The sequence below is a fragment of the Trichocoleus sp. FACHB-90 genome (genome assembly GCF_014695505.1).
GTDB lineage: Bacteria > Cyanobacteriota > Cyanobacteriia > Cyanobacteriales > FACHB-T130 > Funiculus > Funiculus sociatus.
Map to the genome: position 1 here is coordinate 1 of NZ_JACJOK010000005.1, position 57,671 is coordinate 57,671.

Genomic DNA, 57,671 nt, shown 5'->3' on the forward strand with positions numbered 1-57,671 from the left:
CAAATGATATCGCTTTTGGTTGCGGGCTTTTTCTTGCCATTTATACACCACGCTCTGTGTTCCCTCTTCTTCTTGAAATATCTTACCCTCTCTAGCAAACTTTGCGGTTCTAGAAAAAAAGAGCCAGTGTTTGCTTATCGACACCTTCATCACGAGCAAGAACCTTCGCCACAGTAAAGGGAGCCAGTTGAGTGCGATCGCTTAATTCTTCAAGAGTATACTTGTCTCCAGCATTTTCCAGAATTTCCGCCTGATGTCTTGCATCTTGCAGCTTCTTCAAGCCTGGGAGAGTAAGGATAACACCGCGCTGGCGTTTTTGCTTATAGCGATCCATACCTCATTAGGGGGTTAGAGACTTAAGTTAGTGCTTAACACCTTTAACTTTACTGGCGAAACCTGATTGATGGTGACATCTTGGAATCAGGTTTCTCAATGTTGAGCTAAAGGAGAAAATTATGAACCCGACAGCAACTATACTTGAGCCGAACGAGCAAAAAACTCAGATAATCAATCCTATTGAGCGTCCTCAGATTACCCAAGAGCTTTCTGAAAACATCATTTTAACCACAGTAGACGATTTGTATAATTGGGCTAGACTGTCCAGTTTGTGGCCTCTGATGTTTGGGACTGCTTGCTGCTTTATTGAGATGGCTGCTTTTTTCGCAGCACGGTTTGACTTCGAGCGTTTTGGCTTCAAACCTTGGCCCAGTCCTCGCCATGCTGATGTTATTATCACTGCTGGCACCATCACAATGAAAATGGCACCCGCCTTGGTGCGCCTCTACGAACAAATGCCAGAACCCAAGTATGTAATTGCGATGGGTGCTTGCACAATCACTGGGGGAATGTTCAGCAGCGACTCACCGACAGCGGTGCGAGGCGTGGACAAGTTAATTCCGGTAGATGTATATTTACCTGGTTGTCCTCCCAGACCAGAGGCAATTATTGATGCCATCATCAAACTGCGTAAGAAAGTAGCGCAAGAATCGATACAGGAGCAAGGTGCATTTTCTCAAAGTCATCGCTACTACAGCATTACTCACAAAATGAAGCCTGCGCCACCGCTTTACTCTGGGGAATATTTAGAGTCATCGTCGCGGAATAATCCGCCCGAAGAATTAGCCAAAATGATAAAAGAGGCATCTTCTGTGATGTTTCCATCACTCCCAGAAAAGAATCAATCAAAAATCTGAATTGGTAGGGAATGGAAGCCACCCCCGTGCGCTGTGTTAAGACGTTGAGGGGCGTGGCGTTTGAGGTTCCTCAGCCCTAAAAAAACATAAGTGTGGTTCGTTTTTATGACAAGCAAAACTGCGATGAAACTACCGGATAGTCCGAGGATGCCAACGTGGATGCAGACCATCCAAGGAATAGCGCGTCCTTTGGAATATTTGGAAGCTGCTGCCAAGGAATACGGCGATGTGTTTACAATGCGATCGCTTGGATTTCCCCCGGCTGTAGTCTTTAGCAACCCCCAGGCAATTCAGGAAATCTTTACCGCTGACCCACATCAGTTTGACTCTGCCGAGGGTAGCAAGATTTTACAGCCTATAGTGGGGAATAACTCATTAATTTTATTAGATGGCGATCGCCACCAACGACAGCGAAAGCTATTAATGCCTCCTTTTCACGGCGAACGAATGAAAGCTTATGGCAAGCTGATCTGTGAAATAGCCGAACAAGTGATGAAAAGCTGGACAATTGGTAACATTCAACCAGTTTATCCAGCCATGCAAGAAATTTCCCTGCGAGTTATCTTGCGGGCAGTTTTTGGCATTGATGAAGGAGCGCGTTTTCAGCAACTCAAGCAACTATTGGTTTCCATGCTGGATGCTTTTAACTCGCCTTTGACTTCTACCGTGATTTTCTTCCCAATTCTTCAACAAGATTTAGGTGACTGGAGTTTTTGGGGACGTTTCCTGCGTCAGCGTCAGCAAATTGACGAACTCCTTTACACCGAAATTCGGGAACGTCGGGAGCAACCAGATTCCAATCGTACAGACATCCTCAGTTTAATGATGTCTGCTAGCGATGAAAACGGGCAACCGATGACAGATGTTGAGTTGCGCGACGAATTAATGACGTTGCTGTTTGCTGGACACGAAACCACAGCATCATCCTTAGCTTGGGCATTTTACTGGATTCACCATCTGCCAGAAGTCCGCGAGAAACTTTTAAAAGAGCTGGAAAGTATCGGTTCCGATCCAGATCCAACGGAAATTGCCCGACTTCCCTATCTTACGGCTATCTGCTCGGAATCGCTGCGAATTTACCCGATTGTGTTGTTTTCCTTCGCTCGCATTGTGAAATCACCAATCGAGATTATGGGTTATAAATTCGATCCGGGTACAGTGCTGACTGCTGGTGTTTATTTAACTCATCATCGGGAAGATATCTACCCAGACTCGAAGAGTTTTAAGCCAGAGCGTTTTCTGGAACGTCAATTTTCCCCCTATGAGTTTATCCCCTTTGGTGGCGGGAGTCGTTGCTGTATTGGTTGGGCGCTTGCTCTGCTGGAGATGAAATTGGTGTTGGCAACTGTATTATCTCGGTATGAAATGGCACTTACCGATAATCGGAAAGTTTTGCCTGTACGTCGCGGTATCACTTTAACACCTGCTAGAGGCGTGCCGATGATGATGGTCGCTCAGCGTTAAATGAGCTGAATATTATTTCCAGGCTCGTGGCATCAGTGTCAACAGACCTTAGCATTCGTTGACGTACTCCCCTGACTAAAGTCTAGGGGATTCTTAAAAGATGTTACGAGGCAGACTCAAGTCGTGCCTCTCCACCTTTCTTCTTGCTTCTTGGACTCTTAACTAGACTGTTGCCAGTCCCCGTCAGACCGTCTCCACAAGCATTTTTTTTAGAGTCCAAGATGCGTCCCACCTCAGACTGTCCTCGATTACGGATAATTTGAGCTGCGGCTACGTCCCTATGAGTTGTGTAGCCACACTCAGGGCATGAATGTACTCTATCACTAAGCTCTTTCTTTCCGGTATGTGTGTCACATTGCGGACAGACTTGCGAAGTGTAATCCTTGTTGACTTTGGCAAAGTATACACCGCGCTTCCAACACACCCATTGCAAGATTTTAAGAAACTGCCCAAAACTAGCGTCTAAAGTATGCTTTGAGAACATACCTTTTGCCCATACCCGAAAATCAATATCTTCAACAAATATCATCCCAGCACCATCACATAGCTTATGGGCTAGTTTAAAGTGCCAGTCTTTCCGAGTATCGCTGATACGTTGATGTAAACGTGCAATCTTCTGGTTAAGTTTATGGCGATTGTTTGACCCTTTTTCTTTATGCTTCAGCCTGCGTTGTAGCAATTTAAGCTGACGATGCAGTACCTGAAAAAAGCAGGGTCTATCTACCAAAAGCCCGTCTGATGTTGCTAGAAATTTGTCAAGTCCCAAGTCTACCCCAACAGGATGACCGTGAGCCATAGTTGCAGGCACATTGACATCACATTCAAGCGTTAGCATGACAAAATACCCAGACGCTTTGCGAACAATCCGAGCTTGCTTAACAACAAACCCTTCGGGGATTTCCCGTGACTTGATATATTCCATCCATCCCAGTTGAGGCAGTTTAATTTGATTGTCTCGCAAGAATTGAGCTTTACCTAGTTGTGGATAGACATAAGACCGTAGTCGATATCTATTCTTAAACCGAGGAAAACCAGCTCCCTTACGTCTCATGTCAACAAACGCTGTCTCTAACTTTCTTAAGACTTGCTGCAACACTTGGGCATTAACTGTCTTAAGTTCTGGAAACTCAAGCTTGGCTTTAGTTAAAGCGTTCGCTTGCTCGTAGTAGTTGGGATAAATCGCATCAGCCGGAACAATGTACTCAGAAGTTATTGAGCAAGCATTAATTTGACACTTACGAGAATTTATCCAATCTTTGCGCTCACGTAAAGCAAAGTTCCAAATTTGGCGACACACATTTAACGTGTGTTCAATGATTTGAACCTGCCCTGGCGTTGGGATTGCTTTGTACTCGTAAGTTAGGCTTAACACTGTTTTGAACCTCCTACAAAATCATACATCATCTTGTAGGAAGGCTTCCGATAAAATAGAAACTAGGGAAATGTCGGACTTTAGTCCTACGAGTCGGATTTCATCTCCTCCTTAAAAGCCAGAGGTTCTCATCCTCCCGCATTACTTTGATAGGATGGTTTAGATGAGCGATCTAAACCGATGCTACAAAGTGCTGGGAATTGAGCCTGGAGCGTCACCGGAAGAGGTGAACCAGGCTTATAAGGATTTAGCGTTTATTTGGCATCCCGATCGGATTCCTGAAGATAATCCTCGGTTGCGGCTAAAGGCTGAAGAAAAACTCAAAGAGATTAATCACGCACGGGATGAATTGCGGTCAATTCAACGAAATACTTCTAAAAAAACGGCTCAATCGCAGCGATCGCAATCTCGTACACAGCCACATAATACCGCAGCCAATTCTCGCTCCCGCCCGAACGAACCGCCTAAATCCCAATATCAAACCAATTCGGCGCGTTCCGATCTCAGTGGAGGCGATTTTCGTGGTGCTAACTTCAAAGAAAAAGACTTGTCAGGCAGAAACTTTAGTTATGCTAATTTGAGCCAAGCTAACCTGAGTGATGCCTTTTTGCATAAGATCAATCTCCAGGGAGCCTCTCTCTACAGAGCGAATCTTTTTAGAGCCAATTTGCTGCAAGCAAACTTGAGGGATGCCGATTTACGGGAGACTAACTTAATTGGCGCTGATTTGAGTGGTGCTGATTTGAGTGGTGCTGATTTGACTGATGCAAAGGTTGGGATGAATGACCGCCTGCTGGTTAAGCTGGTTGGAGCCAAGTTGACTGGCGCAATCTTGCCAGATGGGACAATCCATGACTAGCTTTAAGATATGACTTGGGAACGAGATTATTAGTACGGATCTGAGCTTAGTCGCCCTTTGTTAACGCTTCTGAGATAGTAGCCAGATGTAGGGCGATTTTTGAGGTTGAATGTATCGCCGCTTTTAACTTTCCAAATCTTGTAGTTAGAGAAGGTCAGGGGGGTTTGCGGTTCGCAGACCTCTGGCATATGGTCAGCGAGGACAAAGTATGCTGCACCTCCGATCACCCGCGCCATTCCGTTTTTATCTACAACAACCGATGTATCTTCGTCTACCGCTATTCCCAAGGCGCTGTCAGATATCCCGTCTCTAATTTGACGCGCAATAAAGGTCATGGTTCGACCCATGCGATCGCGTTTGCTAAAGTGCGTGTCTACAAGGGTTGCTTTCATATTCGCCCACTTAAAGAAGTCGTAGGTGAAACTGATGTCTTCATAGGGGTCTTCTAAAGCTTCCCTGGTTTCCACAGTATCCGAGCAGGCGTTGTAAACAAAATCACTTTGGATCATCGAACCCGCACTGGTGCCACCAATTGCGCCGCCTCTGGCATTTACTGATTTTACCGCCGCCTCAACCGCTGTATTTTTGAAGTTCCGGGTGTATTCGCACTGGTCGCCACCAGCAAAAAATATCACCTCGGCGTTTTTGATAGGATTGACAACATTCGCTTTTTGTGCATCGTCCCGACTGGTGATGACAAGAGTTTCCACGGAGTCAACGCCGTTCATGGATGCGATCGCATCGTTGTATCCATCATCGCCGGAGGATCTGATAACTACGACATCAACTTTGGTGGCGCAGTTTGTACAACCCCTTACCTGATTAATCATCCACTGAATCGCCTCATCTACATCGGGGCCACCGCCGCCAAAGTTATAGGCTGGGCCAGCTAAGGTAGGATTAACATCGGCGGAGTTACCCTTCAGATAGCGCGTAACTTTGGCTTCGGCGGGTAAGGTTAGAACTGTGATTATTATCATCAACAACAGTGCCACCGTGCTGATTTTCAGGGCTGAAGCGAGTCGGGATGAATTTACCATAGGTTGCTGACTGAAATTGTCGGAGTGGGGTTTTCCCGCCCCTACTGGTAACGAGAATTATATTACCGGGCGAATGGCACTAACCGGAAAGCTTGCGTTTGTCCGGGATATGTGCATACGCCGATAATAATTTTGCGATCGCTTGCGTCAAACCGCCAACCCTAGAGAATCTCTTCTTCCCGTAGAGTCAGGATTTCGACGCCTTCCTCAGTCACAACTACTGTATGCTCAAACTGGGCGGAAAGCTTTCGATCCTTGGTGACAGCAGTCCAGCCATCTTTGAGAACTTCCACCTCCCAAGTCCCTTCATTAATCATGGGTTCGATAGTGAAGACCATACCTAATCTCAGACGCTTACCTGTATTGCGTTTACCATAGTGGGGAATCTCAGGTGCAGTATGAAAAACGCGGTGTACGCCGTGTCCCGCAAAATCCCGTACTACGGAAAAGCCCTCTTTCTCAGCATATTCTTGAATAGCTGCACCAATGTCGCCAATCCGCGCCCCTGGCTTAACTTCGGCAATTCCTCGGAAAAGACACTCTTTCGTTACTTCAACTAGCTTTTTTGTTGTAGGTGAGGGTGAACCGACAAAGAATGTCTTGGATGTATCTCCGTAATAACTATTAAGAATTGGTGTCACGTCAATGTTAATAATGTCACCTTCTTTAAGAATTTGTTTGGCGCTTGGGATGCCGTGACATACTACTTCATTGATGCTGGTGCAGATAGATTTGGGAAATCCTTTGTAGCCTAGTGGGGCGCTTATTGCTCCATGTTCTTTTGTCCAGCGTTCGGCTTCGTCGTTGATTTGTAATGTGCTTACTCCTGGTTTAACCATCGGTTCTAGGTGGGACAGGAGGGCGGCTGCTAAGCGTCCAGAGGCACGCATTTTTTCTACTTCTCTGCTAGATAAAATCTCAATCATTTCGGTTTTCATTGTTATTGCCTTTTAAGTTGTAGTTGATGGTTTTGGGTTGAGTTTAAGAGATGAACCGCGTTAGCGTTAGCGCTTTAGGCGAACAGGGCGCGAACGAAGAGGAAGAAGGAAGAAAGAAAAAAGAAGTAATTTGTAGGTTGGTCGTACCGTGTGAAAACTCAACAAGTCACGCTTGTTTCCACCGATGTTGAGTTTCGTTTTGTGTTGAGATATCTACTGGTATCCTGCGGCTTGCAGTTTAAAAAGGGTAGCGTAGCGTCCCTGAAGCTGCAACAACTCTTGGTGAGTTCCTTCTTCCAGTACAACGCCTCCTTCTAAAACTACAATTGTGTCAGCCATGCGTACAGTTGAAAAGCGGTGGGAGATCAGAAGAACCATCTGATGCTGGGTAAGCTTCTGAAAACGTTCAAAAATCTTGACTTCAGCTTCCGCATCCATCGCTGCTGTTGGTTCGTCTAACACCAAAATATCCGCCGCAGTTCGCATAAATGCACGGGAAAGAGCAATTTTCTGCCACTGTCCGCCAGAGAGTTCTACTCCTCCCCGAAACCATTTCCCTAACTGAGTTTGATAGCCTTGGGCCATTTTCTCAATGAAAGGTTCAGCCATGCCTTTTTCGGAGGCAATTTTCCAGCGTTTTTCGTCTTCTATGTGGTCTACATCGCCAACGCCGACATTTTCCCCAACTTTGAACTGATAGCGCACAAAGTCTTGAAAAATTACGCCGATGCGATCGCGCAATACTTCACTATCCCATTCTTGTAAGTCTAAGCCATCGAGTAAAATGCGTCCTGAGTCTGGTGTATACAGTCGGGTTAAAAGCTTAATCAGGGTAGTCTTTCCCGAACCATTTTCGCCGACAATTGCTAGTTTTTCTCCCGGTTTCAGGTGTAGGGAAATTCCATTTAAGGCGGGTTGCGAACTTCCGGGGTAGGTGAAGTAGACGTTCTGGAAACGTACCCCATCACCGGGAATTAACCCCTCAGTTGCTGTACCCCAAGATTTCGGGATTTCTTCTTCTAGAAATTCGTAGAGGTTGGAGAGATACAGGTTGTCTTCGTACATTCCGCCGATGGAACCCAAAGCGGCGGAAAAGGTAGACTGTCCTTGGCGAAATACCATTAAGTACATGGTCATGTCGCCGAGGGAGATGCGACTAGCGATCGCTTCAAGTACAATCCAAGCGTAGGCGAGATAAAAGGCGCAGGTACTCAATAACCCCAACAAGTAACCCCAAAATCCTCGCCGTAAAGTCAGGTTGCGGTCTTCGTCGTAAAGTCGATGGAAGATGTCACGGTAGCGTTGTAGTAAAAGATCCCCTAATTGGTAAAGTTTCACCTCTTTGGCGTAGTCTTCTCGCGCAATCAGGGTTTCTAGGTAGTGTTGGGCGCGAGTTTCGGGGGATCGCCAGCGGAATAGGCGAAAAGCTTCCCCAGAGAAGCGAGATTCGGCGATGAAGGCGGGTAATGCTGCTGCTGCAAGTATCACCACAGCCCAAGCGGAGAAATTCAGCAACAAGCCGCCGTAAGTCACCAGGGAGAGGGCATTTTGAATTAAGCTGAATGTGCGGCTTACTAAGGAGAGGGGACGGCTTGATGCTTCCATCCGCGCCCGCATCAATTTGTCGTAAAATTCGGAATCCTCAAAATAGCGAAGTTCTAGCGTTAGCGCTTTTTGCAAAATTAGAACATTCACCTTTTGTCCCAACAGGACTCGCAGCAAAGATTGACAAACAGTTAAACCCCGCTGACTACCTGCGAGTAATATGACTGCGATCGCTTCGAGTCCCACGTAACCCAAAGCTTGAAGGCGTTCGCTTTGCAACCCGGTTTGAGAAGCTAAGACTACTGCATCGACAATTAATTTCCCTACATAGGCGACGGCTGCTGGCAGCAAACCTGCCACTATAGTAAGGATGGCAAAGATGATTGTCAGAATGCGGCTAGTAGTCCAAACTAAGCTGAGGGCGCGATCGCTGTATCGGAAAACTGCCAGAGATTGACGTAGACGTTGCCAAATACTCTGGAGAAAGTTAAATTTCTGGTGACGACTCATATCTTTGTTATAAATCGTCTTTAGGGGTGTTGTGTTGCACCTTCAGGGAGGTAAGACAACCTGAAGTTTCGAGTAGCGATCGCGCAACACTCCAGATAAGGCCCGTAACCCCCACTCTTCGCAGCGACGATGACCAACTGCAACAACGCTGATTCCAGTTTCTTTTACAGCAGCTTCAGCAGGTTGTCTCAACTGCCCTGTAATATATAAATTGACATTACGCAACGCCGCCTCGCGTACCAGCGCATCTGTCATCGCGCCAACTACAGCAACCCGCTTCACCTCACCGCTAACTCCCACCAGCACTTTGTCGCGTCCACCGAAGATTTCGTTTAGACAACTACAGTAACTCACCATACTCTGTGTGGGAATTTCCCCCAGCATCCCAATCGGTCGCCCTTCTTTCTCGCCCAACACTTCTAATGCAGACATTTCCAACACATCTGCAAGACGATTATTAAACCCTAGTGTCAGGCGTTCATCAAAAGCTAGATGATACGCCACTACGCCCATATCTGGCGCTAACCCCGGTTCCAGTTTCCAGGGACGATGTAGAAATAAAGCATCTATTTGTCTAGATTTTGCCCATTCTACCAATCCATCCCAAGGTTCCAGCGCTAATCCAAAACGATGAATTGGGCGTGTTGAATAGTGGTAAATTCCGCCTTGGTCATCACCGAAACGATGGACGGCAAAGAATTGATTTAAAAATATGGCAATATCATTTAGAGTGAGCATAATTCTACTTATAAAAAGATGCGATCGCTCATTGACACGTTCAGTTTAGCAACCTTTCATTAGCCGTAATAATCGTTAAATTATTTCCCCTAAAATCATAATCGTGCGTTACCAGTTTTAAATCCTTTGTCCTACACAACTCAGCCAACATCTTATCGTTAAAATCAGTTTCGCCTGCGGCGTAGTCCCTCATGATTGATCGTAAATTAACCAATTCAACAACGTCTTCCGTTAATTCAGACTTTTCCAATATTCTCAAAGAGTATTTAGCAATCTCTTCAGCAACAGGTTTAAAAGCATCGCTATTCCGAAAAGTTTTAAATTCTTTCGGTTTTGTTGCTGCTGGCAAGTTGTTATAAACGAATCGAGAGAAAGCATTAATAAATTCAGAAAGCACCAGAACGTCAAGCAATATGCGACCTTTGGCACCGCGAATTCGTCTAAACGCTAAGGCATATTTGTTTTTAATTCTAGGATATACCTCACCCTGGGGACTATAAAGGTACATCCAGATATTGGCATCAAACAGCACAGCATCAGTTGAGCTAAATGTGTAAGAGTCGATGTTGTAGACTTGTTTACTCATCCTCATCACCCAAGAATTCCTGTGCAGCTTCTTTGAATCGCTGCGGGTCTTTTAAATACTCTTTCTTCCAGTAGATGACATCCTCAATAAAGTCTCTGTCTTCTGGAGAAATATCGACGATACTGAGTGATGCTTGGATATGATCGTCAGGAAAATGTTCGTATAATTGGCCAATGGCATCGCTGAAGAAAGGCCAAGTAAAGTCTTCACCATTCTTGAAGTCAAGAATCACCTTTTTACCTTCTTTAAAAGCTGCTGCAATCTGCTGGTAAACTTTTTGTCCATCCTCAGAAGTTATACATAAAGTATCTCCGATAACTTCAGTTACAACAATCTTGACAGCATTCTCAGATTGGGGATGAGAAGAAGTTAAGGAATTCATAGTAAAAAAGGCGACATTTACGCTTTTAGGGGAATCAATTTAATTTGAGGTAGGCAACGCATCTTCTAAACTTGGCTAATCATGGCTCATTAGAACCTGAAGTGTGATGAGTATGAGAAGTTTGCTGTAATTTTTGCGCTTCTTGCAATTCTAGTCTCGCCAGCGATGTAGCCGCATCCGCTAGCTGTAAAGCTAAATTTGCCCGACAAATTGGGTCTTTTTCTTTCCAGAGATCCTTCGCCAGAAAATTCACCCGATAGCGAAACATTTTAATTGAGCAGGGCGGAATAACTTTAATTTTCATATCTATAATCTCTTTTCTACAGCAGCTTGAATGCGAAGGAATACCCATTCTGGCTCTAGGTACACAAATGTTAGCAATATCACTTCATCTTCACTAATAATTTTTACATCGTAGGTTGTTTGTTGAGGTTCAACCAGTTCATGTTTCACAACTACGGTATATTCCCCAACCGGAAGGTCATCAAAACCCGCATCCGCATAAATCAAGTCAAAAGTCTCCTCTGCAAGCGGCTGTCCGTCTTGCCGAAGTAAACTTACAAATGCAATGCCATCAATGGAAGTCAGGGCATTGTTATCCTGATTCCGAATCATCACGAAAATATCGGACATCTAACCATTGCCTTTCGCTTCTAGTGTCACGAGTTTATCTCAAAATAAAAGCGATCGCTTTTTGATTCGGTGAGCAGTAATATTGCTGTAGCAAACTTCTATTCAGAGGCGCTATGTTCATTAGCCTGATTGCAGACTACGGAAACGGTGATCCAGCATTTGCTGAGGTTACACAACGTCTTTTGATGGCTTTACCAGCATCCCAGATTTACTGCCTCTCGGTGCCTCCCTTCAGTACCCTGGCGACTGGCTTTTGGGTGGCGCAACTCGGACTAAACCCTGGTTCCGCAGATCGACTAATATATCACAATTGCGCTCCTCGCCAAGATGACCCGGAGGCCCGGAAAAACAACGAAGGCGAGGGATTGACTTATGCTCTGCTACCAAACGGTGTGAAAGTGGTGGGTGTATTTGCTGGCTACACTCTCTCTTTTATCAAAGACCATGCTGAAGTTTTACATACAGTCAAGGTTGCGCGGGGAGGATCGCAGTTTCGATCGCGAGATGTATTTCCCAGTGCTGCTGCTGCGATCGCTTCGGGAGATACTAGCCTTTTGGGAGAAGTCTTGCAACCAGACCAAATACCTGATGCACCAAGCGATCGCATCGCCTGGAGTGACGGTTACGGTAACATCAAAACCACTATCCCCGCCCATAGCGTCGATTTGAAACCAGAACAAAAGGTGGTGATTCGAGTCGGAGATGTGGTAAGCGATGCCGTTTACTCGGACGGCAGTTTCAAAGTCCCGGAAGGAACTCTGGCATTTTCGCCGGGAAGTTCCGGTTGGAATTCAGCTAAAGACAATCAACCGATCCGCTGGATGGAGTTATTTCTGCGCGGCGGGAGTGCTTGGGAACGTTTCGGCAGACCCCGCGTAAATCAGTTAGTAACTCGCCTGAGTTAATATTAAAAATTAAAAATGCAAAATTAATAAGGATTTTGCATTTTTAATTTTTTGAAGGCTGTTTGGGATTTCCTGCCGCTGCCTGCACCACATTCCAAAATGCTGAAACAAATGCCGATGCTAAAAGTACAAGCATCAAAGTACCGAGAGCTGCAAAGGGAGAGAAAATAGTTAATATTAACAATGCAAAAACTATAATTGACACCACTGCTCTATTCATAAGTCTCATTTCCAGTTCCAGGCTACTCATACAGCATATCAAGGCGATTCCCTAAACCGCGCCTTCCCCTTTGCTGAATTTAATATCATCACTTTGAGAGATGAAATGCCGATTTACAAACTCCAAATGTAGGGAAAATTTAGTTATGAGGCTCTATTTTTTTAAAGACTCTCAGCACCAAAAAACACAACAAAGCCCCAATTAAGCTCATCTGCCACAACCCACAACCTGCGGCAATTCCCAACGCGGCAGAAACCCAAATAGCAGCAGCAGAAGTAAGTCCGTGAATTTTAATCTTTTTCCTCGATTCCTGCTGCGATTCCCGTAAAATTTCCCCAGCACCTAAAAACCCAATACCCGCTGTAATTCCTTGGATTACCCTACTTAGAGCATCAGAGTTGAGTTCATTTTCATCTACCAAAAGAGGTATTAATGTCAAAAGTGCTGCACCAAAACTCACCAGCATATGAGTTCTTAAGCCAGCTGGTTTGTTCTTTAGTTCGCGTTCTATGCCGATAATCGCTCCAACGAGCATAGCAAAGCATAGCCTGAAGCTGATGCCTAACCAATCATCGGGGGAAAGTAAGTAAGTTTGTGACAATTTTGTACTGGAAGAAGGAATTACTTCAACCAGTTTAAGTTACAAGGTGTTTTGGGTAACGGAGAGGGAGGGATTCGAACTCTCGGAACCTTTCGGTTCACTCGATTTCAAGTCGAGCGCATTAGACCACTCTGCCACCTCTCCAGGTTCATTTTTTTATCATATCAAGATTGGTGGATCTTTTGACTACTGGCTGAGGATTGATTGTACTGACTCTTGGGGACGGTAAAGAATTTGCTCGGATGCGATGTTGAAGTCACCGCCAAGCCAAACGAGGGAGACTTGGGAGACGACACCGTTTTGCAGGGAAACGAGGGAAAAGTTACGCAGGCGATCGCTTGGTGTCTGAATAATCCGGGGTACACTCGCCGCATTTAAGTAAACTGTGCCTTCTGCGCCGATATAGATAGGGTTTCGCAGCTCTTTAGTATGACGCAGTTGGTGGTGCATATGACCGAAGGTAACTAGGGCAATAGTTTTACCCTGGTTGCGAGTTTTAGCGATCGCATCCGCAAAATCCGGATCGCCATAGTCGCCGCCGATGGGATACCAATCTTTCCCGCAAGGATCTTCTGCGCGATCGCCTAACCCGATCGGGCCATTGTGTCCCATAAAAATGATAGTTTCATAAGCGGCGCTATTTGCTGCCGCGACGATGCGCTCGGTGGATTCTGCAAAATTCGTTACTTTGTAACGCTCTTGATAGAATTCCGCATTTTTCCAAACCAAGCCACCCCAGCTAAAAGGACGACTCCCGACCACGCTTAAATTCAGTTTTGGAAAGTCGAGCTTACCATAGCCTACATGGGCTTCTCCCAGTAAATCCAATTGTTCCTGCACTCGGTCTTCTTTTTCACGGTCGTAGGGACACCGCTTTCTACCCCAATCTGAGGCACTATACCAAGCGTCATGGTTGCCCATAATTGCTGCTTTGGGGAGATTGAGAGATGCGATCGCCTCTACCACATCTACCGATTCATTACCAAAATCCCCCACAAACAGCGCTAAATCAACACCTAGATGCTTGAGGGCTAGTTCGTCCTCAGCTTCCCATTGGTCGTGAACATCTCCCACAACAGCGATTTTGATGGATTTCTCTTGATGACTCGTCATGCCTACCCCCTTGCCTATCTTCCAGAATAGCAATCTGAGGAACGAGAGAAATTTCTTATATAAAAAACCTAATCCCCCACAGCAGCTTTTGGTAAAAACAACTATAATTACTGATTACACCCCTAGCAACTTGGTACTCAAGGCATCTTTTAACTGTGTTTACCAATACACTTCCCCAGCGCACTATTACCCAGACCGACGCACTACCTTACGATTTGTTTGAGGCAATAAAAGCCTTGAAAGAGAAGCTTAACGCCGTTATTATTGCCCACTACTATCAAGACCCTGATATTCAGGATGTAGCAGATTATATCGGGGATTCCTTAGAACTTTCTCGCAGAGCAGCCAGCACCGATGCTGATGTCATCGTCTTTGCAGGGGTTCACTTTATGGCGGAAACTGCCAAAATTCTCAATCCAGATAAACTGGTATTGCTGCCAGACTTGGACGCGGGTTGCTCTTTGGCAGATAGTTGTCCGCCGGATGCCTTTGCCAAATTTAAAGCTGCTCATCCCGGACATTTGGTGGTTTCTTATATTAACTGCTCCGCTGAAATTAAGGCGATGAGCGATATTATTTGCACAAGTTCCAACGCGGTTAAAATTGTCAACCAAATCCCAGAAAATCAACCGATAATTTTTGCTCCCGACCGGAATTTAGGGCGATATGTTATGGAGCAAACTGGGCGAAACTTGGTGCTGTGGCAAGGTAGTTGTATTGTCCATGAAACCTTCTCTGAAAAGAAGATTATCCAGCTAAAAATTCAACATCCAAATGCTGAGGTAATTGCTCACCCTGAGTGCGAACCTCCAGTTTTGCGCCACGCCAATTATATTGGCTCTACTTCAGCTTTGCTGAATTATTCTCAAGCAAGTGATAGTTCGGAATTTATTGTCGCTACTGAGCCGGGAATTATCCACCAAATGCAGAAGCGGGAGCCGAATAAAAAGTTTATTCCAGCACCGCCGATGAATAATTGTGCTTGCAATGAGTGTCCTTTTATGCGGTTAAATACGCTGGAGAAACTTTATTTGGCGATGAAAAATCGAACGCCAGAGGTGACTTTACCGGAGGAAATGCGAGTTGCAGCGTTGCGTCCAATGCAGCGGATGTTGGAAATGAGTATTTAATTGAACCTTTTTATTAGCCCCTTTTTCAGGAGATTCTCAAAGTATTTCTCTGGCATTTGGGCTTTAAGGTGTCACTTTTTCTTAGCTCCCCTTTTTAAGGGGGGTTTGGGGGATCAAAGCCCGTTTTTGCAAAAATACCTGGCGATTGGAAATCGCGGCTACACAAACCAAGTCCGCCTCCGCGGACTCAATTCAGCCTGCCTTCGCAGGCTTTGTTTGTGGAGCATCGATTCCAGCCTGTCAGCGATTGGCAAATACGGGATGCTCCCCGAAACCCAATCTACGCTTTAGCTAAAATCGGAAAAATGAGTAAAGAGTGTTTAATTGTTTTTACTCGCTATCCAGAACCGGGAAAAGCGAAGACTCGACTAATTCCGGCTTTGGGAAGCCAAGGTGCGGCAAATCTTCATCGTCGGTTGGCTGAATATACTCTTTCGCAGGTTAGGGAACTCCAGGGGGAACGTCCTACGAGTGTGGAAGTTTATTTTTCTGGCGGTAATCAACAGCTGATGCAAGACTGGTTAGGGGCTGATTTTGTCTATAAGCCTCAAGTTGATGGAGATTTAGGATTGCGGATAATGTCGGCGTTTGATGGTGCTTTCGGTAGCGGGATAGAGGGTGCTTTGATTATTGGCACTGATTGCCCCGATTTGAGTGCGAAAATTATGTCAGAAGCGTTTGATGAGCTAATTCTGCACGATTTGGTTTTGGGGCCAGCGTTGGATGGAGGATATTATTTAATAGGTTTGCGTCGGGTTTTTCCCCAATTGTTTGCGGAAATTCCTTGGGGAACTTCTGAGGTGTTGGCAAAAACTGTAGCGATCGCGTCCTCTATGAATTTGAGTATAGCTTATCTTCCACCGCTGGCTGATATTGACCGTCCAGAGGATTTGGCAAAACTTAAGAATTTTGAATTGTAGAGATGCGATATATCGCGTCTAGAGTTAGGAGTTATGAGTGACAGAAGCACCCAGGATTTCGGTTATTATTCCAGTTTTAAATGAGGCTTCCCGAATTAGATTAAATTTAGCCAGTTTTGAAAAGGCGACAAATGTGGAAGTGATTGTGGTGGATGGGGGAAGTCAGGATGAAACTGTCGCTATAGCTAAATCTTTGGGTATGCAAGTTCTGTCTGCTGCTGCTGGTCGCGATCGCCAAATGAATGCGGGTGCTAAAGTTGCTACGGGGGATATTCTGCTATTTCTTCATGCGGATACTCGTTTACCTGTTGGTTTCGATGCTATGGTTCGCCAAGCATTAGCCCAAAGAGGTACAATTGCTGGTGCGTTTGAGTTGAAGATTGATGCACGGATGCGATCGCTTCGTCTGGTAGAAAAGATGGTAAATTGGCGATCGCGCTTTTTGCATCTACCCTACGGCGATCAAGCAATCTTTTTGAAAGCATCGGTTTTTCACGAGATTGGGGGTTTTCCCCATCTCCCAATTATGGAAGATTTTGAATTTATCCTTCGCCTGAGACGTTTGGGAAATATTACTCTTGTCCCCGCTTCCGTGTTGACTTCTGCACGTCGTTGGCAAAAACTTGGGGTGTTAAAAACTACCTTGATTAATCAGATTGTAATTATTGGCTATTTCCTGGGATTTTCCCCCTCTCAACTTGCAAAATTTTATCGCACTAGGAAGTGAGTAAAGAAGTTTTCAGAGTTTGTGGTAAGTATACCTGTGATTTTTAATATCCCTAATAGGGATTTATGGAGAATTTCAACCTGCGAGATATTACTAATAATTCAAGACAAGGATGGTTTCAATCCCTAATAGGGATTTATGGGAATTTCAACGACACAAATAGACCAGACAAGCTCCTCACCTGCGAGTTTCAATCCCTAATAGGGATTTATGGGAATTTTAACTTTGAAGATTGCTAATATATTAAATTCAATTAGTGTTTCAATCCCTAATAGGGATTTATGGAAATTTCAACTCAGTATCTTGATCGCCGAGGTGTTGAAGAGCTGTTTCAATCCCTAATAGGGATTTATGGAAATTTCAACCTGTTGCCAGAGACGGATAAAATAATCGTCATCGCGGTTTCAATCCCTAATAGGGATTTATGGCAATTTCAACCCCTGCTTGTTTCTTTCCTTGTCCAGTCATTCTTGTTTCAATCCCTAATAGGGATTTATGGCAATTTCAACCTCCCGATCTTCGGGGCGATCGCCTACATAAATGTTTCAATCCCTAATAGGGATTTATGGAAATTTCAACCCACCGCATAACCATACTATGATAGATCCAGATGGTTTCAATCCCTAATAGGGATTTATGGCAATTTCAACCGTCATCTGTAAGTGTGGTGATGTCGCGCTCGATGTTTCAATCCCTAATAGGGATTTATGGCAATTTCAACGATCACGGTGGAACTGTTCGCGGATTTCTTGGATGTTTCAATCCCTAATAGGGATTTATGGCAATTTCAACGTCACCCGACGAGTCACCAGTAGAAGTAGCTAGTGTTTCAATCCCTAATAGGGATTTATGGGAATTTCAACAACTCGAACAAATGAAACTATAATAATACTCAGAGTTTCAATCCCTAATAGGGATTTATGGGAATTTCAACGCAGAATTTTGCAGTTTCCACGAAGCATCCACCCTGTTTCAATCCCTAATAGGGATTTATGGGAATTTCAACTTGACAAAACGGGTAGCTCAAGATTTCATGCTGGGTTTCAATCCCTAATAGGGATTTATGGGAATTTCAACCAACATTTACACCCATAGAGCGGAAATCTTGAGCGTTTCAATCCCTAATAGGGATTTATGGGAATTTCAACCCAGTACCTCTTCCAACTCAAGGAGCTTGCGACGTTTCAATCCCTAATAGGGATTTATGGGAATTTCAACGCAAGTTTTAGAAGTCTACCCGCCAAGTCGGTTGTTTCAATCCCTAATAGGGATTTATGGGAATTTCAACCCCATAGGTTCTGTCTGTGGTCATATCGTCGTAGTTTCAATCCCTAATAGGGATTTATGGGAATTTCAACAAAGGGGACTGAAAGCCTTGATATATTTAGTTTTCGAGGTTCGTTTGCGTCAAACTATAAACAAAGTACCGTTTCAGGCATCGAGTTGTCAAGGGGTGACTTTTAGAAATTGGGTCAAACGCTCTGCTGATAAGAGTTTCAGGCTATGCACCTCAAATCGAGGTTAATAGCCTTCAAACCCAGACGAGATAAACGTTTCAGCCACAAAAATCGACCCCTCTGGGAAAACACCTACAGGTTGACGCTACTAACAAAAAACACTGTAGTATAAATTGACATTTTGCCGTCAATGTGCAGAACCTTGAAGCGATCGCATTGGAAATAAAAGCGCCAACCAAATTACCTTTACCAAACGCGATCGCACATTATCATCTTCTGCAAAACTTGAAACGATCGCGCATTTTAACGCCTCAACCCAGCCAACCAGCAAAGTTTTGTTTCTGGGTATCGTCTGGAGACTCCACTGGGACAATTTTATAGGAAGTCGGACGAGGCTCTGCCAAAGTCACCAGACTTGTGCGGAGTTCATCTTGATGGAAAACTGTAACTTGGATAGTATTACCAGGATTGTAATCTTTCAGGCGATCGCTCAAATTTTGCGCCGTCACCCGAAAACCGTCTATCGCCAGCAACTCATCTCCCGCATCAATTCCAGCTAACTGCGCCGGAGAACCCGCCTCCACAAATTTGAGCATTTCCCGCCCGTTTTCTGCCTTCGCCGTCACCCCCAGGTAAGCAACTGGTTCCTCCTTTTCCCCAACCAAGCGCAAGCCAAAAGGTGACAAATACTCATCAAAAGGTAACTCTTCGGTTCCGTCAACGTATCGAGCAAAAAACTCCTTCAAATCTGTTCCAGCGACCGATTCAATTACTTGCTGCAACTCTTCTGGAGTAAAACCGACTTCATCTTGCCCAAATTGCTGCCACATTTGTCGCATCACATCATCAAGCGATCGCTTATTTTCATGACGCGCTCGAATCAGCAAATCCAGCAAAAATGATACCATTTCCCCCTTCAAATAGTAGGAAATCTGAGAATTTCCACTATTTGCATCCGGGCGATAAAGCTTAATCCAAGCATCAAAACTCGACTCGCTTGCGGGTTGAACTCGTCTCCCCGGTGTCGTTTGTAATCGGGTAATCTCCTTACCCAACTCATTCAGGAAAGACTTAATATCGTAGATCCCAGCCCGAAACGGAATCACCAAGTCGTAATAACTCGTCGTCCCCTCACTAAACCACAGAGAAGGCGTGTAATTTTCCCCCGTATAATCGAACACCTCCAGCGCTTTCGGACGGATGCGCTTAACGTTCCACAGGTGAAAGAACTCATGCGCCACCAGCTGCATGAAGCGATTGTATTTGTCCAGTTCGCGAAACCCGAAACGGTGGTAATTCAAGGTGCAAGAGTTCTTGTGTTCCAAGCCACCCGCCCCCGTAGAAGCTAGATGCAGCAGAAACACATATCTGTCATAAGGTAAACCCCCATACAGTTGAGCTTCTACCTCAATAATTTTCTGTATATCCGGGATCATTCGCTCTGCTTCGGCGTTACCCTTTCCCCAGATAGCTAATTCATGGGGTTTTCCCATTACCTCAAAGTGATGCAACTGATGAGTCCCAATCTCGAAGGGACTATCTACCAGCGTGTCAAAATCAGGAGCCAGGAAGGTATTTCGATTGTCGATTATCGATTTTGGATAATCAGATTCCTGGTTAGATTCGACACTTTCCGATTCCTGACGAACATCCCCCACAAAATCTAAAATCGGCAATTCCAAATCAGATGCAACTTGTAAGGGCGTTGTGATGTGCCACTCTGGGCGTGGCGGCACAATTGTAATTAGAATTGGTTGTTGCTCAAATTCTGGTATATAAAATAACAAAGCTGCGCTGTTAAAATACCCGTGAGTTGCGTCCAGATGATTTGTCCGCACTGTTAGCTCGTTAGCAAACACACGGTAACTTACTGTAACTTCTGACACCCCATTTGTGTCTACTTGCCAGTGATTCTTACTTATTTTGCGCCACGTCAGAGGTTGATCGCCGGAAGAAGCAGAAAAATTTTGCAGATGCTTAGAATACTCGCGCACCAGATAGGAACCAGGAGTCCAAACAGGCATTTTTAAATCCAGAACCTGTAGCTGCCAGTCCCGTAGAGTTAAAGATACCTCAAATAGATGGGATTCGGGTTCGCGTATTGCCACCTGGTAATGAATTTTTGGTGCTGTCTGAGGTAGATAGCGATCGCGAACAGCTGTTGCTTGTGTCATTTTTAATTTTATAGGGAACTATTAACTAATGTAGCGATTAGCCAGTTGTCCGTCGGTGTGGGAAGGTGGAAACATTCCAATCCCACCTTCCCACTCTTCCCTGACTACTAGCTACATTCGTCCCGCCAGATGGGTTAGCTGCTTAAGGTTAGTCAAATGTAGCGTCTGACGTGCCGGATTGATCTTAATCCAGCCTTTACTATCCAGTTTCCCCATAATTTTTGTCGTGTCCTCGACGCTGATATCTGTGACATTAGCCAAATCTTTAAAGGGGATATTAAAGATTTCCGTTCCCGTCTCGGTGGATTCGCCGTAGTTTTCTCCCAAACCCACTAGAGTATTGGCTAATTTCACAGCTGGCGGCTGATGGCGCATTTGAAATCGTAAATTAGTTTGGCGCAGACGCTTCACCATCAGTTGCAACATTCGGTGATGCAATTGCGGATCTTTGAAAAGAGTTTGAATAAATCGCTGGGCGGAGACACTGAGCAATTCTACTGATGAGAGGGCAATTACATCGGTGGAACGGGGAGATTCATCGAGAATTGCCATTTCACCAAAAAAATCGCCTCTGCCCAATATCGCCAAGGTAACGACATCTTCCCCAGAGAGACGACGTACTTTTACCCAACCTGACACTAAAAAGTAAACTGCATTGCCCCAAGCGTCTTCCATCAAAACAGCTCTATCTGATGGGTATTCGTGATCGACTGCAACAGACAAAAGCCATTCTAATGTCTCTGGAGCGGCAGTGTTAAATAAGGGGAAAAGCTCAGAAAAAGCTTTGGTCTGCATGAAAGGAAGTGTAAGGTGTGAAATTTTAATTTAACTTCTGAAAATACTATTATGTAGGATGGGCTATTAATCGTTTCATTGTTAAGCTTAGATAATACCCTACCGCAATAGGTACGCTCTTTGATATAGGCTTTTGTAGTCGCCGTACAGCCTGCCTTTCATGCTTATAGCAGCGATGGGCTAAACGCGCGATCGCATCCGCCTTTGTTTGAGCTTTCGTCTTTCATGCTTCCTTGAGCCTTGAGGAAAAAGCTTCTCCTACGCTTAGATTATTCATCTTATCCCTTAACGCGAACAGAATCATCGTGTTTGCGATCGCTTGGCAACGGACTGAGGCTTGAGAGCTGTTGCTCAACGCTTTCTAGCAGGTGATTGAGGGCTTCTTTGTTCGGCATGGGAGCGGATGAAGCGCCCTGCAAGGAGTCCGAGCCGTAGGCATTGCATATTTGATTCACCTTGCGCTGAAGTTTCTCACCAATACTCAAAGCTTCCCGCCACAGAATTGAGAGTTGCTGCTGCTTATAAGCCTTCAAAGCTTCTCCCCGAAACACTTGCAGGGTTGCCTCATCTCCATACTGGGAAGGCATAATCTGCAAGCGCAGCAACAAACTCTCTTGTTGATAACATCGCTCAATCTCAACCCTTTGGTGCTGTTGGACTGGCATTAAAGGTAAGCTTCCTATCCGCTTTAGCTCGTCGATAACTCCTTGCAAAACGGGCAGAGGCAGCCCTGAGATCGCGAAGTGTAAAACGTTATCTCGACTACAGAGAATGTTGCCTTCATACAGATGCCGTTCGCAATCAATCCGATCAATTGTCCCGCTCAACGCCCGCCGCAGCAATTCTTTAAGGAGCTGCTGCGGCGAAAGAGTTGTTAAAACTGTAGAATCATAAACGTGATGGGGTGAAGGGTATGCGCCCGCTAGTCGCTCTTTACTAACGGGTGTCTTTTGTCTAGCCCCCGTGTCTGTGTTGTCGCGCTTTAAATCTGATTTTCCAGTCGGTCTTTGTTGAGTTGGCCCGGAAGCAGGTTGAGCGTTTGCGCTATTGATTTCCTGTATCAACTCCTGGGGACTATCCACAATCAAGGTTGGTAGAGTGTCCCGGTTTATCCGATCCGACTTTTTGTGCAGTTTTTCCTCACCAACTCGACTGTCTGAGCGTTTGGCTGCTGGAGTTGGGGGTTGGGCATCTTGAGCTGGTTGCTGAGAATTTCCAGTATTTTTCAAGTAGGCGCTGAGCATTGCCTGTAGAGCCTCGGCTTTTATTACCTGGATTTCTAGCGAGTAGTTCTGGTAAGCCAGGATGCGGCGGAGGTAGTCTAAGGTGGCGGTATCGTCTGGATGCACCATGCCCAGTTTCAGGCAGCTGCCTTCAACGGCCAGGGGTAAGATTTGATAGTAAAGACAGGCTTCAAAGGGCAGGAGCTTGTCAATCAGTCTAAACATTTGTTTACATCTATCGAAGGTGGGATTGGAGAACCAACACGGTTCACTTAAAGCCAAATATCCAAACCCTACGATTTGTTGGGATGGCACCTCACCCAACAAATACTATATGCGTGTTGAGTGAGGTGCCAAGGGACTCTACAACTATTCTTAAGTAGACCGTATTGGATTGGAGAAAAAGGCAAAGACAAAGGTAAAAGGTTCTTATGCAAAAGGCAAAAAGAATTTTTCCTCCCCAGCCCCTAGCCCCATTCCAAATATCTAAGTCCTGATTAATATCTTAGATGCACCTTCGATGGAGTTACCGCGATTGATTAGCGGTTTAATGTCAATAAACCAGTCAATAGTTATAGTTTCGTTAAGCCTAGAGGGAGAAAATGCCAGTGTTTTTCAGCACGGATCAGGGATCGCTCCGCAAAGCTTGAGCGGCTAAGTAGAGTTTGCTCCATTCTCCCATAACTTGATGGCTTTTCATGTTCAACTCAGCAGCGATCACTTCCATTGATTTACCATTTTTGAACAGCTCGATCAACTGGCGACCTACCGGAGTAACGCTTTCGCATAATTGCTGCCATTGGGTGAGTGTCAGCCCAAAGCTATCCTGAACAGAAGTTTGTAGCCAGTTTGCGACTAGCTCTGGCTGAGTTTTTATGGCAAAAACTCGAATCGCGTGGTAGCTGACTTTTTCCCGCAGACGATAAACTTCTTTGATCTGCAAGTTCAAGGCGCTGGCGATCGCTTCTTGAGACTTTCCTTGCAGGTAAAGCTCCAACCATGCAGCAGCTTCTTTACTGACGTTTTCAGTTAAATAACTCCTAAATTCCTGCTTAACAGCTGTCCGCATGGACATTTGTTCTTCAATCGCCTGATTTTCTTGGTACTGGGAAACCGCTTGCGCGTCTAGTAAACTCACCGGGTTGTCTGCTTCATCCGGAGTCACTTCCTCAGAAACCAGCCGCACTAACTCTCCATCCGGGACGTGAGTCATGCCGCCGCGCTGGGATCGACGCAGATAGTTAACAAACCTATACACTAACAGCGGCTGATTGCGAATCGGTCTAAGGCAATATTCTTCAATGCTGCTCATCAGCAGGGAGTTACGAAGACGAGTGTCTTCACTACATTTGGTAATCCAGGTAATTTGTTGTTGAATATAGCGATCGCTATGCAGTAATTCCTGAATTACTTCCTGCAACACATCCACTACTGCTCGCTGGCGATCGCGCGACAAAGCCACCCAGGTGCGGATTTTATTTCTCAACAACACCAAACTGCCTAGTCGCGTAGTCAAGTTGCGATAGGCACGCTCTGGCCCCACTCCTAAATAACGTTGCCGTAAAATGCGATAGCGATATTCCATCGCTTGCTTAGCAATTGTCATCTGAGTTGGGTTAAACGTTTCAAAACGCTCTAAGTCCTCGCCTATCAGCCAGCTAATAATACTTTCGTGGGTTGCTGCGCTATATTCAGGACAGTCAGATGCCAGCTCTTTTCGCCAATTCTGTGCTATTTCTTGAGCCGATGACATGGAGTTTTGAGTTCCCAGCGTCGTTTGAGTCTTCGATTCATGAGTTTGGAATCCGGACGTAGGACGAACGACACCAAACTCACTTTCCTGATCTAAAGTTTGCCCTACAAACCTCATTTCACGCCAACCCATTTGAGTATTAACTGCTCTCTATTTCATCATGTCTACCTTTGGATAGAAGTGATCTCACCCCACCCAGAGATTTGACTGATAACAACAAGCGACTGAGATGACGATCTCAAGGCAAAGTGCTTGAGATCATAACACCCAAGCCAAAAGGCTTGCTATCACTAAGTGTGAGGTTTAAAAGTATGCGTCGAATGGAGTAGGGGTAATTTCTGATTTTACTACCAACAGCCAACTTTTGCACCTCAATTGACTTCTCAGGTAGGAGTTAAAAAATTACGTGACAAGTTACAAATGTTTACATAGGGGCTGGGGACTAGGTACTGGGGACTGGGGACTAGGGGCTGGGGACTGGGTAAGATTCTTTCCAATTACTAATTCCCAATTCCTAATTTCTAGTTCCTAATTCCCAATTCCTAATTTCTAGTTCCTAATCCCCAATCCCCAATCCCCAATCCCCAATCCCCAATCCCCAATCCCCAATCCCCATGTGTCTAAGATCACAATTAATGCGTCATTTGCCTCACTTAAGAAAGGTGTTAAATTTTGTTAATTTAAATAAATAAAGTGTAACCCCTTCCTTCTTGATGAAAACAATAGAGCCAGAGCAGATGATCGCTACTTTGCAGCAGTTAAAGGAGGAACAAGAACTGATTTTGAATCAAGTAGACAATGCGATCGCATTGTTTGATCGCTGCCATCACCTGGTATTGTTTAATCGCAAATTAACCGAAATTTTGGGGCTTTCTGACGACAGGCTTGCTAGTAAGCCGCATTGTAACGATGTCTTCGCTGAAGTGGTAGCACAGGGCTACTGGTCTCAACAGCAGCGCGAACAAATTGCATCTGCCCTAAACAGACCAGACACTGAGAATGTTTCCCTTTATATAGAGCAAGCTAACGGCATTTGCCTCGAAGTTTACACCACCTTAACCAACGATGGCGGGCGGCTGTTTACCTTCCGCGATGTCACTGGTTATCAACAATCCCAGGCACGTTTAAACGCCGAGGTAAGGCGTTTAACCTTTTTGCAGGGAATGACGCAACGGCTACAGCCAGCCAGTGAGTTGCGGGAGATTGGGCAATTTGCACTTTCCTACCTAGTGGCAACAATGGGCGCTGCCTTCGGCGATGTCAAAGTGATTATCGGTCAAGGCAGGGACGCGAGAGCCAGTATGCTCACGAATGAGATTTCCAGCCAGTTCATTGCCACCTACGGGGTACCAGCCGTTGCCGAGATAGAAGCCTTGCTTAAGCAAGGGATTCCTCACGGTCAGGGCTTACTGTGGCAAGTAGTAGAAACAGGATCGCCGCTATTTATTGACGATTATCAAAGCCATCCCCAAGCAGTACCTGGATTTCGCCATCCAGGGATTGGTCAACTAGGCATTTTTCCGATTCCTGCCGCCAATGGCAACATCATTGGCGTGTTAACGCTGGAGTCTCGCAGTCAGCAGAAACTTCAGGATGCCCCCCAACAAGATATGCTCTTAGCAGCCTGTCGTACACTGGGCGTTGCGATTGAAAGGGCGCAGGCTGAAGAACACCTGCGCCAAATTAACGAGGATTTAGAACGGGCTTCTCAACTCAAGTCTGAGTTTCTCGCTTCTATGTCCCACGAACTGCGAACCCCCCTCAACAGCATTCTGGGATTCTCCGATCTATTGCTCCGACAAATCGCCGGAACCTTGAACCCACGTCAGACGAACTACGTGCGGGTGATTGAAGAAAGTGGTCAACACCTGTTGCAATTGATTAATGACATTCTGGATTTATCTAAAATCGAAGCTGGAAAGGTAGAACTCGACCTTGGGCCAGTTTGCATCCCAGAATTGTGCAATCAATGCCTGAAAATGATTCAGCCTCGTGCTGAGAAAAAGCAAATCGCTCTATCGCTGGAACTCGAATATTCGCTGGGTCAAGTTTCTCTAGATGAGCGTCGCGTCCGCCAAATATTGATTAACTTGCTTTCCAATGCTGTTAAGTTTACGCCAAATCGAGGAAAAATTAAACTGAGTGGGCGATTGGCTTATGGAGCCGAGTTAGCAGAAGAATTTCGCCCAGAACGCAGTTTGATTGATCCCACTACCCCTTACTTATGTTTTGAAGTAGCCGATTCAGGTATCGGAATTCCTGAAGATAAGTGGCATCTGCTATTTCGACCTTTCCAGCAGATAGATGCTTCTTTAACCAGAAAACATGAAGGCACCGGGCTGGGTTTGGCTTTAACTAAGCGGTTGGCGGAACTCCACGGCGGCACTGTTTCTCTAGAATCGGTGGTAAATCAGGGCAGTACGTTTCGGGTATGGCTGCCGATAGCTGATGTGCCGCAGGAGTTAGCCGCGCCAGTACCGATGCCAGTTAAGCAGTCGCCGTCTTCATTTTTTGTAGGAACCCACGGCGATGTTAATCTAGGCGCAAGGGATACCAAACGGATTTTAGTAGTGGAAGATCATGCCTTCAATCAGGCGTTGATTTCAGATGTGTTGGAATTAGAAGGTTATGTGGTTGAGTTAATTTATGACGGTAGCACGATGCTGGAAGCGATGCGATCGCCTTATGTGTTGGCGCGATCGCTACCTAACTTGATTCTCATGGATATCCAACTGCCGGGTGTGGATGGGTTTGAAATTATGCGTCAACTCAAGGCTCACCCTTTATGGAGGTCTGTCCCCGTAATTGCGATGACGGCGATGGCAATGAGTGGCGATCGCGATCGCTGTTTGGCTGCTGGTGCCGACGGGTACATCAGCAAGCCCTTAGACCTGGATACTGTGATTACAACTGTCCGATCTTTTATTCAGCATTAGTCACAAAACATCTTTAGCCGCTTTAGGACAGTTATTGAACAGCATTTAGAAAAAGTTCAACCCCTCAAAGGGGTTGAATTTCTTTCTATCTGATGACTAATTGCCATCGCCAATTGCATATGTTTCAATGTGTTAAGAAGATTCAGATATATCTTCCGATACAGCAGCCACACAAAGCATTTATCTACGTGGTTGTACTGAGAATACCTCAGGAAGCTGAAGATTAGTCAGGGGCATCTAACTAAAATTACTTAAGTCACAGATCAACTGTTTTAAGTAGATTTACTCAAGTCAAAATTAAGGCGCGAGTGTAATCGTTGCTAGGAGAAGCAGTTTTATATGACGGCGCCACTTGCTCTATCTATTGTCAATCCCATGACAAAGCCCCTGCCGCGTATTCTATTAGTTGATGATGAGCCAAATAATTTATTACTGCTAGAAGAGTTGTTGCACTCACAAGGCTATGAAACTCTTGTGGCATCATCAGGCTCTCAAGCATTGGAAGTTGTGCAAGATTTTCTGCCTGATTTGATTTTGCTGGATGTAATGATGCCAGAAATGGGGGGCTTTGAAGTTTGCCGTCGGTTGCGAGAAGATCCAAATCTGCAAACGGTGCCAATAATTTTTTTGACGGCTTTGAATGATGAAGATTCCAGGTTGACAGGCTTGGAAATGATGGGAGATGATTATTTCACTAAGCCGATAAAAAGTAATTTATTAATCAAAAAAATATCTAGTACATTGCGATTGAACAAGATGCGATCGCAACAACAAGAGCGAAAAATCGAAGAACAAGTAAAAGAAAAAATTAAGGGACAAATATCAGCCGCATGGGAGATTAATCAATATCTTTCAGAGAAGCTACGCTTATTTGTGCCAGATCAATTCTTGAGACGCATTGCACCCAAAGGCGTAGAATCAATTCAACTGGGAAACGCTAGACAAGAAGAACTAACTATTTTGTTTTGCGATATACGGGGATTTACAAGCATCACCGAATCTCAAAGAGTAAATGAAACCTTTGAGTGGCTGAATGCTTTCTATACCCAGATGAATAGCGCGATCGCTACCAATCATGGTTTTATTGACAAATTCTTGGGAGATGCGATCATGGCTGTCTTTGACCGCGCTGGAAACCACTCGCAGGATGCCCTCACCGCTGCGGTGATGATGATACACAGCCTAAATAAGTTTAACGCCAATCGTGAACAGTACAACTTAAATGAGCCACTTCGCATTGGTATAGGAATTCACACAGGCACTGCGATGATTGGAACAGTAGGATCAGATCATCGCATGGACTCTACAGTAATTGGTGATGTGGTAAATACTGCCGCTCGTCTAGAAGAATTGACAAAAGTCTACAGCTGTGAAATTCTTGCCAGTGATGCCGTTATCGCCCAAGTGAGTAAACCAGAGTTATTCAGATGCCGATGGATTGATCGCGCAATACCTCGTGGTAAGCAGCAAGGGATTGACCTCTACGAAGTATTCGGCACCCAAACTCCTGTATTTGACGAAGCAAAGTTACTCTACTAATTGAAGAAACTGGGGAGGAGGGGATTTACAGGCGAGATGCTTGTTGCTCCGGACGCAGGAAGAAAAAAGTTTTTTTGACCTTTTGATTTTTGCTTTTTTCCAATCCTCATGTTAAAAAAAATGTGACTATTAACACAGACGGGCTGAGAATTATATCCATAGAAAGAAGTCGCAGTACCGACTATTCGATAAAGTAATTAACAAGGACAGCCAATCTGACAAATATCCAATTTCCTAGGAGTTTTTATACCTCCTGGGAATTTCCATGTCAAAAACAGCCATTCATACCGTCATTGATACCTGGGATTTAACTAAATGGAAACCGGAGAAACTACACCCGTGACTAATGCCCGTGGGCAATTGGTAATTATCGGGGGAGCGGAAGATAAAGAAGGAGATTGCACAATTCTTCGAGAGTTCGTTCGCCGCGCTGGCGGTACCCAGGCTCGAATTGTCGTTATGACAGTAGCGACAGGGCTACCTGATGAAGTCGGACGTACCTACACCGAAGTTTTTGAGCGGCTGGGAGTCGATGACGTGAGAATCATTGACACGGCTAGTCGGGAAGATGGAAGTGACCCTAGAGCGTTAGAAGCTATTGAGAAAGCTACTGGCGTATTTTTTACGGGTGGGGATCAGGCTCGCATCACAAGCAATCTTAAGGGTACAGAAGTCGATGCCGCTATTCACAAACGATACGCTGAAGGAATCGTGGTCGGAGGCACAAGCGCGGGCGCTGCCATGATGCCAGATATCATGATTATTGAAGGAGATTCAGAGACAAATCCTCGCGTTAATGTTGTCGAAATGGGCCCCGGTATGGGCTTTCTGCCTGGGGTAGTGATCGATCAGCATTTCTTGCAGCGTGGTCGTATGGGACGCTTAATTTCAGCTTTGGCCCAGCAGCCTGCTGTCTTGGGTTTTGGTATTGACGAGAATACAGCGATCGCCATCAGCGATAACAAGTTTGAAGTGATTGGGGAAGGCGCTGTCACTATTGTCGATGAGTCAGGGATTACACACAGCAACGTCGGCGAAATATTAAAGGATGAGGCTTTGGCAGTTTGCGGAGCTAGGCTTCATGTTCTTCCACACGGTTACAAATTTGACTTGCAAACCCGCAAGCCAATTCTTGATTAAGAAAAAGTAGGATATAGCAATCCTATTTAAGTTGTGAACGAGTATTCACCCTGGTGTAGGGACAAGGCCGTGCCGTGTCTCTACAGGGGTTCACGAATTATTTAGGATTGGTATAGCTACGGGTGGGACTATTAACTACCTGTAGCTATTCTATAATCTACCCTCCGAGGGAGGTGATTTCTTACAGTAAAATTCAATACTAAAAATATGGTATCGAAAATAACTTATTATTGTTAAGGAAAAGTAAAAATGAGCATTGAAAACAGAGCGGAAGCAGTTGCTAAAAACCTTGAAGGTAAGGCTCAAGAAGCACTTGGTCATGTCACAGGCGACCAAAAAGACCAAGTAGAAGGGCAAATGAAGCAGGATGAAGCTGCGGCAATACACCTTAAAGAAGACCTGAAAGATAAAGCAAAGCAGATTGTCGATAAGGCTTAAGTTTTTTAATCAATATCAGGGGATAAAACCAAATCTAAAAAACCCGTTTTCTCAAAGAAAACGGGTTTTTTAGGTTTTGCTAAGGTATTCTGACAATTCATCTGTTAGTTAAGAACTTTATCCCAAGCAAGCTGAGGCTTTGGGATAGTATGGGAACGTAACTCAGAATGAGTATGCCCTGCGATAGCTGAAAATGCAACAGAATAGGGTTAGGTTCAAAATAACCGAAACTCCAAATTTTAAGGGTGTTTAGATAACCGGAGAAACTTAATGAACCGAGATACAAGCACCGATGCAGTCCGAGTCAATGCTAGAAAAACTGATGCCTTCGACATATTCAACTTCAAGCATTACATTGGCCCGAACCCATATTTGGAGACAGGGGCATTAGTATTCGATTTTGCAGTAACCAACAATACAGAAGCGCGTCCTCTCGAAGATTATGTTGCGATTATTAGCGATCGCTACCCGCACTTGGGCGAGGAAACTTATGATTCCCATGCTCAACTCTTCGCCCGGACAACTTCAGAAGTGGGAAAGCTTGACATGGGGCTGCACCTCCACCACTGGAGTGTCAAACCGAATGAAAACTTTGTGACGATTGCGGTTCAATCGCTCCATGCACGCACAGCTCGGTCAGTAGTTTACTGCGTTTGGGACTGGTTTGAAGCAATTACTCAACATGAAAACTTCCGGCTGGAAGATCAGATAAAGACGATACAGGAGATATTTCGGAAATCTGCTTACGGTGGGCCAACAGTTTACGCTTTGTGGCGTACAGCCTACCAAAAAGGGATTCCTACCTTTTATCTGTGGGACGAAGGGCTGGTTCAATACGGCTATGGAAAAAAACAGGTTCGCGGTATAGCCACAACTTTTGACTGCGATAGTCATTTGGATTCCGACTTTACCACTCGCAAAGATGACTGTAAAGCTTTCTTAGCTACTTTGGGCTTTCCGGTACCCAAAGGTGATATCGTCTACACGCTGGAAGAAGCAAGGGCAGCAGCCAGGGAAATTGGCTACCCAGTAGCAGTTAAACCTGTAGTTGGTCACAAAGGAATTGGGGTGACGGCTGATGTGCAAAATGCGGAGGAAATTAAATATGCCTTTAGCAGAGCAGTCAATGCTATTCCTAAAGACCAGCCAATTCAGATAATCGTTGAGAAAAGTATTTCGGGGACAGATTTCCGATTGCTATGCGTTAACGGCAGATTTGTAGCGGCGACTGAACGCCGTCCAGCATCGATTGTGGGTGATGGACACTCAACTATTGCTGAATTGATCGAGCGGGAAAATCGGAAGCCAGCACGGATAGATACGCCGACTTCGCCACTGGGGAAGATTCAGTGCGATGAGGCGATGGAGATGTATTTAGAAGAACAGGAATTGTCACTCGATAGCGTAATAGAAAGCGATCGCATTGTCTATCTTCGCAAAGTTGCCAACCTCTCAGCAGGCGGTTTGAGCATCGATAAAACAAGCGACGTTCATCCTGACAACATCATCCTGGCGCAAGACATCGCCCAACATTTCCACCTAACTTGCCTTGGGATTGACGTAATTGCCGGCGACCTAGCAAAATCTTGGAAAAATGGTGATTTTGGCATCATCGAGATTAACTCCGCTCCCGGCATTTATATGCACCTTAAACCTGCTGTGGGTGAAAGCGTTGATGTACCCTCGCATATTTTGGAAACCTTCTTTGAGTCAGAGAAAGATTCGAGGCTACCGATTATCACCTTCAACAAAATTTCAGTTCAAGAACTCCAAGAAATTATTGACGATGTTCTGATTCGACACCCGGAATGGACAATTGGCGCAGTTTGTCGCGAAGGGGTTTTTGTCAATCGTTCTGAGAAAAACTTGAACAAAGAGTACAACAGCAACGTGCAGAACCTGCTGCGTAATCCCAAGCTGGATCTACTGATTGCTGAGTACAGGGAAGATGTCTTAGAGAAGGAGGGGATGTTTTACCACGGCAGTGACATTATAGTTTTGGATAATCCCACCGAAACTGAGATGATGCTAGCGCGGGGTATCGGCGACGACTCGACTTTGGTTATTAAGGAAGAAGACAACATCTCCATCCGCGCCAAAGGCTTGCTGGAACAGTACAAGCTTGGCTCAGCTGAACCATTTTTGCGAGTTTATCTCAAGGAAATCCCCAAAGTTGCCTAAGGGATTGGGGATTGGGGATTGGGAAAAAGTCTTACCTATTCCCTAGTCCCCAGCCCCTAGTCCCCTTTCAATATCAGAGACGTTAATCTGGTAGCGTTGACTAGATGAGAATTAGCAAAGTAATTTGATGGAAAATATTGATTGGATGAATGCAATTGCAGGCGGGATGGCGATCGCTATTTTTTTGGGCGGGATGACAATGATGTTTACCGACCTTTGGACGCGCAAGAAAAAATAAGTCGCCATTCGCGTAATCGGCTTTGACTATTGGGAGTTTCTACTTTAACAGTAGACTCCCAAAAACATTTTTATGCTTTAAACTGGTCACTCGAATAACAGACTTTGGTAGTATGGGGGTTTCCGGCGTCCATTCAAAAACACCATCACTTGCCGTTTTAGAAGCGAGCGTTTTAGCTAGTTTTAACCCTTCGTACAATTCAATTTTTACATCATCTGCGACATTATCTCGCCACAGAATCAGGTAAGGAAATTTCGGTTTGATTTCAATAGTATTCGCAGGTTGGCTGATCGCAATTTTTTGAGGTTCTTGGGAATCTCCTTTTTTGCGGAATCCCAGATAATGCGGTAAATTCCAGGCGTTAGGATTATCTTGCATGTTAACAGGTTGCGGCGCAATCAAGTTACCAGTACGGGGATTATTAATAAAAGTGGAACTACCACCATCCACCGTTAGAATATCCCCTTTCACTCCCAGCTTTCGCAGTAAGTCTGCCGCTTCATCTAAGGTAGCCTTATTAACAGTTACTATTAAAATAAATTCATCGCCGGGAGCATCATCTTTATTTAATGTCCCGATAACGTGGTATTTGTTTGCCTGGTTTTTCCCCAACACTTTAGCAGGATGGTCGCTATAGCTATAGCTAACAATGGCATTTTGGACAGTTGGCTTGTCTAGGGGAAAACCTACTTTAGGATCATAATCAGTAATATAAGCACCTTCATCATTCCAAACCAGTGCTTTCAGTTTTATACCTTTGTAGTAATCATTTGCTGCCTGACTACCAGGGCCGTAAGGACTGCTTCCTGCTGTGATGACCTGACCATTTAGTTTGACTGGAAATGCTAATTGCGTACTGGATTTGTAATCTTCAAAAAAAGCACAGTTCATCATCGAGAATACTTGCTTGCCGTAAAGCAGCTTGTATTCATTCCACACATCTGAAAAGAGTTTCATTTGAAAATGAGGGCTGTAGTAACTACCATCTTCACGATAATATTTACCATCATTAAACCCTACTTCATCCACTTCACCAATGATTTGATCCATCTGCATTTTTCGCAAGTTGATTGTTTGCAGGTAGGCTTCATTCCCGTTAGGAAGTTGGGTTTTGTACAATCCTGCTCCGTCAATCAAGTCAAGGGTGAGGTATGCAGCCGATGGCGTTCCCTGAAGGGCATTGCTAATCATCAACATAATAATTAGTAAAAAGACTAGGCATACGAGTAAATATTTATTCATAACGCATTTAATTTTTGATAAAAACTTGATTTTACTAACTAAAATTATTGCTTTACTAAGAGGATGTTCGGGTTGAGACATAGCATCAACGTGAACCCACTGCTAGAGAGTGAGTTTACGTGACTTCTTTTGTCACTTCTAAGAACTCACGCAAAGTAGCTGAGGCATCGTCCCGTCGCCACACAGCAGCCATTGGGATAGTTGATGTTGATTCAGTGATGTTTTTGTAGACGACACCCTTGCGTTGAAGATTTTGGGCATTCGCAGGTAGCAAGGCAATTCCAACGCCACCAGCGACTAAACCCAGGATTGTCAGCATCATTGTTCCTTCTTGGATGACAACAGGTGAAATATCAGATTGTTGGCATAGATGTTCAAGCTGTTCAGATAAGACCGGAGAGAATTGGCGAGAGGGGAGGATGAACACTTCCTGTGCCAGTGCTTTCAAAGAAATTTGCGGTTGGTTCGCCAGTGGATGAGTTGCTGGTAATGCCACGATCAAAGATTCATGCCAAATCGTCATTAAGCATAAATCAGCTGCTTGAAGCATCCATGACGTTAAATGGAAAAAGCCAACATCAAGCTGCCGATCTCGCAGGGCTTGCAATTGGTGGGAAGTTGCTAGTTCCCGCCAGACAAGTTCCACTTTGGGAAAGCGATCGCGGTAAACGCGCAGGATGTCTGGCAAAAAGCTGTTTGCCATTGAACTCGTAAAGCCGATTACCAAACGCCCAATTTCTCCTCGACTGGCACGTTGCGCCATTTTGACGGCATTCTCTACCTGGGCGATCGCGCTCATCGCTTCTTCTAAAAAGATAGCTCCAGCTACTGTTAACTGGAGTGGTCGCTTGGTGCGATCGAACAGTTGCACCTCAAGCTCCACTTCAAGATCGTGAATTTGCTTGCTCAGAGGAGGTTGCGCGATATTTAGACGCTCCGCAGCACGAGTGAAGTTCAACTCCTGTGCCACCGCGATGAAGTAACGCAAATGTCGAAGTTCCATCTGTTAGCCATCACTATATTTTTTTAATATAGTTTACCTCTCAATAAAATATTGGACATATAGTAATAGCTTGGCTAATCTGGATGGCAAGACGTTATAAACCTCGACTGGGCTGACTCAACAAACAGTGCTGTGGTTGGGGTAGGAAGGAATTTCTATATGAATCAGATCAAACGTGTTGCCATTGTTGGTGGAACCCACGGAAACGAACTCACAGGAATTTACCTGGTGAAGAAATTCGAGCGATTTCCCAACGCGATCGCACGAGCGAGTTTTGAGAGCATTACACTTTTGGCGAATCCTAAAGCGTATGCAATCGGGAGGCGGTACGTTGATACCGACCTCAATCGCTGTTTCCACCCACAGGATTTAGAGAATGCTCAGCTTTCCAACTATGAAGCAATTCGAGCCAAAGAAATTTACCAAACGTTGGTATCGCTCCCAAAAGAGCAAACCAACTTAACAATCGATTTGCACACTACCACAGCCAACATGGGGCTGACGATTATTCCAAGTACCAAGCATCCATTCAACCTTCAGTTAGCCGCTTATCTCAAATCCGTGAATCCCAGCGTGAAGGTGTATCGATGGAAAGACGAGAATAATAGCCCGTTTCTGAGATCAATCTCCGAACTCGGTTGCGCGATCGAAGTGGGTGCTGTTGCACAAGGCGTGTTGGATGCGCGTTTATTTCAGCAAACGGAAGAACTTATCTACGCAATTTTAGACTTTGTAGACGCCTATAACCGGGGAACACCTTTCCCCGCAAGAGATACCTTCACAATTTATCAATGCCTACAGACAATCGACTATCCCAGAAATGAAGATGGGGAAATTCATGCAATGATCCACCCAGAACTTCAATTTAGAGATTACGAAGCTATTAAACCAGGCGAGCCAATGTTTTTGACATTTGATGGTCGAGCGATCGCTTATCAAGGAACATCAACCGTTTATCCGGTTTTCATTAACGAGGCGGCTTACTACGAGAAAGGAATTGCCATGTGCATAACCCAAAAGGAACTGGTTGTGGTTTGAGACAAAAAGGATCAAGAGTGAATCGGTGAGTAAGAACTATAAAGGAGTCACTAATGAACGCCCAGCAGACAAAACTTTACCAAAGTATCCAGGAATTTTCCCTTGATGACGCTGACGCTGCTTTTCCCTTTAGTCAAAGATTGGCAAGAGAAAACGGCTGGACGGTTGAATATACTCAGCAAGTGATTGACGAATACAAAAAGTTTATCTTTCTTGCTGTTATAGCTGAACATCCTGTCACTCCCTCCGATCAAGTGGATCAAGTTTGGCATCTCCACTTGACTTATACCCGATCGTACTGGGATGAGTTTTGCGCCAAAATCTTACAGAAACCATTGCACCACAATCCTACTCGTGGGGGTTCTAGCGAACAGGAGAATTTCTACAGGTTCTATAACGAGACGCTGATTAGCTATGAAAAATTCTTTGGTCAGCGCCCCCCGTCCGATATCTGGTCTCCACCCGACATCCGATTTAGTACAGATATTCAGTTCAGACGAGTCAACGCTCATCGGTACTGGATTGTAGCCAAACCATCTTTTACTCTGAGTCAGTTGCCATCTGTTTATCTACCTCGCTTGCCTTTGCTGAAATTTATAGCGATCGCTCTGTTGTCATTTATGTTAGTCCTAACTATCAGCAGCTATACGCTACTGATAGCAGAAATTTCTCCCCCGAAAATTCACTCTACAAATTCTGAACTAGCGCTGTCTCAAGCTGCTGAAAATTCTCCGCTACCTCGTAACACTCCAACCCCAACTTCTGAGAATAAAGATAATTCTACTTCGGGAAAATCTTCAGGATGGTCTTGGTGGTGGATACCCATAGCCATTATTTTTTCCCTGTTCGGCGGTCGTGGTAATAGCAGTGGTGGTAGTAATGGTGGTAATAATGACGGTTGTATGGGCTGCGGCTTCTGATGAGGCACGCCTTCAGGCTGGATAGGCAGATACAGCTCTAGAGACGCTGTTTAAAATTAAATTAATAACTCCTCTCTCCTAACTTTTTTGCCTTTTCAAAGATTGGCTCGACTCAAATCAACATCAGTCAAGTCTGCTCCATTCAGATTAGCTCCCTGCAAGTCGGTTCGCGTCAGGTCTGCACCGCGCAAATCAGCCTCACTCAAGTTCACCTGAGTTAAAATGGCTCCCGTCAAGTCCGCTCCTCGCAAGTCTGCCATACTCAAGTTAGCTCCGCGCAAATCGGTTCGAGTCAGGTCTACCCCTCTCAGGTCAGCTTCGCTCAAGTTTACCTGAGTTAAAATGGCTCTCGTCAAATTTGCCCCTCTCAAATCTGCCCTACTCAAGTCGGCATCTTCCAAGTCAGCCTTTCTCAAATTGGCATTAGTTAAGTCTACCTCTGTTAGATTTGCTCCCCGTAACTTCCCCCCTCTGAGGTTTGTCCCCCGCAAATCTGCTCCACTCAAATTTACTCCACCCAAGTTAACCCCAGGCAGCGATACGCCAGCAGCAATTAAATAAGCCCCGGCTTCTCGTGGGTCAAAATCATAGGAAAACAAAGTTTCTTGAGTGTAGACAGCTTTTTCCAGAATCACTCCCCTCAGCTTGGCTTTACTAAGATCCGTCCCGACTAAATTGGCTCCCGCTAAGTTAGCACTTTCCAAATTTGCCCCAACCAGATTTGCCCGCATCAAGTTTGCCGCCCTCAAGTCTGCTGCTTTTAGATAAACCCCACTTAGATCCAATTCACTTAGGTTTACCCCTGTTAGGGATACGTTATAGGCAATCAAGTAAGCAGAAGCTTGCTTGGGGTCAAAATCTGGTGAGAACCGAGTTTCTTGATTGTAGATAGCTTGGTGTAAGATAGCTCCCGTGAGATCCGCTGCTGTTAAGTCTGCCCCAATCAAGTTGGCTCTAGTTAGGTTGGCATTTTCCAGGTTGCTGCTAACGAGATTAGCCTTTTTCAGGTTTGCCGCCCTCAAATCTGCTTTGCTCAAATCAGCCCCGACAAAGTTTGTGCCACTCAGATCGGCTCCTCTGAGGTTTGTCTCGCTCAGATTAGCTAAATTTAAGCACGCCCCAGTCAGATTCGATCCACTCAGGTTTGCTGAAGCCAAGTTGGCTTCAATCATGTCTGCATAAGTCAGGTTCGCCTCGCTGAGGTTAACCCCTCTGAGGTCTTTTGCCCGTAAATCTTTCCCTTTGAGATGAGATCCCCTTAAATCTGTTTCTTTGAAGTCTGCTACCACAATTTCTGCTCCCCTCGATTCGTGTCTGCTCTTGGTTGGCAGCTAGAACTGTCTTGATGCTAAGCTACACGCTTTGCTACGTAAAGGGATAACAAATTGTTTGCAGCGCATTTGAGATTATGAAGCGTTGGGAACGGTTCAAGATTTACCAGAGCGATCGCTTTGCTTCACGCATCGCTTATCGTTTTCTATATCTACGATCCCAATCTGGCAGCGATGTCCTAAAATCTGTCTCAGTTCATTGGGACGAAGTTTGAAGTGGAAAGCGATCGCTACGAGTTTAACCAGTCGCAAAACCATCTGATTAAGGATCTTGCTCAAAAAATGCGCTTTGTTAGCTACTTCCTCATTGCCTTGGGAGTGCTTCTAATTATTGGGGGAATCGTCAGTGTCAGATCGGGTTTAATCAGCGGCATTATTAATGGAGTTTTGCAAATACTCATTGGCTTCTGGACTACCAAAGCCGCTTCTTCTTTTAATTTAATTGCTGATACTCAAGGAAACGATATCGAAAATTTAATGATAGCGCTTGAGCAATTGAGAAAACTCTATACTCTCCAGTATTGGCTGATATTGATAGCACTCATTTTTATTGGTATTGCACTTATTACGGGTCTAATTTTAGGGGCTGTCAACGTTACTCCGTGAAGGATTTCTCTCGTTAAAAATCAGATGCTGGAAATGCAAATAGGTGAGGCGATTGCCTCACCTATTTGCAAAAATGCGCTCAGACTAAAGTCTGGCGCTACACAAACAAAGCCTGCTCTTGGCAGGCTGAATTGAGTCCGCGCAGGCGGACTTTGTTCGTATAGCCGCGATTTCCTTTTCTCCTGGTATTTTTTTAACTTTTACTTCAGCGTGCGCTCACCATAAAGCAACAATCTCTCTAAAGTTGCCAAACGATTTGCCCAAACTTCGACTTGATAAGGTTGCTCTAAACCTTCCGATTGCATCCATTTCTTAAATTGAAATTGAAAAGATGCTAACAAGGCTTTTGCCATTGTCAGATTACTTGCAGAAGGATTATCTGCTAACTGGTTCAGTGCCTTAGAGAGAGCATCTGCTTGTTTACGCCATTCCGAGAGAGCTGGTTCTTTAATCCAAAGTTGATTATTTGCCTCTAGAAAAGTCCATTCTTGTTGTAGAGAAACGTAACGGGCAGCTGCGGCTTTGAAGGGTTGACGATAAGGTAGAGGGGATGCGATCGCTTGTGCCGACTGAGTACGACGGAAGATTCCTTGCAGATTATCATTGAGATTTTCGGCAGCAAATAAGGCGTAACCACTAGCAGGAAAATTTCGCAGTGCCTGAATTTGATCTACTGCCACCACATCCGGCAGATTCAGCAGTCGAATAGATGGCAAAATCAAGGTTGAACCCAGTTGATTTTGACTTAGCAAAGGCCGTGTTAAACTCTGCAATCTGTTTGTATCCAGAGCATAAGTCATCGGCACCACTAAATCTATATCTCCACGTTGCGCCCAAACTTCCCAATGTTGTTGCAGTTTTTGCAGACGTTCATTTTTAGGAAAGGGAAACACTGCCGCCGACAAAATGAGATTACTTTTTATAGAGCGTAGATTTATTGATGCTTCTGCTACAAAACTGTCAATTGCATTAGTGCGAAACTGCGTCCACCTTTGCCACAAGTCTCTATCTTTTGGAGAAATTTTAACTGGATCTACGCCAGTTAGTTGCTGAAATTGCTGGCGAGCAGCTGTACCGTAGCCGAAGGAATATCCGGCATTAGGGTCTTGAAAGGGATTACGAATATAGTCGAACTGAACGCCATCAACTTGATAATTCTTGACAATTTCCTCCAACATTTGTATTAAATAACGCCGCGCCTCTGGATTGGCAGGGTCAAGAAAAGTTTTACCCGAACCCAGATGGAAAATGCGCCCCCGGTTATCGTAGCCTGCCCAAGTAGGGTTGAGGTCAAGCACTGGGCCGGGATACTCTTTGGGGAGGTTGAGCAGGGCGTTGTGACGCTGGTTGCCAATGGCGAAAATCCATACCCAAGCGTGCAATTCCATGCCTCGCTGGCGGGCTAATTTGACAGCAGATGCTAGGGGGTCCCAGCCGCGCACCAGCGGGTTTTTAATTTGGGCAACGCGACTGGGGTAAATGGGATATCCAGCATTGACGGTTTCAAAAAAGACAGTATTAAACCCTGCTGCTGCTAGTCGGTCGAAAATTTTAGCTAATTGCTGCTCTGAACCAGCACGAATAATCGTACCCCGGTCTAACCACATTGCCCGAATTTCTGGCTGGGTTTGGGGTCGGTCTTTGGGGTAGTTGTCCCATAGAATGCGTCGCGCCTGAAGCCACTGTTGTCTGGCTCCTGTGTAGTTTTTTTGGGCAACGAGTTGAAGAAAGTTTTGCAGCCCTAGGCGGGCATTACTGAGCGGATTTGGCGTTTTGACTTTTGAGTTTTGAGTTGAGGAAGTTCTCCGGTTCTCCAATCCTCCTGTAAGGGTGTTAGCGGCTAGCTGGGCGCTCTGAAAACGACCGATAAGAGCTTCTAGCTCTTGACGCATGGCAATTGCTTGTGAGGCTGTGATGGGCTGGGAGCTGGGTTTTACTTCTAGTCCAGCAGGTGCTACTAGACCTTCGCCATTTAGGTCTGGGAGTTGGAATGCAGGAGAGGCGGGGGGAAGTGCAGCAGTGCGATTTGTTGGGGTTGGGGAAGGGGGTTTTGCAGGGGTGGAAGCAGAACTTGCGATCGCATTCGGTGGCGTACAATTTCGTTGTGCTGGGTTGCGGGCATCCCCGACTCCCCCGTAGCGAGTCAGGGATGCCCGCAACCAGGCGCTATCTAGCTTGGGTTCGGAGGCTGTATCGACTCCCCAGCGCCAGCCTAAAAAAACTGAGCGGTCTGTAGTCACGACTGCTGGGGGATTTTCGGTGGATTTCCAGACAGCGGCGGTTTGACTTGTTAACCCAGCGGGAATGATTACGCCGCCGCGGATAATTCCGGCGAGTCCGTTCTGTTGCATCCATCCCTGGTTTTTTCCGGAGGTGGGGGCGAGGGTGGAGGGATTTTGCAGGCTAAATCCCCAGTATGCGCCCAGAAGCGATCGCAATTTACTTCGCACATCCGGCTGGGATAAAGTCCCCACGGGGCCGCTGACAATAACGCGCCCGCCCTTACCCATCCAGTCTTGTAACGCTTGTACCTGTACAGCACTCAGAGTTTCAACGTTGGGTAAAAATAAAACCTGCGTACCTGCCAAATCTGCCGCTTGTCGAATTTGCTGCAAGTCAACAATACAGTAGGCGACACCACTCAACCCCAAGCGTCTTGTAATACCTTCCCATTGGGTTGCATTTGTCTGGCTTTTCACCACACCCATTACACCAGGTGCGGCACTAACAGAAGAAGGTAAAAGTAAAAAGGAAAAAGGCAAAAAATAAGCAAACAAAGAAGAAAAGATTATTCTTTCTTTTGCTGCTCCCTTTTTTAAGGGGGATCGCCTTTTGAATTTTTCTGAAAAACGAAAACCACTCCTCAACACAAGCTGCTCCTGCAAATCTTAGTCTGTAGCCCAGGTGAAATATAAGCCTGTGTCATTAGTTAATGGCTAATAGTTGCACCATTAGCCATTAACTATTAGCCATTAGCCATTGCTAATTCTAAGCAACACTCTCATTAACCGGAAAGCGATCAATTAAATGAATCGCCCGATAAGCATTGCGCTGCAAGGAATCTGACACATGGGGAATATGGGGAATCTGAGATAATAAATCCACAGTTCGACGCAGCACCCGGACTATATCCCCTTCATCTAGGCTGGTGTTAGCGCATAGCTGCGGCCATTGCTCGCCTAATGCCCAACTTTCCACCAAACCAGTTAAGTCATACTCCATCCAGACTGGCAGTGCGACTCGATAGCGACGCTGTAGCTGGAACAACTGACGGCGCAAAGTCCGCAACCTGCCTAAAGATTGTTCCACCTCTGAGGGTGTGTCGTATCTTGTCCAGCTGTCGGGGCGCAGTGCTTCGGTGACAAAGGCGGCACAGGCGGCTGCTAGGTGTTGGGGGTCTAATTCGTCCATTTCTCCCGACATCAGCGCCAAAGCAACCCACAACTCGTTATCGCTGCGGATGGCGGCGGCGGCTTCTCCCAAAGGTGTCGGCGTTACGTTATCGAGTCCGCCCATATGGCGCAAAACTTCCATCAGGTCGAGAAATTCTTCCCAGTGGCGTGCTAAGTGTTCTTGAAGCAGGGCTTGCAATTGGGCGATTTGGTCTTGCAACATCTGCCGCCGCGAAGCTCGTTTGATTAAGAGGGCGGGGTTGCCCCACTGTAGGGCGGGGTGATTTTTCAGTTGCGCTTCTACTGCGGCGAGTCGCTGCTGTTGGGCTATGACTTCTGGATATTCATCGTTGATGGTTGATGGTTCGTTGCCTAGTTGGGATGAACCATGAACGCGGCTGGATGCCCATCCAATCTGACGGGCAATTTCAGCGGTGGCTTCTGTGCTGCTTTTGGATTGTCCTGGCTTGGCTTTGAATATTTCTGGCGGTGGCTGTAGGGATTCGACTTCAGATAAGCGAGACCATTCTTGGCAACCTACTACGTCGGCGGTCGTGACTACGTACCAACGGTTATCTGCGCCTAAGCAACCCAGGTAGGGCAATTGGCCGGAACCGGGTATGCGGGCGACTAATATTGCTGGTATGGGAGATGAGACGGGGACGTGTTTGCCTTTTAGGTTGAGGAGGGTTCCGGGTGAGGCGGTAGTGAGGGCGATCGCAATTTCGCGCGATCGCATTTCTTCGGCTTGATGTTCTAAGGTTTTCAGTAAGCGGCGTTCTTCTTTGAGCCGAGCAACCAGTTTTTCATAGTTTTGGATCAGTTTGCCGTCTACTGTCTGAAGTATGCTTTCAATTTGCGCCAGTTCTGCTGACAAATCTGCGATCGCTTGTTCTTGCGGTTTAAGATCCAATGTCGCCAAATACTGCCCAAAGCTGCGTTCGACTAACTCTCTAGCTTCTTCTATGCTATGGGTTTGCAGCAAGTTTAAAACCATGCCGTAGCTGGGGGTAAACTGGCTCACCAAAGGATCAGCGCCAGAGGTTGCTAAATAAGCCGCTTCCTTGGAACCTTCAAATGGTGTCTGTAATGTCACTACATGACCTGTAGTGTCCATTCCCCGTCGTCCTGCCCGTCCCGACATTTGCAAAAATTCGGAAGCTGTTAGCAGTCTGTGTCCCCGGTCTGTGCGCTTGGAAAGGCTGGAAATTACTGTGGTTCTGGCAGGCATATTAATCCCAGCTGCCAGGGTTTCTGTGGCAAATACCACTTTTACCAAGCCTTCTTGAAACAGTTCCTCTACCAAACCTTTCCAGGCTGGTAAAATTCCGGCGTGGTGGGAGGAAATACCCCGGAGCAACGGTTCCACCCCGCCACTGCGTGCTGCTTCGGGATTTCGCGCTAAAAATTCCTCTACTTTCTGTTTTAAAATTTTCGCTTCTTGTTCGTTGACTAGGGTTATATCAGCCAACTCTTCTACTGCTTTGTCGCAACCCCGACGGCTAAAGATGAAGTATATCGCCGGGAGCATATCCCTTTGCCACAGATGACCCAGGACGTAAACTAAGCTGGGGCTTTCTTGCCTTTTGCCTTTTTCTTTTTGTTGTCTTTTGGGTTTGAGGCGGGGGTTAATTCTCTTTCGCGAGTCGTCCAGCAGGGGAAACAGTCCTTTGGGATTGCAAAAGTGAAATTGCAAGGGAACTGGGCGAAACTCGGAATATATTAGCTTTGTTGGGCCATGAACGCGATTCAGCCAGTCGGTGAGTTGGTCGCTGTTGGCGACGGTGGCGGAAAGGGCTACTAGCTGGACTTCGTGGGGGCAGTAGATGATTGATTCTTCCCAAACGGTACCGCGTTGGCGGTCGTTCATGTAGTGGCACTCATCTAGCACGACGGCTTCGACTCCAGCTAGGGAGGTGCCGACTTCGCCGATGCGGGTGCCGTAAAGCATATTGCGGAAGATTTCTGTCGTCATCACTAGGATTGGGGCATCCCGGTTGATGGAGACATCGCCAGTCAATAAACCTACCCTGTCTGCGCCGAAGACTTCGCGAAAGTCTCGTAATTTCTGATTGGATAGTGCTTTTAAGGGCGTGGTGTAAAATACTCGCCCTCCGCGATGCAGGGCGCGGTGTATAGCGTATTCCCCAATCAGCGTTTTTCCCGCACCTGTTGGGGCGCACACGACTACGGAACAATCGTCATTTAACGCTGCGATCGCTTCCGACTGAAATTCGTCTAGTTCAAACGGAAACAGGTTCTTTAGATCAAGCTCTGGTATTGTTGTAGGCACGGTGCTGCCAAATAATTCTAATCTACTTGCTTTCAGGGATTTAACTCTATAATTAACGGTGTATCCGCTCTATGTCCAATTTTAAAGCGCTTTTTTAGAATCGGAGATTCCTTAAAGTGCTACCCCTTATCCAACTCCTGACTAAAAGAGGCTGTTTTCCAGGTGTGATCGCGATCGCGTATGTATGATAGACGCGGCTTTTCGCCACTACCTTCATTTCCTCTCGCGCTGTGAGCCTGTCAAAACTGCTTAACCAAAATCTAATTGTAAAATAATCAACTAATTAACGCTATTATAAATAGTATAATTTAATTTTTAGTAAAATTAAATTTAGAAAACCTACATTAGTTTAGCTGTTAGTGTTGCTTATGCCGCTAATCCAAGCATTTTAAACAACTCCTGAAAATTTCCTAAATCATCGTTAAAGTATCACTTTTAGCTATTTCCTCTTGCCGCTGTTTGGTGCCAAGATACTTATAAATATATCCAGCAACCTTGTAGGTAGGGCTTGTGCAGAAGCGAAACCCAATACCAATTTGACAGGTTTAGTTGGATTGACTACCGATCGGCCAACCGACCCGGCTCCTGTTAGTTTCTGTAGCCCTTAGCGAAAATTGTGAAATATGAATTCATCCTTTTGGCTGATAGACGATAGTTGCGTTTAATCCTGAGCTAGACAACAGTAATTAGAAGAGCTGTATATCCACCATAGGAAGGCAATCATATAAAAGGAAAAAGGCAAAAAAAGAATTCTTGACTTTTCCCTTTTTAGCCCCTAGTCCCCAGCCCCCAGTTCCTAGTCCCTAGCCCCTCCTAGCCCCTCAATAGCGTCTGTGGCACAAGTTAACGGACACTCCCCTGCCAGCATGACGGTGACGGATACCGCTCACCGGAAAATTTCTTTGGTGAATCGGCAAATCTACCAGCGATTGAAACAGGCGCTGAGTCTGGGTTTGCGCCGCCAAATCTTTATAGCGGTATGCGATGATATTAGCCTGAGAAATCGTCTAGCGGCGCGGTTACACGCAGAGTTGGCAATTTCGGAAGACAGCAGAGGTAAAGCAGGTGGAATTAATTCCGTCTTCCGTCCTCCGGCTTCCAGAGAATATCCGCGATTGGTAAGCTTAAACTTGAATTTGAGCCAACCGCATCCTGTAGCGCAGATTAATCGCTGGTTAGGGCAACACCCGCCACCAAGCAATAACCCGCCTGGATTTCAAATTTTAGGTGTTGAGTTATTAACCAAACAATCAGCGAAGGTGCAGGGATTCTTCCTGAACTCGCTAAAGACAATTGAGCGCAGTCTGCCTAATTTAGAGTCTAGCCTGTTGCTGTGGATGCCTCGCCCTTGGTTGCGCGCTATTGAGACGTCGGCACCTGAGTTTTGGCGATGGCACACGGGAGTTTTTGAGTTTGAAGGGGAACCCGCACCAGCTTCAGATTTAAGAACATTGATGGCAACCTCTCTACAGGAATTCCCCCGCCAGACTGTTCCCCAAGAGGAGACGGCGGTACCCCAGGAAAATCTGTGGCACATTCTGGGCAGTGAATTAGATAAATTTAGCCTCGCCCATCAGGAAAATCCGCCATCCCAGAAGGAGGATTTCAAAAAGGAACCAGGTACGCCCGTGACAAGCGGCGAGGGGGAAGAGGAGAAAGCACCCTTTATCCTTAATCCTGCCGATGCGGTGCAATCTTTGCAAGAGATTGAGCAATTACAGCAATCTCGCCCACCGGAAGAACTTGCACAAGCATATTTAAGGCTGGGAAATTATTATCGCGATCGCATTGAACAATCGAATACTTCCCAGGAAAATCTAATAACGGCTATCCAGGCTTACGATCAAGCATTGGCATGGTTGGAAGAATCCTCGCCGTTAGCTGCTGATATTCTCAACGATCTGGGTAATCTCTATTGGATGCTATCTCGCTATGCTGCGGATTCCCAGGAGATGCTGGCTTATCTTGAGCAAGGAATTAACGCATATCATACTGCTTTAACCAAGTTCAATCCTGACGACGCACCCCACAGCTACGCCATGATTCAAAATAACTTGGGGGCGGCGTATGGGGATTTAGCCCGTCATCAAGATACTGCCCAAAACTTGCAGAATTCGATTTTGGCGTATGGGGAAGCTTTGCGTTATCGTTCCGCAGAAGATGAACCGCTGAAATATGCGGCGACGCAGAATAATTTGGGTACGGCTTATTGGCATTTGGCGCAACAGCAACAGCCAGTTACGCATCTCAAATGCGCGATCGCATCTTATACCGAAGCACTTCCATTCTACAATCCAGAGCGAGATTCCCTTAACTGGGCAATGCTGCAAAATAATATCGGCACGGCATACTGGAATCTTGCCCAGTACGAACAACCGGAAGAGTTTTTACAACTTGCGATTGCGGCTTATCAAAGTGCGCTGACTTATCGCACGCCTCAGTCAGCACCAGCAGGTTGTGCGGCGACGCAGAATAATTTGGGTACGGCTTATTGGCATTTGGCAACTCAGGTAGAAGTTAACCCAGAGGGGCAGCAACAATATTTACAGATGTGTATTGCAGCTTATGAGAGTGCGATCGCGCTTGTCGAGTTTCTTAGCAACAATAATCCCCCAGTTCCAGTGACATTTGATGTATCTGCTACTCAGAATAATCTGGGATTGGCTCATTATCAAATGGGGACAGATAAGAAGTTTTCTTTAGAAAAAACATCTCAGCTAGAGCATTTAGAGGCAGCGTTACACTACCATTTACAAGCGTTGCAAGGCTTTAGCGATCAACCTGATTCGTATGAATCTGCTCTTTCATTAGTTGTGCAGACAATTCGAGCATTTTATCGCGAACGTGGTTTGCAAGGGCAAAATCTTGCCCTTTCTAAAGTTCCTGGTAAATTGTTGCCAGAACTGCTGCGACGCTTGTAAATAAAATTATCTAAGTCTCGTTAACGAGAAATGGCAGATCAGGTGTGAATGCTGACAATTGTGGCTGCGGTGCTTCCGGCTGAAGTATTATCTACAACATCCAAACTAACTGCATACACAGAGGCATCAGCCGCATAAACTTTAACCTTGTAATCGCCATCAGTAGGTAGTATCCCTTGCCAGTGCGATCGCTCACTCACCTTCCCGACTGTTTCCCCATTCGGCGCAATTACCTCAATATTCACATTGCCTTCTTGTGCTTTCACCGTCAATAGCTGCCCCTTAGTGCCATTGACCGAATACGGCTGACACTGATGAGGCTCTAAACTTCCTCCCACGGTTGTTTGTGCGCCTGACAGGAAGCTAACTTCCTGAAGTGGAAGCGTGTCTCCTACGTAAATTGGGTCTACCTTTGGCTGGTTATCCGCAGATGTAGGAGGTTTCCGCTTCTTTGTGTCTTGGAAGTGCTTTTGGGTTGACCGATACAGCCGCAGCAGCACGAAAGCCGAGCCATTGGCAACTACGGCTAAAGCTGGAGCCGCGACTGGCACCCATCCGCCTTGAGTAAATAAATAGAACCCGGTAAAAAATATAACTCCCAGGGTTGCAGTTCCACCCACAATCAACACCAGAGGACGACGGATTTTCCAAACCAAAACTGCTCCCCCAAGTCCCCATCCGGCAATCCATAGCATTTCCGCCCATTCAGACCAGTCCCAAATCAGCGGTCGATTATCCAGAACTACACCGAGCATTTGACTGATCACCTGTGCTTGCACCAGCACCCCGAACATCTTCCGACCGCCACCGTAGGAAGTGTAAAAAGCGTTATCCTTTTTGCTTGATGTCACACCGATAATGACGATGCGATCTTTTACCAAATTCGGGTTAATCTCGCCTGTGAGGACATCACTAAGCGTTACCTGCGGCGCGATATTGTGAGCGGAACGATAATCCAAAACAATCTGGTAGCCTCCAGAATCAGCGTTCTGATATGCGCCAAAATTGGGTTTTAAGCGTTTGAATATAGTTGAATTTATCTTGAGATGCCCTTCGGAGGTTCCTTCTGCTTGGATACCTTCTTTTTCTAAGTAGTGTAGTGCTAGTTGAGCGCCAAACGAGTAACTTGTTTTACAAGCACCGTTGTCGTCGTTGGCAAACAAAAGACTGCGACGAACTTTGTTATCAGGGTCAATGACTAAATCGTTAAAGCCAACGCTGTCTTCAGATGCTGCTTTTGGGGGTGCAATTCCAGGGTTATCCTGATTACTCATTTTGCAAACAGTGATGATGCGATCGCTTGTTTGCAATGTCTTCTCTAACTCTGGATAACCAGGCGGTACAGGTAAATCTCGGTAAATATCTAAGCCGATGGCACGCGGTTTATAACTTTCCAGTTTCTTTAATAACTGATTTAAAACTCGGTCAGTTAAAGGATATTTTTCTTGAGCCGCAATATCTGCATCGGTGATTTCAACAACCAGCAGGCGAGAATCTGGCCCTTCCATCGGTTGCTTTCGGTCTAAGTCTTCCCACGTCCGCGTCAAATAACGCAACCGCACCATTTGATCGAATGCTGCCAGTTCTAGCGATTCTACTCCTCCCGTCTGTCGCACTCCCAGCACTAAGCCACTGGCTACCATACTGGTAATTGCGATCGCTATAGCAGCACCTACCCTTTTTCTGGTTTTGGCAAAGGGATTTTCATCGGTCGGCGCAGATAAATCCTGTTGCAGTTGTTGGAGTTCAAGACTTACTTCTGTGGCAGACTGGTAGCGTTCCCGGACGTGGTAGCGCACCATTTTGTCTAATATTTCTGCCAAGCGATCGCTAACCTTTACTTTATCCCGCCAAATAATTTCGCAGGTTTCGGGATCTTCTGGCAACTGAGAAGGTTTAGCCCCTGTCAACGCTTGAATTGCCGTTATCCCCAAGGCATACAAGTCGCTGCTGTATCTTGGTTTACCCGCTAGTTGTTCACTGGGTACATAACCTTGGGTGCCAATTCCCACGGTAATGTTGGTTTGGCCTGACTCTGTTGCCAGCTGGGTATGGATTTCTTTTACAGCACCAAAGTCTATCAAGACTAATTTGCCATCTTCCTGCCTGCGGATCAAGTTGTTCGGTTTGATGTCGCGGTGGATGACGTGATAAGAGTGAACAAACTCCAGAATGCCCAGCAGATCCTGCAAGAGGTCAATTACCTCAGCTTCGCTCAGTTGTTTGTGACACAATTCATCGGCGAGCGGATGTCCTTCAATGAATTCCTGAACTAGGTAAAATTGTTTATTTTCTTCAAAATATGCCAGCAGATGGGGAATTTGGGTATGGTGTCCCAGCTTTTCGAGAGTTTTTGCCTCGGTGTTGAACATACGCCGAGCGATCGCTAAAAAAGCGGGATCTTGACGAGCTGGTTTGAGATGCTTAACAACACACTTGGGCTTTCCGGGTCGCTGTGTGTCTTCGGCAATGTAAGTTTGGCCGAATCCTCCCGATCCCAATTCCTCGATTAGTTTATAGCGCCCCCCTAGTAGTCTTCCCAGCATGGTGGCCTAGTATTCGTTATCCTGATTTTGACATACAACTTCCGCAGTCATTGGTCATTAGGAACTTAAGAATCGCCAATTCCCAATGACGTATTGTTAAAGGAGTGATAATTTTAACCGATTTTTACTTAATGCAGCTGATTAAAGGTACAACTAAACTTTTAGGGGTGATTGGTCATCCCGTCGAGCATTCCCAGTCTCCCAAGATGCACAATGCAGCGATCGCTTCTCTAGGAATAGATTACATCTATCTGCCTTTCCCGGTGCAACCGAAAGATTTAGAGGATGCGATCGCAGGTTTTCGGGCTATTGGTGTTGTTGGTTTCAGCATCACTATCCCCCACAAACAGGCAATTATTCCCCTGCTATCAGAAGTATCCGATATTGCCCAAGCTGTGGGAGCGGTTAACACCGTCAAAAACACTGATCGGGGTTGGATTGGCACCAACACTGATGTCGAAGGCTTTATCGCGCCTCTGATAGCTTATAACCGCGATTGGAGTCAAACTGAAGCAGTAATTTTAGGTAATGGCGGCGCAGCGAGAGCAGTGGTTGCAGGTTGCGCTAAACTCGGCTGTGCTTCTATTCATGTTGTCGGGCGTAACCCAGAGAATTTAAAGGCTTTTCAACAGAGTTGGATTGATTCACCCTTAGCAATTAATAATTTACACATCCATCTTTGGGAAGACCTGCCAAATCTAATTTCTCAAGCAGATTTGCTAGTTAATACAACACCAGTAGGTATGTCTCCCAAAGTTGATCAGTCTCCCGTCGATACAGGTGTAATGGCGCGATTGAAGAAAGACGCGATCGCCTATGACTTAATTTACACGCCCCGCCCCACCAAGTTTCTACAACAAGCAAAAACACAAGGTGCGATCGCCATCGACGGCTTAGAAATGCTCGTCCAACAAGGCGCGATCGCTCTAAAATTCTGGTTAGACAAAGAGCCACCAGTAGACGTAATGCGCCAAGCAATACAATAACGAAACGCCCTTTTTTTGCCTAAGAGCCTTCAATTATTTGCCCATCGCCAGTTAAAGCTGTTCCAGTCGTAAATGCCTTGAATCTCGTACTCAGTCCCATTATCAAAGCGGATGATGCAGTTAGTATAGGTTCTCTCGCCCTCTGCTGTCTCGGAAACTCCAACCACCGTACAGGGAAACCATTCGCGGCTACAGGGGCCATTTTCTTGCACCCATTCCCAAAGACCATTCGAGACTTCAATGCGATCGCCTACTTTTAGCTTTAACTGATAATACTCGGCTAAGTGAACTGGCTGGACGCGATTTAGCCATTGAAAACCATAGCGATCGCGAATAAATTGCATTTCTCCAGAGTCTTGATTATTCAGCCAGTCATTTAGTAATTTTATTTTCCAAGGGCGATTTTCTCTCTCTTGCTCCTTGACAAATTGCAGCAAAACCCTGCGTTGCTCTGATGTTAGTTCTGCAAGAGGATTAGTGCGATCGCCATCCCCATTCTCAGGCTCAGGAATACCCAACGCAACACCTATCAGTTCCTCAACAACGACTTGCAGCAAAATTTGTTTTTGCTTCTCACTCAGAGAACACAACATTTTGTCACACTGGCTAAATGCTGCTTGCAGAGCTGCATCAATCTCAGATGGATTCATGTCAATATTTTCTACAAAGTGGACTCTTACCACTCCCTAGAGTTATCCTACAAATTCTGAGTGGCAATGCCCTGTATCGGAACGCTCATTTAGAGTTTATCGCCTATTATCGCAGAGCTTTCAAGGCACCGTAAGAGTTTATTTGGTCAAAAAGGGACAAGTGCTAATTGAAAGATTGCTAATTAATAATTCCCTCTCTCTCCAGCCAAGAGTCCCTTCTTTGACCTAGATTCGCGGTAAGCTGAGGATTGATGTCACCGAAAAACCTAAGTCATGGTGGGGTTTATGCGATTTCGAGCCGTCTCTATTCTTGTGATGTCATGCCTCATCGGGATATTCAGCTTGCTGTTTAGTCCCCCTGCATTGGCACTGACACAGATTAAACTTTCTGAAGTTACCTACCATGACTGCCCGGCTGATATAGGCCAAGGAGCGGTTACGAGTACCGGAGCGAGCCGTGCAGCTAATTGCTTTATAGTCACCGGAAAAGCCGAAAATAGCTCTAATAAGCCAGTTCTGAACGCCGATATCTTTGGTCGCATCTACGATGCCAATGGAGACTCGGTGATGCAAAACCGGACGCGCCTGGGTTCAATCGAAGAAGTGCCGCCTGGAGTCAGTGATTTTGAACTGAGAATTTCAGTTCCGGCAAATCAGCCGACTCCCTTGCAGCTCAAGCAGTTCAAAGCCGCTGGGTTTACAGGCACAGTTCGCCGCTAACACCCAATTTTAGATTTTGGACTGAATCTAAAATCTTAGAAACCAGCGGGACTCATTTGAATGCTGCCAAACAACTGTGCCAAGATTTGCAGCAGCAAAATCGCTAAAATTGGCGAGATATCTAGACCACCCATCGCCGGAACGATAGAACGGAAGATGTTGAGATAGGGGTCTGTAATCGGACTCAAGGTAGAAGCCAACTGGTTCATCCAGTTGATTGTGGGGAACCAAGTTAAGAGAATCCGCACAATCAACAGAAAAACATAGATGTTCAGAAAGGTGGAGATAGTGTTGATTAGTAAATCGGCTGAAGAATTCATTGGTGTTGAAGCTTCCTTTTGATAATCGGTGAACGCTTGAAACTTGAAGTTAGTTTAACGGATTTGCTCTACTTTGAGTTTAGGGATCTTTAGGTAGGGACGAGAGTGCGTCAGAGGGAGAGAATCGCTCCCGCTCTATTTCCACAGCGTTTCCATTTACATTGCCAAGCTGAGTCCGGACATCATCAATTGCCGCATTGAGTTGGGCAATTTTATCCTCTAAGCTCCGCCGTGCAAATTCAATACTATCTGAGTCTTTGAGTTGACGCTTTCTACCTTTGCCAGCTTTAGCTTCTGACGCTCCCGAATTCAGCAGAGACGCATCTTTGGCATCAGCTTCCGACGTGCGTCCAGAAGCAATCAGCGCCCCGACAATCCCACCGACTAGACCGCCAACTATAGTCCCAGCCAGAAATCCGCTTCCAAAACCATCGCGCTGACTCATCTTTAACTACCGTCACGATCTTTTTTCAACTGTTTTTAGGGTAACTTTTCGCTGACCCCCCTGCCTACCGACTAGGGGAGTAGAGGAGATTGGGGACTGGGGACTGGGGGCTGGGGACTAAGGACTAGGTAAGACTTTTTCCCAATTCCCAATTCCCAATTCCCAATCCCCAATCCCTATGTCCCAAACGTGCGATCGCCTGCATCTCCTAATCCCGGTACAATATACCCCTGAGAGTTCAGACCCTCATCAATCATTGCCGTATAGACAATCAAACCCGGATAAGCTGAGGAAAGCTTCTGCAACGCTGGTGGCGCTGCTACCACAGAAATAATCCGCGTCAAAGCTGGGTCGATGCCTCGTTTAGTCAACTCTGCCATCGCCATCATAATTGTCCCACCCGTCGCCAGCATCGGGTCAGTAATTAAAACTCGCGTTTGGGGATGAAATTGCTCTGGCATTTTGTTGAGATAACAGCTGGCTTCCAGAGTTTCCTCATTCCGCACCAAACCGATATGATAAGTCGAAGCCAAAGGCAGCAAAGTCTGCGCCCCCTCTAATAATCCTAATCCTGCTCGGAGAATCGGCACCACAACCAGCGGCACTTCTGGATTGATAAAAGTGGCAGGACATTCAGCTAACGGTGTTTGCACCGTCGTTTCTATCGTCGGTAGCCAGTCCCGAATTGCCTCATAAGTCAGCCAGCGCCCCAGTTCTTTCATCGCGCTCTTGAACAACACCGACGGCGTTGCTGCATCGCGAGCTACAGCCAGCCAGTGCTTAATCAGGGGATGGGGAGGAACGTAGACACGCAGTTGAAGAGTCATAGTTGCTTATCTTGACTGAGGGATGCCAGCTCAAAGACCTGACCTATCATACGCTAAGAGCGATTCTTCTCGTCGCCTCTGTTTGGCATCCCGTCCAACGAGAAATCAATACTGTTGAAAATAATTTTCAACAGTATTGACATATATTATCAACAAGGCTATATTTATTTTTAGTGTTCTCCTCTCATTAAGGATCGGCAGGTGGGGCTGGGTGTGCAGTTGCAAGCTAGTCCCATTTTTTTTTTGAGGCGAGATGTAATATAAGACGTTAAACTCAGAAACGTTAAGTAATTCCCTTTCTCTTCCATGCCTGCAACTTCTATCCATACCTCCGCTGCATCGACGTTTGATGTTATTGTTATCGGTTCTGGAATTGGAGGGCTGGTGAGTGCAACCCAGCTAGCAGCGAAAGGCGCTAAAGTTCTGGTACTGGAGAGCTACTTAATTCCCGGAGGTAGTTCCGGATACTTTGAACGGGAAGGGTATCGCTTTGACGTGGGAGCATCGATGATTTTTGGTTTTGGTACTCAAGGTACTACCAACTTGCTCACCCGCGCCCTGGAAGCTGTAAACGTCAGCCTAGAAACTATTCCCGATAGCGTACAGATTCACTATCATTTGCCTAACGGCTTAGGCCTGAAAATTCATCGCGATTATGAAAAATTTTTGCAAGAACTAACTGCTAATTTTCCGCATGAGCGTGAGGGTATTCGCAAGTTTTACGATGAATGTTGGAAGGTTTTTAATTGTCTAAATGCGATGGAATTGCTATCGCTGGAAGAACCCCGGTATCTGGCGCGGGTGTTTTTCCAGCACCCGTTGGCGTGTCTGGGTTTGGTGAAATACTTGCCGCAAAATGTTGGTGATATTGCCAGGAAGTACATTAGCGACCCGCAACTGCTGCAATTCATCGACATGGACTGTTACATCTGGTCAGTTGTGCCAAGCGATCGCACTCCGATGATTAACGCCGGGATGGTATTCTCAGATCGGCACTATGGCGGCATCAACTATCCTAAAGGCGGTGTGGGACAAATCGCCCAAAAACTGGTGGAAGGACTGGAAAAAGTTGGCGGGGAAATTCAGTATAAAGCCAGAGTAACGAAAATTGTCACAGAAAATAATCGCGCCGTTGGCGTTGAGTTGGCTGATGGAAAAGTATATCGCGCTAAGCGCATCGTTTCTAATGCGACACGCTGGGATACTTTCGAGAAGTTATTACCACCAGAGGAGATGCCAACATCTGAGAAGAAGTGGCAAAAACGTTATCAAAAATCTCCCAGTTTCTTGAGTTTGCATATGGGAGTTAAAGCAGATGTTTTGCCAGTGGGAACAGAATGTCACCATATTTTGTTGGAAGATTGGGAAAATATGGAAGCGACACAAGGCACTATCTTTTTGTCAATTCCTACCTTGCTTGACCCGGATTTAGCACCAGAAGGTTATCACATTCTGCACGCATTTACCCCGGATTCGATTGAAAATTGGCAGGAACTTTCTTCTAGCGAATACGAAGAGAAGAAGGAAGCAGCAGCCGGGCGAGTTATTGAGCGTTTGGAGAAGATTTTCCCAGGCTTAGATGCAAGTTTAGATTATCTAGAAGTTGGGACTCCTCGCACTCATCGGCGCTTTTTAAATCGGGAAGATGGCACTTATGGGCCGATTCCGGGCCGCAAGTTATTAGGATTGTTGGGAATGCCGTTTAATAGAACTGCTATTCCGGGACTTTATTGTGTGGGAGATAGTACGTTTCCGGGACAGGGTTTAAATGCGGTGGCGTTTTCGGGGTTTGCTTGCGCTCATCGTGTGGCGGTGGATTTGGGGTTGTAGGTAGCGCGATCGCATCTTTTATTGAACCGCTGAGGCGCAGAGGAAAATAGGGACGCGATCGCATTTTTAAACTACTCCAAAACGTTCTTGTGATTTCTGGCTGCAAATTGCACAGGTTAAATTATTTGAAATGCCCGTATCATCACGGCGTTCAATTGCTGCATTTGCAGACTTCCCAACTCTCCCAAGCGTCTGATAATTAATCTACTCTCAAGAGTAGCAATTCGAGTTACTCTCACTTTAGAGGCAACTCTCAATCCAGTATTAACAAATTCTGGATCTGAAACATCAAGAGCAAATTCTTCCGAACTTAAAATGGTGACATTTTGAGACGAAATGAAGCAAAGAGTTACTTCATCTATTGTAGAGCTTAACGCCAGCACTAAGGCAGGACGTAATTTTGTTGTACTCAAGTCTGTAAAGGGAAAATTAACTAGGACAATATATCCTTTTTTTACTGTCACTAGATTGGTTCTCCATCTTCGAGGGTATAAATATCCGGTTCATCGTGCAGATAGTCAAAATTTCCTCCGCTTTCTGCAAGGTGCGCTAATTCAAGGGCTGAAGGGTAGGGTATATTCCCAAATAATTTTTCTTCTAGTAGCGATCGCTCATCCGGTGAGAGAGCTAAAATAACTTGAACTAGGGAGTCAACTAATTGTGCATTCATAAATTATGCTCCTATTTTCTGTTAACTTGCTTGTTTTATAATAGCGATCGCGCTTTTAAAATCACCGCAGCCTGTAGCTTTTGTGAGCGAAGATCATTCACAATTTATCTTCAGCCTCAGTTGAGCGCGTACCAATCGCCACAGCGTCAGTGATACAATCCAAACTAAGGCAAATGGAAATGCTACTAACCCAGCTACGAAGCACACAAATAAAGCATGGGTTATCTTAGGCTAATTAAATCGACACATGACGACACCGCCCGATCCTCGCCAGTCAAACTTACCCACAAACGCCCCTGATAGTCAGAATGGGAAAAGTTCGCCTGAAAACAACCAACTCCCTCAGATGCGATCGCCCTCCGCTGAGGCGCAAAGTCAATATGAGCAACAATTGGCTAAAATGCCGCGAAGTCTCCTACTCAACAAACAAACTCCCTCTATTCCTGTAGTATCGCCAATTATCTTTATGGCGATCGCTTTGGTCGTCATTGGGTTATCTATCAATAATTTCTGGATTGGGGTGTCGGGGGCGCTTGTCGGCGGGTTGATTTCCCTGCGCGTACTGTGGATTAGTTCCCAACCGCTGCTGGATGAGTTGGTTCCAGCAAAACAGCGCTCAATCATAGTAGCTGTTGTGGGAGCAATAGTATCGATTTTCGCTTTACTCAAGTTCAGTGGTATCAACCAACGCCTTAATGAATGGGCGAACCAGCAAAAATGGGACGAAATCGGATCTCTGGCAGAATGGACTGGTGCTGTCGGGCAAATTTTCATTGCCGTTTTAGCTGTATATGTAGCGTGGCGACAATATATTATTTCCAGAGATTTGACGATTAAGCAAAACGATCTCACCGCTCAGCAAAATATTATTACCCAGCAGCAAACGATTGATACTTATTTTCAGGGCATCTCTGACTTAGTATTAGATGAAGAAGGACTTCTAGAAGATTGGCCTCAAGAGCGGTTACTCGCTGAAGGACGCACCGCCGCTATTCTTAGCAGTGTAGACTCTAGCGGGAAATCGAAAATTCTCCGTTTCTTGTCAACCTCGAAATTACTGACTCCCCTAGAACGCGATCGCCGCTTAGGGAGAGCCATTTTTGACGGTGCTGGAGGTTATGCTGAAGATCGCGTCAACGGTGTGCGCGTCATCGATTTGGGGGTAATGCTGGCTAAGGCAG

General features: G+C 45.7%; 51 protein-coding genes, 1 tRNA gene and 1 CRISPR repeat array (1 of these 53 running past the window's edge). Of the genes, 20 read left to right on the plus strand and 32 right to left on the minus strand.

The window, feature by feature from the left end:
* Positions 1-109: 109 nt before the first annotated feature.
* Positions 110-334, minus strand: a complete 225-nt coding sequence (locus tag H6F74_RS00635; RefSeq protein ID WP_199300726.1) for a hypothetical protein — start codon at positions 332-334, stop codon at positions 110-112.
* A gap of 121 nt (positions 335-455) precedes the next feature.
* Between H6F74_RS00635 and nuoB the strand changes: the two genes are divergently transcribed.
* Positions 456-1,193, plus strand: a complete 738-nt coding sequence (gene nuoB / locus H6F74_RS00640; protein WP_190434753.1) for an NADH-quinone oxidoreductase subunit NuoB — start codon at positions 456-458, stop codon at positions 1,191-1,193.
* Positions 1,194-1,316: 123 nt separating this feature from the next.
* Entirely contained in the window at positions 1,317-2,657 is a 1,341-nt protein-coding gene (locus H6F74_RS00645) for a cytochrome P450 (protein WP_190434897.1), read from the plus strand.
* A 103-nt stretch (positions 2,658-2,760) separates the two neighbouring features.
* Here H6F74_RS00645 and H6F74_RS00650 read toward each other — a convergent pair whose 3' ends face one another.
* Positions 2,761-4,029, minus strand: a complete 1,269-nt coding sequence (locus H6F74_RS00650; RefSeq protein ID WP_190434756.1) for an RNA-guided endonuclease TnpB family protein — start codon at positions 4,027-4,029, stop codon at positions 2,761-2,763.
* A gap of 163 nt (positions 4,030-4,192) precedes the next feature.
* Here H6F74_RS00650 and H6F74_RS00655 point away from each other — a divergent pair, with 163 nt between their 5' ends.
* The gene (locus H6F74_RS00655) at positions 4,193-4,888 is read left to right on the plus strand and encodes a pentapeptide repeat-containing protein (RefSeq protein WP_190434757.1); all 696 of its coding nucleotides are present in this window, start codon (positions 4,193-4,195) and stop codon (positions 4,886-4,888) included.
* Between the two features lie 29 nt (positions 4,889-4,917).
* On the opposite strand, the gene H6F74_RS00660 is transcribed toward H6F74_RS00655, so the two are convergent.
* From H6F74_RS00660 to H6F74_RS00695, 8 genes are all read right to left on the minus strand, one after another.
* A complete protein-coding gene (locus tag H6F74_RS00660) occupies positions 4,918-5,928 on the minus strand; it encodes a Type 1 glutamine amidotransferase-like domain-containing protein (RefSeq protein WP_190434762.1) in 1,011 nt (336 codons plus the stop codon).
* Positions 5,929-6,089: 161 nt separating this feature from the next.
* On the minus strand, positions 6,090-6,866 hold the full coding sequence (gene map / locus H6F74_RS00665) for a type I methionyl aminopeptidase (RefSeq protein WP_190434764.1): 777 nt from the start codon (positions 6,864-6,866) through the stop codon (positions 6,090-6,092).
* 213 nt (positions 6,867-7,079) lie between these two features.
* The gene (locus H6F74_RS00670; RefSeq protein ID WP_190434770.1) at positions 7,080-8,921 is read right to left on the minus strand and encodes an ABC transporter ATP-binding protein; all 1,842 of its coding nucleotides are present in this window, start codon (positions 8,919-8,921) and stop codon (positions 7,080-7,082) included.
* 42 nt (positions 8,922-8,963) lie between these two features.
* Positions 8,964-9,659 carry a Nif3-like dinuclear metal center hexameric protein gene (locus H6F74_RS00675; protein WP_190434772.1) on the minus strand — a complete coding sequence of 232 codons (696 nt, stop codon included), beginning with the start codon at positions 9,657-9,659 and terminating at the stop codon, positions 8,964-8,966.
* Positions 9,660-9,699: 40 nt separating this feature from the next.
* Positions 9,700-10,245 carry a PIN domain-containing protein gene (locus tag H6F74_RS00680; protein WP_190434775.1) on the minus strand — a complete coding sequence of 182 codons (546 nt, stop codon included), beginning with the start codon at positions 10,243-10,245 and terminating at the stop codon, positions 9,700-9,702.
* Positions 10,238-10,627: an STAS-like domain-containing protein gene (locus H6F74_RS00685; protein WP_190434778.1), complete on the minus strand. Its 390-nt coding sequence runs from the start codon at positions 10,625-10,627 to the stop codon at positions 10,238-10,240. The genes H6F74_RS00680 and H6F74_RS00685 overlap by 8 nt, the downstream gene beginning before the upstream one ends.
* A 79-nt stretch (positions 10,628-10,706) precedes the next feature.
* Positions 10,707-10,931 carry a hypothetical protein gene (locus H6F74_RS00690; protein WP_190434780.1) on the minus strand — a complete coding sequence of 75 codons (225 nt, stop codon included), beginning with the start codon at positions 10,929-10,931 and terminating at the stop codon, positions 10,707-10,709.
* 2 nt (positions 10,932-10,933) lie between these two features.
* On the minus strand, positions 10,934-11,260 hold the full coding sequence (locus H6F74_RS00695; protein WP_190434783.1) for a hypothetical protein: 327 nt from the start codon (positions 11,258-11,260) through the stop codon (positions 10,934-10,936).
* A gap of 113 nt (positions 11,261-11,373) precedes the next feature.
* On the opposite strand from H6F74_RS00695, the gene H6F74_RS00700 reads away from it, so the two are divergent.
* Positions 11,374-12,165: an SAM-dependent chlorinase/fluorinase gene (locus H6F74_RS00700; RefSeq protein WP_190434787.1), complete on the plus strand. Its 792-nt coding sequence runs from the start codon at positions 11,374-11,376 to the stop codon at positions 12,163-12,165.
* 43 nt (positions 12,166-12,208) lie between these two features.
* Here the strand turns inward: H6F74_RS00700 and H6F74_RS00705 are convergent, their stop codons facing one another.
* The 4 genes from H6F74_RS00705 to H6F74_RS00720 form a co-directional block, all read right to left on the minus strand.
* Positions 12,209-12,385, minus strand: a complete 177-nt coding sequence (locus H6F74_RS00705; RefSeq protein WP_190434792.1) for a hypothetical protein — start codon at positions 12,383-12,385, stop codon at positions 12,209-12,211.
* A gap of 139 nt (positions 12,386-12,524) precedes the next feature.
* Complete coding sequence (locus tag H6F74_RS00710) at positions 12,525-12,986, minus strand: MgtC/SapB family protein (protein WP_190434795.1); 462 nt, start codon at positions 12,984-12,986, stop codon at positions 12,525-12,527.
* Positions 12,987-13,045: 59 nt separating this feature from the next.
* Positions 13,046-13,130 (minus strand) — tRNA-Ser (locus H6F74_RS00715).
* Positions 13,131-13,172: 42 nt separating this feature from the next.
* Positions 13,173-14,099, minus strand: a complete 927-nt coding sequence (locus tag H6F74_RS00720; RefSeq protein WP_190434798.1) for a TIGR04168 family protein — start codon at positions 14,097-14,099, stop codon at positions 13,173-13,175.
* Between the two features lie 155 nt (positions 14,100-14,254).
* Between H6F74_RS00720 and nadA the strand changes: the two genes are divergently transcribed.
* The 3 genes from nadA to H6F74_RS29765 all read left to right on the plus strand — a co-directional run bounded on the left by nadA (position 14,255) and on the right by H6F74_RS29765 (position 16,876).
* Entirely contained in the window at positions 14,255-15,229 is a 975-nt protein-coding gene (gene nadA / locus H6F74_RS00725) for a quinolinate synthase NadA (RefSeq protein ID WP_190434801.1), read from the plus strand.
* A 305-nt stretch (positions 15,230-15,534) separates the two neighbouring features.
* Positions 15,535-16,149, plus strand: a complete 615-nt coding sequence (locus H6F74_RS29760; RefSeq protein ID WP_190434900.1) for a TIGR04282 family arsenosugar biosynthesis glycosyltransferase — start codon at positions 15,535-15,537, stop codon at positions 16,147-16,149.
* Positions 16,150-16,186: 37 nt separating this feature from the next.
* On the plus strand, positions 16,187-16,876 hold the full coding sequence (locus tag H6F74_RS29765) for a TIGR04283 family arsenosugar biosynthesis glycosyltransferase (protein ID WP_190434804.1): 690 nt from the start codon (positions 16,187-16,189) through the stop codon (positions 16,874-16,876).
* 42 nt (positions 16,877-16,918) lie between these two features.
* Positions 16,919-18,234: direct repeats of the CRISPR family, unit length 27 nt; unit sequence GTTTCAATCCCTAATAGGGATTTATGG.
* A gap of 286 nt (positions 18,235-18,520) precedes the next feature.
* Here the strand turns inward: H6F74_RS29765 and H6F74_RS00740 are convergent.
* The 5 genes from H6F74_RS00740 to H6F74_RS00760 all read right to left on the minus strand — a co-directional run bounded on the left by H6F74_RS00740 (position 18,521) and on the right by H6F74_RS00760 (position 24,278).
* A complete protein-coding gene (locus H6F74_RS00740) occupies positions 18,521-18,664 on the minus strand; it encodes a hypothetical protein (protein WP_190434807.1) in 144 nt (47 codons plus the stop codon).
* Entirely contained in the window at positions 18,645-20,507 is a 1,863-nt protein-coding gene (locus H6F74_RS00745) for a M61 family metallopeptidase (protein WP_190434809.1), read from the minus strand. The genes H6F74_RS00740 and H6F74_RS00745 overlap by 20 nt, the downstream gene beginning before the upstream one ends.
* A gap of 111 nt (positions 20,508-20,618) precedes the next feature.
* Complete coding sequence (locus H6F74_RS00750) at positions 20,619-21,302, minus strand: Crp/Fnr family transcriptional regulator (RefSeq protein WP_190434812.1); 684 nt, start codon at positions 21,300-21,302, stop codon at positions 20,619-20,621.
* Positions 21,303-21,580: 278 nt separating this feature from the next.
* On the minus strand, positions 21,581-22,750 hold the full coding sequence (locus H6F74_RS00755) for a hypothetical protein (RefSeq protein WP_190434815.1): 1,170 nt from the start codon (positions 22,748-22,750) through the stop codon (positions 21,581-21,583).
* Positions 22,751-23,150: 400 nt separating this feature from the next.
* Positions 23,151-24,278 carry a HetZ-related protein 2 gene (locus H6F74_RS00760; RefSeq protein ID WP_190434902.1) on the minus strand — a complete coding sequence of 376 codons (1,128 nt, stop codon included), beginning with the start codon at positions 24,276-24,278 and terminating at the stop codon, positions 23,151-23,153.
* 713 nt (positions 24,279-24,991) lie between these two features.
* Here H6F74_RS00760 and H6F74_RS00765 point away from each other — a divergent pair.
* From H6F74_RS00765 to H6F74_RS00785, 5 genes are all read left to right on the plus strand, one after another.
* Positions 24,992-27,214: an ATP-binding protein gene (locus H6F74_RS00765; protein WP_199300727.1), complete on the plus strand. Its 2,223-nt coding sequence runs from the start codon at positions 24,992-24,994 to the stop codon at positions 27,212-27,214.
* Positions 27,215-27,553: 339 nt separating this feature from the next.
* Entirely contained in the window at positions 27,554-28,753 is a 1,200-nt protein-coding gene (locus H6F74_RS00770) for a response regulator (RefSeq protein ID WP_242021737.1), read from the plus strand.
* 315 nt (positions 28,754-29,068) lie between these two features.
* Positions 29,069-29,893, plus strand: a complete 825-nt coding sequence (locus H6F74_RS00775) for a cyanophycinase (RefSeq protein WP_190434818.1) — start codon at positions 29,069-29,071, stop codon at positions 29,891-29,893.
* 249 nt (positions 29,894-30,142) lie between these two features.
* On the plus strand, positions 30,143-30,331 hold the full coding sequence (locus H6F74_RS00780) for a CsbD family protein (RefSeq protein ID WP_190434821.1): 189 nt from the start codon (positions 30,143-30,145) through the stop codon (positions 30,329-30,331).
* Positions 30,332-30,601: 270 nt separating this feature from the next.
* Positions 30,602-32,512 (plus strand): acetate--CoA ligase family protein, encoded by a 1,911-nt coding sequence (locus H6F74_RS00785; RefSeq protein WP_190434824.1) that lies wholly within the window; start codon positions 30,602-30,604, stop codon positions 32,510-32,512.
* Between the two features lie 277 nt (positions 32,513-32,789).
* Here H6F74_RS00785 and H6F74_RS00790 read toward each other — a convergent pair whose 3' ends face one another.
* Together H6F74_RS00790 and H6F74_RS00795 are read right to left on the minus strand one after the other, a co-directional pair.
* Positions 32,790-34,073 carry a hypothetical protein gene (locus H6F74_RS00790; RefSeq protein WP_199300728.1) on the minus strand — a complete coding sequence of 428 codons (1,284 nt, stop codon included), beginning with the start codon at positions 34,071-34,073 and terminating at the stop codon, positions 32,790-32,792.
* A 34-nt stretch (positions 34,074-34,107) separates the two neighbouring features.
* Positions 34,108-34,995: a LysR family transcriptional regulator gene (locus tag H6F74_RS00795; RefSeq protein ID WP_190434827.1), complete on the minus strand. Its 888-nt coding sequence runs from the start codon at positions 34,993-34,995 to the stop codon at positions 34,108-34,110.
* A gap of 159 nt (positions 34,996-35,154) precedes the next feature.
* Between H6F74_RS00795 and H6F74_RS00800 the strand changes: the two genes are divergently transcribed.
* Together H6F74_RS00800 and H6F74_RS00805 are read left to right on the plus strand one after the other, a co-directional pair.
* Positions 35,155-36,033, plus strand: coding sequence for an aspartoacylase (locus H6F74_RS00800; RefSeq protein WP_190434832.1), 879 nt, complete (start codon positions 35,155-35,157; stop codon positions 36,031-36,033).
* A gap of 53 nt (positions 36,034-36,086) precedes the next feature.
* On the plus strand, positions 36,087-36,953 hold the full coding sequence (locus H6F74_RS00805; RefSeq protein ID WP_190434835.1) for a hypothetical protein: 867 nt from the start codon (positions 36,087-36,089) through the stop codon (positions 36,951-36,953).
* A 95-nt stretch (positions 36,954-37,048) separates the two neighbouring features.
* On the opposite strand, the gene H6F74_RS00810 is transcribed toward H6F74_RS00805, so the two are convergent.
* Positions 37,049-38,242: a pentapeptide repeat-containing protein gene (locus tag H6F74_RS00810; protein ID WP_190434837.1), complete on the minus strand. Its 1,194-nt coding sequence runs from the start codon at positions 38,240-38,242 to the stop codon at positions 37,049-37,051.
* A 138-nt stretch (positions 38,243-38,380) separates the two neighbouring features.
* On the minus strand, positions 38,381-38,563 hold the full coding sequence (locus tag H6F74_RS00815) for a hypothetical protein (RefSeq protein ID WP_206756277.1): 183 nt from the start codon (positions 38,561-38,563) through the stop codon (positions 38,381-38,383).
* A gap of 3 nt (positions 38,564-38,566) precedes the next feature.
* Between H6F74_RS00815 and H6F74_RS00820 the strand changes: the two genes are divergently transcribed.
* Complete coding sequence (locus H6F74_RS00820) at positions 38,567-38,890, plus strand: DUF5362 family protein (protein WP_190434842.1); 324 nt, start codon at positions 38,567-38,569, stop codon at positions 38,888-38,890.
* A 200-nt stretch (positions 38,891-39,090) separates the two neighbouring features.
* Here H6F74_RS00820 and H6F74_RS00825 read toward each other — a convergent pair whose 3' ends face one another.
* Positions 39,091-41,652 carry a family 10 glycosylhydrolase gene (locus H6F74_RS00825; RefSeq protein WP_190434845.1) on the minus strand — a complete coding sequence of 854 codons (2,562 nt, stop codon included), beginning with the start codon at positions 41,650-41,652 and terminating at the stop codon, positions 39,091-39,093.
* A gap of 226 nt (positions 41,653-41,878) precedes the next feature.
* Positions 41,879-44,575 (minus strand): DEAD/DEAH box helicase, encoded by a 2,697-nt coding sequence (locus tag H6F74_RS00830; protein WP_190434847.1) that lies wholly within the window; start codon positions 44,573-44,575, stop codon positions 41,879-41,881.
* An 866-nt stretch (positions 44,576-45,441) separates the two neighbouring features.
* Here H6F74_RS00830 and H6F74_RS30815 point away from each other — a divergent pair.
* Positions 45,442-47,496 (plus strand): tetratricopeptide repeat protein, encoded by a 2,055-nt coding sequence (locus H6F74_RS30815; RefSeq protein ID WP_190434916.1) that lies wholly within the window; start codon positions 45,442-45,444, stop codon positions 47,494-47,496.
* A gap of 38 nt (positions 47,497-47,534) precedes the next feature.
* Here H6F74_RS30815 and H6F74_RS00840 read toward each other — a convergent pair whose 3' ends face one another.
* Positions 47,535-50,042, minus strand: a complete 2,508-nt coding sequence (locus H6F74_RS00840) for a CHASE2 domain-containing protein (protein WP_190434850.1) — start codon at positions 50,040-50,042, stop codon at positions 47,535-47,537.
* 131 nt (positions 50,043-50,173) lie between these two features.
* Between H6F74_RS00840 and H6F74_RS00845 the strand changes: the two genes are divergently transcribed.
* Complete coding sequence (locus tag H6F74_RS00845) at positions 50,174-51,028, plus strand: shikimate dehydrogenase (RefSeq protein WP_190434853.1); 855 nt, start codon at positions 50,174-50,176, stop codon at positions 51,026-51,028.
* A 29-nt stretch (positions 51,029-51,057) separates the two neighbouring features.
* Here the strand turns inward: H6F74_RS00845 and H6F74_RS00850 are convergent, their stop codons facing one another.
* Positions 51,058-51,678, minus strand: a complete 621-nt coding sequence (locus H6F74_RS00850; protein WP_190434857.1) for a hypothetical protein — start codon at positions 51,676-51,678, stop codon at positions 51,058-51,060.
* Between the two features lie 285 nt (positions 51,679-51,963).
* Between H6F74_RS00850 and H6F74_RS00855 the strand changes: the two genes are divergently transcribed.
* Positions 51,964-52,398, plus strand: coding sequence for a hypothetical protein (locus tag H6F74_RS00855; RefSeq protein ID WP_190434859.1), 435 nt, complete (start codon positions 51,964-51,966; stop codon positions 52,396-52,398).
* A gap of 35 nt (positions 52,399-52,433) precedes the next feature.
* On the opposite strand, the gene H6F74_RS00860 is transcribed toward H6F74_RS00855, so the two are convergent.
* From H6F74_RS00860 to upp, 3 genes are all read right to left on the minus strand, one after another.
* Positions 52,434-52,718, minus strand: coding sequence for a YggT family protein (locus tag H6F74_RS00860; RefSeq protein WP_190434861.1), 285 nt, complete (start codon positions 52,716-52,718; stop codon positions 52,434-52,436).
* A gap of 79 nt (positions 52,719-52,797) precedes the next feature.
* Positions 52,798-53,163 (minus strand): hypothetical protein, encoded by a 366-nt coding sequence (locus H6F74_RS00865; RefSeq protein ID WP_190434864.1) that lies wholly within the window; start codon positions 53,161-53,163, stop codon positions 52,798-52,800.
* 176 nt (positions 53,164-53,339) lie between these two features.
* A complete protein-coding gene (gene upp, locus H6F74_RS00870; protein ID WP_190434867.1) occupies positions 53,340-53,990 on the minus strand; it encodes a uracil phosphoribosyltransferase in 651 nt (216 codons plus the stop codon).
* 306 nt (positions 53,991-54,296) lie between these two features.
* On the opposite strand from upp, the gene crtH reads away from it, so the two are divergent.
* Positions 54,297-55,820: a carotenoid isomerase gene (crtH, locus tag H6F74_RS00875; RefSeq protein WP_190434870.1), complete on the plus strand. Its 1,524-nt coding sequence runs from the start codon at positions 54,297-54,299 to the stop codon at positions 55,818-55,820.
* 116 nt (positions 55,821-55,936) lie between these two features.
* Here crtH and H6F74_RS00880 read toward each other — a convergent pair whose 3' ends face one another.
* Both H6F74_RS00880 and H6F74_RS00885 read right to left on the minus strand, forming a co-directional pair.
* Positions 55,937-56,284, minus strand: a complete 348-nt coding sequence (locus tag H6F74_RS00880; RefSeq protein WP_190434872.1) for a type II toxin-antitoxin system PemK/MazF family toxin — start codon at positions 56,282-56,284, stop codon at positions 55,937-55,939.
* Positions 56,284-56,490, minus strand: a complete 207-nt coding sequence (locus tag H6F74_RS00885; RefSeq protein ID WP_190434875.1) for a hypothetical protein — start codon at positions 56,488-56,490, stop codon at positions 56,284-56,286. The genes H6F74_RS00880 and H6F74_RS00885 overlap by 1 nt, the downstream gene beginning before the upstream one ends.
* A 247-nt stretch (positions 56,491-56,737) precedes the next feature.
* Between H6F74_RS00885 and H6F74_RS00890 the strand changes: the two genes are divergently transcribed.
* Positions 56,738-57,671: the 5' portion of a pentapeptide repeat-containing protein gene (locus tag H6F74_RS00890; protein ID WP_190434879.1), read on the plus strand. 389 nt of this gene lie beyond the right edge of the window; the window shows 934 of its 1,323 coding nt (coding positions 1-934); the start codon lies at positions 56,738-56,740; the stop codon falls past the right edge of the window.

Bases quoted from the DNA above. Each gene is read 5' to 3' on its own strand.
- H6F74_RS00800 (WP_190434832.1), top strand. From the start codon at position 35,155: ATGAATCAGATCAAACGTGTTGCCATTGTTGGTGGAACCCACGGAAAC.
- H6F74_RS00755 (WP_190434815.1), bottom strand. From the start codon at position 22,750: ATGTTTAGACTGATTGACAAGCTCCTGCCCTTTGAAGCCTGTCTTTAC.
- H6F74_RS00745 (WP_190434809.1), bottom strand. From the start codon at position 20,507: ATGACACAAGCAACAGCTGTTCGCGATCGCTATCTACCTCAGACAGCA.
- H6F74_RS00860 (WP_190434861.1), bottom strand. From the start codon at position 52,718: ATGAATTCTTCAGCCGATTTACTAATCAACACTATCTCCACCTTTCTG.
- H6F74_RS00865 (WP_190434864.1), bottom strand. From the start codon at position 53,163: ATGAGTCAGCGCGATGGTTTTGGAAGCGGATTTCTGGCTGGGACTATA.
- H6F74_RS00635 (WP_199300726.1), bottom strand. From the start codon at position 334: ATGGATCGCTATAAGCAAAAACGCCAGCGCGGTGTTATCCTTACTCTC.
- H6F74_RS00770 (WP_242021737.1), top strand. From the start codon at position 27,554: ATGACGGCGCCACTTGCTCTATCTATTGTCAATCCCATGACAAAGCCC.
- H6F74_RS00760 (WP_190434902.1), bottom strand. From the start codon at position 24,278: ATGTCATCGGCTCAAGAAATAGCACAGAATTGGCGAAAAGAGCTGGCA.
- H6F74_RS00670 (WP_190434770.1), bottom strand. From the start codon at position 8,921: ATGAGTCGTCACCAGAAATTTAACTTTCTCCAGAGTATTTGGCAACGT.
- H6F74_RS00795 (WP_190434827.1), bottom strand. From the start codon at position 34,995: ATGGAACTTCGACATTTGCGTTACTTCATCGCGGTGGCACAGGAGTTG.
- H6F74_RS00785 (WP_190434824.1), top strand. From the start codon at position 30,602: ATGAACCGAGATACAAGCACCGATGCAGTCCGAGTCAATGCTAGAAAA.
- H6F74_RS29760 (WP_190434900.1), top strand. From the start codon at position 15,535: ATGAGTAAAGAGTGTTTAATTGTTTTTACTCGCTATCCAGAACCGGGA.
- nuoB (WP_190434753.1), top strand. From the start codon at position 456: ATGAACCCGACAGCAACTATACTTGAGCCGAACGAGCAAAAAACTCAG.
- H6F74_RS00855 (WP_190434859.1), top strand. From the start codon at position 51,964: ATGCGATTTCGAGCCGTCTCTATTCTTGTGATGTCATGCCTCATCGGG.
- H6F74_RS00685 (WP_190434778.1), bottom strand. From the start codon at position 10,627: ATGAATTCCTTAACTTCTTCTCATCCCCAATCTGAGAATGCTGTCAAG.
- map (WP_190434764.1), bottom strand. From the start codon at position 6,866: ATGAAAACCGAAATGATTGAGATTTTATCTAGCAGAGAAGTAGAAAAA.
- upp (WP_190434867.1), bottom strand. From the start codon at position 53,990: ATGACTCTTCAACTGCGTGTCTACGTTCCTCCCCATCCCCTGATTAAG.
- crtH (WP_190434870.1), top strand. From the start codon at position 54,297: ATGCCTGCAACTTCTATCCATACCTCCGCTGCATCGACGTTTGATGTT.
- H6F74_RS00700 (WP_190434787.1), top strand. From the start codon at position 11,374: ATGTTCATTAGCCTGATTGCAGACTACGGAAACGGTGATCCAGCATTT.
- H6F74_RS00680 (WP_190434775.1), bottom strand. From the start codon at position 10,245: ATGAGTAAACAAGTCTACAACATCGACTCTTACACATTTAGCTCAACT.
- H6F74_RS00780 (WP_190434821.1), top strand. From the start codon at position 30,143: ATGAGCATTGAAAACAGAGCGGAAGCAGTTGCTAAAAACCTTGAAGGT.
- H6F74_RS00655 (WP_190434757.1), top strand. From the start codon at position 4,193: ATGAGCGATCTAAACCGATGCTACAAAGTGCTGGGAATTGAGCCTGGA.
- H6F74_RS00705 (WP_190434792.1), bottom strand. From the start codon at position 12,385: ATGAATAGAGCAGTGGTGTCAATTATAGTTTTTGCATTGTTAATATTA.
- H6F74_RS30815 (WP_190434916.1), top strand. From the start codon at position 45,442: ATGACGGTGACGGATACCGCTCACCGGAAAATTTCTTTGGTGAATCGG.
- H6F74_RS00750 (WP_190434812.1), bottom strand. From the start codon at position 21,302: ATGCAGACCAAAGCTTTTTCTGAGCTTTTCCCCTTATTTAACACTGCC.
- H6F74_RS00765 (WP_199300727.1), top strand. From the start codon at position 24,992: ATGAAAACAATAGAGCCAGAGCAGATGATCGCTACTTTGCAGCAGTTA.
- H6F74_RS00720 (WP_190434798.1), bottom strand. From the start codon at position 14,099: ATGACGAGTCATCAAGAGAAATCCATCAAAATCGCTGTTGTGGGAGAT.
- H6F74_RS00805 (WP_190434835.1), top strand. From the start codon at position 36,087: ATGAACGCCCAGCAGACAAAACTTTACCAAAGTATCCAGGAATTTTCC.
- H6F74_RS00660 (WP_190434762.1), bottom strand. From the start codon at position 5,928: ATGGTAAATTCATCCCGACTCGCTTCAGCCCTGAAAATCAGCACGGTG.
- H6F74_RS00885 (WP_190434875.1), bottom strand. From the start codon at position 56,490: ATGAATGCACAATTAGTTGACTCCCTAGTTCAAGTTATTTTAGCTCTC.
- H6F74_RS00845 (WP_190434853.1), top strand. From the start codon at position 50,174: ATGCAGCTGATTAAAGGTACAACTAAACTTTTAGGGGTGATTGGTCAT.
- H6F74_RS00790 (WP_199300728.1), bottom strand. From the start codon at position 34,073: ATGTCTCAACCCGAACATCCTCTTAGTAAAGCAATAATTTTAGTTAGT.
- H6F74_RS00695 (WP_190434783.1), bottom strand. From the start codon at position 11,260: ATGTCCGATATTTTCGTGATGATTCGGAATCAGGATAACAATGCCCTG.
- H6F74_RS00840 (WP_190434850.1), bottom strand. From the start codon at position 50,042: ATGCTGGGAAGACTACTAGGGGGGCGCTATAAACTAATCGAGGAATTG.
- H6F74_RS00850 (WP_190434857.1), bottom strand. From the start codon at position 51,678: ATGAATCCATCTGAGATTGATGCAGCTCTGCAAGCAGCATTTAGCCAG.
- H6F74_RS00820 (WP_190434842.1), top strand. From the start codon at position 38,567: ATGCGCTTTGTTAGCTACTTCCTCATTGCCTTGGGAGTGCTTCTAATT.
- H6F74_RS00775 (WP_190434818.1), top strand. From the start codon at position 29,069: ATGGAAACCGGAGAAACTACACCCGTGACTAATGCCCGTGGGCAATTG.
- H6F74_RS00645 (WP_190434897.1), top strand. From the start codon at position 1,317: ATGAAACTACCGGATAGTCCGAGGATGCCAACGTGGATGCAGACCATC.
- H6F74_RS00690 (WP_190434780.1), bottom strand. From the start codon at position 10,931: ATGAAAATTAAAGTTATTCCGCCCTGCTCAATTAAAATGTTTCGCTAT.
- H6F74_RS00675 (WP_190434772.1), bottom strand. From the start codon at position 9,659: ATGCTCACTCTAAATGATATTGCCATATTTTTAAATCAATTCTTTGCC.